51 protein-coding genes and 1 tRNA gene (2 of these 52 only partly in view) are annotated in these 56,385 nt (G+C 64.4%); 22 read left to right on the top strand and 30 right to left on the bottom strand.

The window, feature by feature from the left end; genetic code table 11:
* From E1B25_RS08740 to E1B25_RS08725, 4 genes are all read right to left on the bottom strand, one after another.
* Positions 1–621, bottom strand: the 5' portion of a protein-coding gene (locus tag E1B25_RS08740; protein ID WP_132828447.1) for a glutathione S-transferase family protein. The gene continues 9 nt to the left of window position 1, outside the view; only the first 621 of its 630 coding nucleotides appear in the window; the start codon lies at positions 619–621; its stop codon lies beyond the left edge, outside the window.
* A gap of 82 nt (positions 622–703) precedes the next feature.
* On the bottom strand, positions 704–1,843 hold the full coding sequence (locus E1B25_RS08735; RefSeq protein ID WP_132828445.1) for an acetate/propionate family kinase: 1,140 nt from the start codon (positions 1,841–1,843) through the stop codon (positions 704–706).
* Entirely contained in the window at positions 1,840–3,237 is a 1,398-nt protein-coding gene (locus E1B25_RS08730) for a bifunctional enoyl-CoA hydratase/phosphate acetyltransferase (RefSeq protein ID WP_245510655.1), read from the bottom strand. Before E1B25_RS08730 ends, E1B25_RS08735 begins: the two co-directional genes overlap by 4 nt.
* 144 nt (positions 3,238–3,381) lie before the next feature.
* On the bottom strand, positions 3,382–3,867 hold the full coding sequence (locus E1B25_RS08725; RefSeq protein WP_132828443.1) for a class I SAM-dependent methyltransferase: 486 nt from the start codon (positions 3,865–3,867) through the stop codon (positions 3,382–3,384).
* Between the two features lie 231 nt (positions 3,868–4,098).
* On the opposite strand from E1B25_RS08725, the gene E1B25_RS08720 reads away from it, so the two are divergent.
* Genes E1B25_RS08720 through E1B25_RS08705 form a run of 4 tightly spaced genes read left to right on the top strand, consistent with a single transcriptional unit; the run spans position 4,099 to position 9,981 of the window.
* Complete coding sequence (locus E1B25_RS08720) at positions 4,099–5,871, top strand: ABC transporter ATP-binding protein (protein WP_132828441.1); 1,773 nt, start codon at positions 4,099–4,101, stop codon at positions 5,869–5,871.
* Positions 5,864–7,789 (top strand): ABC transporter substrate-binding protein, encoded by a 1,926-nt coding sequence (locus tag E1B25_RS08715; RefSeq protein ID WP_132828440.1) that lies wholly within the window; start codon positions 5,864–5,866, stop codon positions 7,787–7,789. Before E1B25_RS08720 ends, E1B25_RS08715 begins: the two co-directional genes overlap by 8 nt.
* A gap of 12 nt (positions 7,790–7,801) precedes the next feature.
* Entirely contained in the window at positions 7,802–8,830 is a 1,029-nt protein-coding gene (locus E1B25_RS08710; RefSeq protein WP_132828438.1) for an ABC transporter permease, read from the top strand.
* The gene (locus tag E1B25_RS08705) at positions 8,827–9,981 is read left to right on the top strand and encodes an ABC transporter permease (protein ID WP_132828436.1); all 1,155 of its coding nucleotides are present in this window, start codon (positions 8,827–8,829) and stop codon (positions 9,979–9,981) included. The genes E1B25_RS08710 and E1B25_RS08705 overlap by 4 nt, the downstream gene beginning before the upstream one ends.
* A gap of 27 nt (positions 9,982–10,008) precedes the next feature.
* On the opposite strand, the gene E1B25_RS08700 is transcribed toward E1B25_RS08705, so the two are convergent.
* Positions 10,009–12,438, bottom strand: a complete 2,430-nt coding sequence (locus tag E1B25_RS08700) for a mechanosensitive ion channel family protein (RefSeq protein WP_132828434.1) — start codon at positions 12,436–12,438, stop codon at positions 10,009–10,011.
* Between the two features lie 213 nt (positions 12,439–12,651).
* On the opposite strand from E1B25_RS08700, the gene E1B25_RS08695 reads away from it, so the two are divergent.
* Genes E1B25_RS08695 through E1B25_RS08660 form a run of 8 tightly spaced genes read left to right on the top strand, consistent with a single transcriptional unit; the run spans position 12,652 to position 20,440 of the window.
* Positions 12,652–13,932, top strand: coding sequence for a nucleotide sugar dehydrogenase (locus E1B25_RS08695; protein WP_132828432.1), 1,281 nt, complete (start codon positions 12,652–12,654; stop codon positions 13,930–13,932).
* A 7-nt stretch (positions 13,933–13,939) separates the two neighbouring features.
* Positions 13,940–15,166, top strand: a complete 1,227-nt coding sequence (locus E1B25_RS08690) for a glycosyltransferase family protein (protein ID WP_132828430.1) — start codon at positions 13,940–13,942, stop codon at positions 15,164–15,166.
* A complete protein-coding gene (locus E1B25_RS08685; protein WP_132828428.1) occupies positions 15,163–16,407 on the top strand; it encodes a glycosyltransferase family 4 protein in 1,245 nt (414 codons plus the stop codon). Before E1B25_RS08690 ends, E1B25_RS08685 begins: the two co-directional genes overlap by 4 nt.
* Positions 16,404–17,483, top strand: coding sequence for a glycosyltransferase family 4 protein (locus E1B25_RS08680; RefSeq protein ID WP_132828427.1), 1,080 nt, complete (start codon positions 16,404–16,406; stop codon positions 17,481–17,483). Before E1B25_RS08685 ends, E1B25_RS08680 begins: the two co-directional genes overlap by 4 nt.
* Entirely contained in the window at positions 17,480–18,070 is a 591-nt protein-coding gene (locus E1B25_RS08675) for a histidine phosphatase family protein (protein ID WP_132828425.1), read from the top strand. The genes E1B25_RS08680 and E1B25_RS08675 overlap by 4 nt, the downstream gene beginning before the upstream one ends.
* On the top strand, positions 18,067–19,203 hold the full coding sequence (locus E1B25_RS08670; RefSeq protein ID WP_132828423.1) for a glycosyltransferase family protein: 1,137 nt from the start codon (positions 18,067–18,069) through the stop codon (positions 19,201–19,203). The genes E1B25_RS08675 and E1B25_RS08670 overlap by 4 nt, the downstream gene beginning before the upstream one ends.
* Entirely contained in the window at positions 19,200–19,967 is a 768-nt protein-coding gene (locus E1B25_RS08665) for a polysaccharide deacetylase family protein (RefSeq protein ID WP_132828421.1), read from the top strand. Before E1B25_RS08670 ends, E1B25_RS08665 begins: the two co-directional genes overlap by 4 nt.
* On the top strand, positions 19,964–20,440 hold the full coding sequence (locus E1B25_RS08660) for a class I SAM-dependent methyltransferase (RefSeq protein WP_132828419.1): 477 nt from the start codon (positions 19,964–19,966) through the stop codon (positions 20,438–20,440). The genes E1B25_RS08665 and E1B25_RS08660 overlap by 4 nt, the downstream gene beginning before the upstream one ends.
* Positions 20,441–20,582: 142 nt before the next feature.
* On the opposite strand, the gene E1B25_RS08655 is transcribed toward E1B25_RS08660, so the two are convergent.
* Positions 20,583–21,725 (bottom strand): alpha-D-ribose 1-methylphosphonate 5-triphosphate diphosphatase, encoded by a 1,143-nt coding sequence (locus E1B25_RS08655; RefSeq protein WP_132828418.1) that lies wholly within the window; start codon positions 21,723–21,725, stop codon positions 20,583–20,585.
* Positions 21,726–21,772: 47 nt separating this feature from the next.
* Between E1B25_RS08655 and E1B25_RS08650 the strand changes: the two genes are divergently transcribed.
* Positions 21,773–22,462 (top strand): DUF1045 domain-containing protein, encoded by a 690-nt coding sequence (locus E1B25_RS08650; RefSeq protein ID WP_132828416.1) that lies wholly within the window; start codon positions 21,773–21,775, stop codon positions 22,460–22,462.
* Here the strand turns inward: E1B25_RS08650 and phnN are convergent.
* The 7 genes from phnN to phnG are packed head-to-tail and all read right to left on the bottom strand — an operon-like array spanning position 22,444 to position 27,569.
* Positions 22,444–23,004 (bottom strand): phosphonate metabolism protein/1,5-bisphosphokinase (PRPP-forming) PhnN, encoded by a 561-nt coding sequence (phnN, locus tag E1B25_RS08645; RefSeq protein ID WP_132828414.1) that lies wholly within the window; start codon positions 23,002–23,004, stop codon positions 22,444–22,446. The genes E1B25_RS08650 and phnN overlap by 19 nt on opposite strands.
* A complete protein-coding gene (gene phnL / locus E1B25_RS08640) occupies positions 23,001–23,684 on the bottom strand; it encodes a phosphonate C-P lyase system protein PhnL (protein WP_132828555.1) in 684 nt (227 codons plus the stop codon). Before phnL ends, phnN begins: the two co-directional genes overlap by 4 nt.
* 40 nt (positions 23,685–23,724) lie before the next feature.
* Positions 23,725–24,495 carry a phosphonate C-P lyase system protein PhnK gene (gene phnK, locus E1B25_RS08635; RefSeq protein WP_132828413.1) on the bottom strand — a complete coding sequence of 257 codons (771 nt, stop codon included), beginning with the start codon at positions 24,493–24,495 and terminating at the stop codon, positions 23,725–23,727.
* A 40-nt stretch (positions 24,496–24,535) separates the two neighbouring features.
* Entirely contained in the window at positions 24,536–25,396 is an 861-nt protein-coding gene (locus tag E1B25_RS08630) for an alpha-D-ribose 1-methylphosphonate 5-phosphate C-P-lyase PhnJ (RefSeq protein ID WP_132828411.1), read from the bottom strand.
* Entirely contained in the window at positions 25,393–26,511 is a 1,119-nt protein-coding gene (locus E1B25_RS08625; RefSeq protein WP_132828409.1) for a carbon-phosphorus lyase complex subunit, read from the bottom strand. Before E1B25_RS08625 ends, E1B25_RS08630 begins: the two co-directional genes overlap by 4 nt.
* Before the next feature lie 3 nt (positions 26,512–26,514).
* Complete coding sequence (gene phnH, locus E1B25_RS08620) at positions 26,515–27,105, bottom strand: phosphonate C-P lyase system protein PhnH (RefSeq protein WP_132828407.1); 591 nt, start codon at positions 27,103–27,105, stop codon at positions 26,515–26,517.
* On the bottom strand, positions 27,105–27,569 hold the full coding sequence (gene phnG / locus E1B25_RS08615; protein ID WP_132828405.1) for a phosphonate C-P lyase system protein PhnG: 465 nt from the start codon (positions 27,567–27,569) through the stop codon (positions 27,105–27,107). Before phnG ends, phnH begins: the two co-directional genes overlap by 1 nt.
* A 102-nt stretch (positions 27,570–27,671) precedes the next feature.
* Here phnG and phnF point away from each other — a divergent pair, with 102 nt between their 5' ends.
* Positions 27,672–28,382 carry a phosphonate metabolism transcriptional regulator PhnF gene (phnF, locus tag E1B25_RS08610; protein ID WP_132828404.1) on the top strand — a complete coding sequence of 237 codons (711 nt, stop codon included), beginning with the start codon at positions 27,672–27,674 and terminating at the stop codon, positions 28,380–28,382.
* Positions 28,383–28,392: 10 nt separating this feature from the next.
* On the opposite strand, the gene E1B25_RS08605 is transcribed toward phnF, so the two are convergent.
* From E1B25_RS08605 to phnC, 5 genes are all read right to left on the bottom strand, one after another.
* Positions 28,393–29,007 (bottom strand): DapH/DapD/GlmU-related protein, encoded by a 615-nt coding sequence (locus E1B25_RS08605; RefSeq protein WP_132828402.1) that lies wholly within the window; start codon positions 29,005–29,007, stop codon positions 28,393–28,395.
* Positions 29,008–29,165: 158 nt separating this feature from the next.
* On the bottom strand, positions 29,166–30,536 hold the full coding sequence (gene phnE, locus E1B25_RS08600) for a phosphonate ABC transporter, permease protein PhnE (RefSeq protein ID WP_132828401.1): 1,371 nt from the start codon (positions 30,534–30,536) through the stop codon (positions 29,166–29,168).
* 3 nt (positions 30,537–30,539) lie between these two features.
* Positions 30,540–31,415, bottom strand: coding sequence for a phosphonate ABC transporter, permease protein PhnE (gene phnE / locus E1B25_RS08595; RefSeq protein ID WP_132828399.1), 876 nt, complete (start codon positions 31,413–31,415; stop codon positions 30,540–30,542).
* A gap of 88 nt (positions 31,416–31,503) precedes the next feature.
* Positions 31,504–32,406, bottom strand: coding sequence for a phosphonate ABC transporter substrate-binding protein (phnD, locus tag E1B25_RS08590; RefSeq protein ID WP_132828397.1), 903 nt, complete (start codon positions 32,404–32,406; stop codon positions 31,504–31,506).
* Positions 32,407–32,466: 60 nt separating this feature from the next.
* Complete coding sequence (gene phnC, locus E1B25_RS08585; RefSeq protein WP_132828396.1) at positions 32,467–33,291, bottom strand: phosphonate ABC transporter ATP-binding protein; 825 nt, start codon at positions 33,289–33,291, stop codon at positions 32,467–32,469.
* A gap of 168 nt (positions 33,292–33,459) precedes the next feature.
* Here phnC and rpe point away from each other — a divergent pair, with 168 nt between their 5' ends.
* Positions 33,460–34,152 carry a ribulose-phosphate 3-epimerase gene (gene rpe / locus E1B25_RS08580; RefSeq protein WP_132828394.1) on the top strand — a complete coding sequence of 231 codons (693 nt, stop codon included), beginning with the start codon at positions 33,460–33,462 and terminating at the stop codon, positions 34,150–34,152.
* A 109-nt stretch (positions 34,153–34,261) separates the two neighbouring features.
* On the opposite strand, the gene E1B25_RS08575 is transcribed toward rpe, so the two are convergent.
* The 8 genes from E1B25_RS08575 to E1B25_RS08540 form a co-directional block, all read right to left on the bottom strand.
* The gene (locus E1B25_RS08575) at positions 34,262–35,035 is read right to left on the bottom strand and encodes an oxepin-CoA hydrolase, alternative type (protein ID WP_132828393.1); all 774 of its coding nucleotides are present in this window, start codon (positions 35,033–35,035) and stop codon (positions 34,262–34,264) included.
* A 23-nt stretch (positions 35,036–35,058) separates the two neighbouring features.
* Complete coding sequence (locus tag E1B25_RS08570; RefSeq protein ID WP_245510654.1) at positions 35,059–35,478, bottom strand: PaaI family thioesterase; 420 nt, start codon at positions 35,476–35,478, stop codon at positions 35,059–35,061.
* On the bottom strand, positions 35,459–36,592 hold the full coding sequence (locus E1B25_RS08565) for an acyl-CoA dehydrogenase family protein (protein ID WP_132828391.1): 1,134 nt from the start codon (positions 36,590–36,592) through the stop codon (positions 35,459–35,461). The genes E1B25_RS08570 and E1B25_RS08565 overlap by 20 nt, the downstream gene beginning before the upstream one ends.
* A gap of 4 nt (positions 36,593–36,596) precedes the next feature.
* Positions 36,597–37,787 carry an acyl-CoA dehydrogenase family protein gene (locus tag E1B25_RS08560; RefSeq protein ID WP_132828390.1) on the bottom strand — a complete coding sequence of 397 codons (1,191 nt, stop codon included), beginning with the start codon at positions 37,785–37,787 and terminating at the stop codon, positions 36,597–36,599.
* 25 nt (positions 37,788–37,812) lie between these two features.
* Positions 37,813–38,988, bottom strand: a complete 1,176-nt coding sequence (locus tag E1B25_RS08555) for an acetyl-CoA C-acyltransferase (RefSeq protein WP_132828389.1) — start codon at positions 38,986–38,988, stop codon at positions 37,813–37,815.
* Positions 38,988–41,081: an FAD-dependent oxidoreductase gene (locus E1B25_RS08550; protein ID WP_132828387.1), complete on the bottom strand. Its 2,094-nt coding sequence runs from the start codon at positions 41,079–41,081 to the stop codon at positions 38,988–38,990. Before E1B25_RS08550 ends, E1B25_RS08555 begins: the two co-directional genes overlap by 1 nt.
* Positions 41,082–41,370: 289 nt before the next feature.
* Positions 41,371–41,733 carry a hypothetical protein gene (locus E1B25_RS08545; RefSeq protein WP_132828385.1) on the bottom strand — a complete coding sequence of 121 codons (363 nt, stop codon included), beginning with the start codon at positions 41,731–41,733 and terminating at the stop codon, positions 41,371–41,373.
* Between the two features lie 15 nt (positions 41,734–41,748).
* Positions 41,749–42,288, bottom strand: coding sequence for a winged helix DNA-binding protein (locus tag E1B25_RS08540; RefSeq protein WP_245510653.1), 540 nt, complete (start codon positions 42,286–42,288; stop codon positions 41,749–41,751).
* Between the two features lie 121 nt (positions 42,289–42,409).
* Here E1B25_RS08540 and E1B25_RS08535 point away from each other — a divergent pair, with 121 nt between their 5' ends.
* Together E1B25_RS08535 and E1B25_RS08530 are read left to right on the top strand one after the other, a co-directional pair.
* Complete coding sequence (locus E1B25_RS08535; protein WP_132828383.1) at positions 42,410–43,501, top strand: LLM class flavin-dependent oxidoreductase; 1,092 nt, start codon at positions 42,410–42,412, stop codon at positions 43,499–43,501.
* Complete coding sequence (locus E1B25_RS08530; protein WP_245510652.1) at positions 43,498–44,007, top strand: flavin reductase family protein; 510 nt, start codon at positions 43,498–43,500, stop codon at positions 44,005–44,007. Before E1B25_RS08535 ends, E1B25_RS08530 begins: the two co-directional genes overlap by 4 nt.
* Before the next feature lie 251 nt (positions 44,008–44,258).
* On the opposite strand, the gene E1B25_RS08525 is transcribed toward E1B25_RS08530, so the two are convergent.
* Positions 44,259–44,807: a cupin domain-containing protein gene (locus E1B25_RS08525; protein ID WP_132828381.1), complete on the bottom strand. Its 549-nt coding sequence runs from the start codon at positions 44,805–44,807 to the stop codon at positions 44,259–44,261.
* A 185-nt stretch (positions 44,808–44,992) separates the two neighbouring features.
* Between E1B25_RS08525 and E1B25_RS08520 the strand changes: the two genes are divergently transcribed.
* The gene (locus E1B25_RS08520) at positions 44,993–46,270 is read left to right on the top strand and encodes a 4-aminobutyrate--2-oxoglutarate transaminase (RefSeq protein ID WP_132828379.1); all 1,278 of its coding nucleotides are present in this window, start codon (positions 44,993–44,995) and stop codon (positions 46,268–46,270) included.
* A 2-nt stretch (positions 46,271–46,272) separates the two neighbouring features.
* The gene (locus E1B25_RS08515; RefSeq protein ID WP_132828377.1) at positions 46,273–47,754 is read left to right on the top strand and encodes an NAD-dependent succinate-semialdehyde dehydrogenase; all 1,482 of its coding nucleotides are present in this window, start codon (positions 46,273–46,275) and stop codon (positions 47,752–47,754) included.
* 209 nt (positions 47,755–47,963) lie between these two features.
* Here E1B25_RS08515 and katG read toward each other — a convergent pair whose 3' ends face one another.
* Positions 47,964–50,159, bottom strand: a complete 2,196-nt coding sequence (katG, locus tag E1B25_RS08510; RefSeq protein WP_132828376.1) for a catalase/peroxidase HPI — start codon at positions 50,157–50,159, stop codon at positions 47,964–47,966.
* Positions 50,160–50,575: 416 nt separating this feature from the next.
* On the opposite strand from katG, the gene E1B25_RS08505 reads away from it, so the two are divergent.
* Genes E1B25_RS08505 through E1B25_RS08495 form a run of 3 tightly spaced genes read left to right on the top strand, consistent with a single transcriptional unit; the run spans position 50,576 to position 55,502 of the window.
* On the top strand, positions 50,576–51,646 hold the full coding sequence (locus E1B25_RS08505; protein ID WP_245510651.1) for an HlyD family secretion protein: 1,071 nt from the start codon (positions 50,576–50,578) through the stop codon (positions 51,644–51,646).
* Between the two features lie 6 nt (positions 51,647–51,652).
* The gene (rbbA, locus tag E1B25_RS08500) at positions 51,653–54,382 is read left to right on the top strand and encodes a ribosome-associated ATPase/putative transporter RbbA (RefSeq protein ID WP_132828374.1); all 2,730 of its coding nucleotides are present in this window, start codon (positions 51,653–51,655) and stop codon (positions 54,380–54,382) included.
* 1 nt (position 54,383) lies between these two features.
* Positions 54,384–55,502 (top strand): ABC transporter permease, encoded by a 1,119-nt coding sequence (locus E1B25_RS08495; RefSeq protein ID WP_132828372.1) that lies wholly within the window; start codon positions 54,384–54,386, stop codon positions 55,500–55,502.
* A 221-nt stretch (positions 55,503–55,723) separates the two neighbouring features.
* On the opposite strand, the gene E1B25_RS08490 is transcribed toward E1B25_RS08495, so the two are convergent.
* Positions 55,724–55,800, bottom strand: a tRNA-Arg gene (locus tag E1B25_RS08490).
* Between the two features lie 82 nt (positions 55,801–55,882).
* On the bottom strand, positions 55,883–56,385 hold the 3' portion of the coding sequence (locus E1B25_RS08485) for a sensor histidine kinase (protein WP_132828370.1). The gene runs 898 nt beyond the window's last position; only the last 503 of its 1,401 coding nucleotides appear in the window; the start codon falls outside the window, past its right edge; it ends in the stop codon at positions 55,883–55,885.

The raw sequence follows: 56,385 nt of genomic DNA, 5'->3' as shown, positions 1-56,385 counted from the left end.
CGCGCTGGGCCGCGCCTTGATCCGGTCAAACCAACCCTGTGTCGCCGTGTTCCCTTCGGGGATGCGGGTGCGGATGACACGGGCGAAATCGACGAAGACAAAGCCGGTGATATCGGCCAGCGAGAACCTCTCCCCCGCCAGCCAGGGGCTGTCGCGCAGCCGCTCTTCCAGCTGGTCGAAAAAGAAGCCGACGCGCGCGCGGCCCCGCTCGGCCAGTTCGGGGATCTGCTCGAAATCCAGCGGGCCGGGGATGGCGCGCCCTTTCATGTGGGGGTTGGTGTTGCGCAACACCTCGGCGATCGGCATCCCGCCCTGCTGTTCGGCAATCGCGTTCCACATCATCACCTGCCCCTTTTCCTCGGGCGTCACCCCCATCAGGGGCGGCTCGGGAAAGGCGGCCTCCAGATAGGCGGCGATGCCAAGGTTCTCGGCCAGCACGATGCCGTCATCGGTCACCAGCACCGGGATCGTGCCGCGCGGATTGACCGCGAGGAAGTCTTGCGAAAGCTGCTCTCCCTTGGCGATCGAAATATCGCGAGTTTCGATCCCCAGCCCCTTTTCGGCGATAAACATGCGCGCCCGGCGCGGATTGGGCGCGGTGGAACAATCGTAAAATATCATGCGGTCTCCTCCTGTTGGAGGCAGGATAGGCAGGGCATCGCAGCGGGGTAAACCCGTCACCAGAAGGGGACGCGCATTTTGGTTAGCTCAGCGCCTTGCTGACCGCGCGGGCGATCACCCGCTCCTCGTCAGTGGGGATCACCAAGACCTCGACCGGGCCGGTGCCGATGCGGGTGGCATCCTTGGCGTTGGCCCCTGCATCCAGCTCAAGTCCAAGAAACTCCATGCCTTCGATCACCCGGGCACGGATCGGTGCGGCGTGTTCGCCGATGCCGCCGGTGAACACCACGCCATCCAGCCCGCCCAGAACGGCGGCCATCGCCCCCACTTCACGGCGCAGACGGAAGACATAATACTCCACCGCCTGCGCGGCGCGCGGATCGTCGCTGGCCAGCAGCGTGCGCATGTCGTGGCTGATCTCTGACAGACCCTTGAGCCCGCTCTCGTGGTACAGGATGCGCTCGATCTCGGCCGCGCCCATCCCCTGCGCCATCAGGTACAGCAGCACGCCGGGATCAAGCTGGCCGCAGCGGGTGCCCATCGGCAAGCCGTCCAGCGCCGAGAACCCCATGGTCGAGCCTACGCTGTGCCCGTCCTTGATCGCGCACATCGACGCCCCGTTGCCCAGATGCGCCACCACGACCCGGCCTTTCGCCAGCGCCGGCCAGTCCCGCCGCAGGCAAGAGGTGATGTAATCATAGCTCAGCCCGTGGAACCCATAGCGGCGCACCCCCTGTTCATAGAATCGAAGCGGCAGCGCGAAGGCGTCATTCACGAACGGATGCCCGCGGTGAAAGGCGGTGTCGAAACAGCCCATTTGCAACGCCTCGGGAAAGGCCAGGCGCGCCGCATCGACGGCGGCAAGGTTGTGCGGCTGGTGCAGCGGCGCCAGCGGCTCCAGCGTGCGCAGCTGGTCGATCACCTCGGGGGTCAGCCTGACCGGGTCGCCAAAGCTTTTGCCGCCATGCACGATCCGGTGCCCCACACCCAGCACCTTGCGCCCCTCCAGTACCGGCGCCAGCGCGTGCAGGATCGCGCGCAGCGCCACCGCGTGATCGGCCGGGCCAATCTCACGCGCCGGGGTGCCCTTGACCTTGAGCCGGGCCAAGGGGCCAAGGTTTTCCACCTGACCAGAGGCCAGCAACGGCGGCTCAACCCCGGTTTCATGCACCCCGAACTTGATCGAGGAACTGCCCGCGTTCAGCGTCAGGATTACACTCATGCGCCAGCCCTCGCCAAGAAATCGGCATGCAGCGCGGCCACCGCACAAGAGGCCAGCCGCGCCTTGTCGTCATCGGAGCGGCTGGTCAGGATGATCGGGCATTTCGCCCCCACCACCACGCCACCGGCCTCGGCATGGGCCAGAAAGGTCAGCTCCTTGGCCAGCATGTTGCCCGATTCCATATTGGGCGCGACCAGAATATTGGCCCGCCCCGCCACCAGCGAGCGGATGCCCTTGGTCGCCGCTGCCGCCAGATTGATGGCATTGTCCATCGCCAGCGGCCCATCCACCAGCCCGCCGGTGATCTGGCCACGCTCGGCCATCTTGGACAGGGCGGCGGCGTCCAGCGTCGAGGGAATCGCCGGGTTGATGGTCTCGACCGCCGAGAGCACGCCGACCCGGGGTTCTTCGATGCCCAGCGACAGGGCAAGATCAATGGCGTTCTGAACGATATCGGCCTTGGTCTTGAGGTCGGGAGAGATGTTAATCGCCGCGTCGGTCACCATCAGCAGATGATCCAGCCCCGGCACATCCATCACGAAGACATGGCTCAACCGCCGCCCCCCCTTGCGCAGCCCGCCTTCGCGCTTGACCACCTCGCCCAGCAGGATGTCGGTGTGCAGATGCCCCTTCATCACCGCCGCCGCCTCATGCGCCAGCACCATCCGCACGGCCTCTTGTGCCGCCAGCCGGTGGTCGCGCACATCGACGATGCGATAGGGGGTCAGGTCGATCCCCTCTTCTGCGGCGGCCTCGGCGATCCGCTCGGCATGGCCGATCAGGATCGGGGTGATCAGCGTATGTTCGGCGGCAAGGATCGCCCCGGCCAGCGCATCGGCTTTTTCCGGCGCGACCACGGCGGTGGGAATCGGCGCCAGCGGCTCGGCCATGGCAAGCAACCGGTCGAAATGCACATGCCGTTGCAGGGTCAGCCCGGGCAGATCCTCGGGCGCAAAACTCAGCGCCTTTTCCGGGGCATAGACCTGCGCCTCGCCCTCCAGAACCCGCTCGCCCGCCGCATTTTCAATCCAGGTGTCGAAATTTACCAGCCGATCCGGCCCCTTGGCGGTCAGCCGCACGGTGACGGTCAGCGTGTCGCCCGCATTCGCCTGACGCAGAAACCGCAGGGTCTGGGAATGATACAGCGTCCCCGGCCCCGGCAGATCGCAGCCCAGCACCGCCGAAATCAGCGAGGCGACCCACATCCCCGGCGCCACCGCCTCGGGCTTGCCATCGCCATCGCCATCCTCGTCCGGCAGGTGCATCGGGTTCACATTGCCCGAACTATTGGCAAAGACGAAAAGATCCTCGGCCAGCAGGGTTCGGGTTCGGGCCGCCTCCATGCCGATTTCCAGCTTGTCGAAAGGCACGTTGTGCATCACCTGTGCAGTCATCGGCTCTGGCTCCTTATCCTGTTTCACCCGGCATCCGGTTTCACCCGCGCTAAAGCAAGGGCGTGACAGCCCCGTTAAACCGGCCAAAGGCCGACACGGCAAGAGGCGCGCGGCACGCCAGTGCCCGGTTCGGGTGCGATCAGCCTATTTCCGATATATGAAACACCGACCCGGCACCGCGCCCTCGGGCAGCGGCAGCTCTTCCAGCGCGTCGAAATACATCCGGTCCGACGACACCATCAGCCCGCCCTTGGCCAGCAGCGGCTCGATCAGCGGCGAGACCTTGCGGGCAAAAAGGTCGTTTTTCTTCAGGTTGTGGCCGCCCAGATCCGCGTGGATCAGGCTGGCGGTCGCGCCGAACCGCTCCAACGTTTGCGGCAGGGTCTCCATTACGTCGCCAAGGATGGTAAAGGCCTCGTCCGGGGTCGAGGCGGGATTCGAGGCGATGGCGCGCTCGAACACATAGATGTCGTGTCCGGTGATGTTTTCGCGCATGTGGTGATAGGTGCGCCCGTTGCCCAGCCCCAGTTCGAACGCCGGCCCCGGCAAGGCGGCGGTCTCGGCGATGGCGAAATCCAGACAGGCGCGCTGCGACACCATGCGGTCGATGAATACGTCCAGTCGGCTCATGCGGGGACTCCTTGTGCGTGATCGCCCCCCTCATGCCAAATGCGCGGCCCAATGTGTAGCCCGCGATCGCCTGCGCATCGGACATTTGCGCCGGACATTTGCAACAGGCCGGTAAAACCGGGCAATTGGGGTTTGACTAGAAGGCCGCCGTCACGCGAAGGTACCCCACAGGCAGCTACGGGGGGTAAGAGTTTGCGGCCAAACAAAGATCATTCGGACGGGCGGCCCTGAATGACCCCTCTGCTTTCTGTCGAGAATCTGAGCGTCGGCTTCGGCAAGGACGAGGCGATTGTGCGCGACGTCAACTTTTCGCTGAACCCCGGAGAGACGCTGGCGCTGGTCGGCGAATCCGGGTCCGGCAAGACCGTGACCTGCCGCGCGATCCTGCGCATCCTGCCGCGCAACGCCCAGATCCGCAGCGGCACCATCACGCTGCATCGCGACGGGCAGTCCCTGAACCTGACCTCGCTGGGCGAGCGGCAGTTGCGCGATGTGCGCGGCAATCAGGTCTCGATGATCTTTCAGGAGCCGATGCGCTCGCTCTCGCCGTTGCACCGGATCGGGAATCAGGTCAGCGAAGTGCTGTGGCTGCATCGCGATGCCTCTGAAAGCAACGCCAAACGCCAGGTGCTCGACACCTTTGAGCGGGTCGGCTTTCCCGACCCCGAGCGCGCCTATCGCTCGTATCCGTTCGAGCTGTCCGGCGGTATGCGCCAACGGGCGATGATCGCCATGGCCATGGTCGCCAAGCCCGATCTGCTGATCGCGGACGAACCCACGACCGCGCTTGATGTCACCACGCAGGCACAGGTGCTGGGGCTGATCAAGGATCTGCAACGGGAAACCGGGATGGGGCTGATTCTGGTCACCCATGATCTGGGTGTGGTGGCCAATACCGCCGAACAGGTGGTGGTGATGCACCGGGGCCGGGTCATGGAATCGGGCCCCGCCGAACCGCTGCTGCGCTCCCCGGCGCATCCCTATACTAAACAGCTATTCAATGCCGCGCCCTCGATCCCGGCCGAGGCAAAGCCGGCCCCGCCCCTGCAAGAGGACGATCTGATCCTGCAGATGAAAGGGGTTTCCAAGACCTATTCCATGCGCTCGGGCTCGGCCTGGCGCTCCGATACCCTGATCCACGCCTGCCGCGGCATCGACCTCAATCTGCCGCGCGGCAAAACGCTCGCCATCGTCGGTGAAAGCGGCTCGGGCAAAACCACGGCGGCGCGCATCGCGCTGGGGGCCGAGGCACCTGATCCCGGCGGACAAGTGCTGTTTCGCCCCGACCCGAACGGCGCGCCCATCACCGTACATGACATGACCCGCGCCCAGCGCACCGCCTTTCAGCGCGCGGCGCAGATGGTGTTTCAGGATCCCTATTCCTCGCTCAGCCCGCGTATGCGAGTACTTGACGCCCTGACCGAACCGCTGGAAATCCACGGCATCGGCACCCGGAGTGAACGGCGCGAACGCGCCGCGGCAATGCTGCAACAGGTCGGGTTGAGCGGCGACATGCTACAACGCTACCCACACGCCTTTTCCGGCGGCCAGCGCCAGCGACTGTCGATTGCGCGGGCAATGATGCTCAATCCGTCACTGATCGTTTGCGACGAGCCGACCTCGGCGCTGGATGTCTCGGTGCAGGAACAGATCCTGACCTTGCTGGAGGATATTCGCGACCGGATGAACCTGTCCTATCTTTTCATCAGCCACGATCTGGCGGTGGTCGCCCGGATCGCGGACGAGGTGGCGGTGATGCGTCAGGGGCTGGTGGTCGAGCAAGCACCGCCCGGCACGCTGTTCTACAACCCCAAACACCCCTATACCAAGGCCCTGATCGCGGCCCAGCCCACCCCGGATATCGACCGCCCGATCGACCTGAGACTGGTCGCCCTTGGCGCTGGCTCTCCCGAAAGCTGGCCGGACGCCTTTCGTTTTTCCCAGACCGTGGTACCGTCGCTTACCGAATTGGAACCCGGCCATAAGGTACGTTGTCATGTTTGATCGCCCACGCAGATTCGCCCTGATGTCCGTCGCCGCGCTGGCCGCCGCGCTGACCCCCTTGGCCGCCGCCGCCCTGCCGCCGTTGCAGGAAAGCAGTTTTTGGCAGGACGAGGTGACCAGCGGCGATCTGCCGGCGGTGGCCGATCGGCTCCCCGATGCGCCGCTGATTGTCGATCTGGCCGCCAAGGGGCGCGAGATGGGGCATCAAGGCGGCACCCTGCGCACCATGGTCACCCGCAGCAAAGACATCCGCCAGATGGTGGTTTATGGCTATGCGCGGCTGGTCGGCTATGACGAGCAGTACAACCTGACCCCGGATCTGCTGGAAAGCGTCGAGAACGAGAACAACCGCAAATTCACCCTGCATCTGCGCCCCGGGCACAAATGGTCGGACGGGGTGCCCTTCACCTCTGCCGATTTCGCCTATTGGTGGCAGGACGTGGCCAACAATCCCGAACTCAGCCCCGCTGGCCCGCCCGATTTCCTGCGAATCGACGGCGAGCTGCCGCAGGTCAGCTTTCCCGATGACACCACCGTCGTGTACCAGTGGAGCGCGCCCAATCCCAGCTTTCTTCAGACCTTGGCACAGGCGCGACCGCCCTTCATCTTTCGCCCGGCGCATTTCCTGAAACAGTATCACGTCAAATACGCCGACCCCGCCACGCTGGCCGAAGCGGTCGAGGAGGCCCGGGTCAAAAGCTGGGCCGCGCTGCACAACAAGCTCGACAATATGTACAAGTACGACAACAGCGCGCTGCCCACCCTGCAGCCCTGGATGAACGCCACCTCGGGCAAGAAGATTCGCCAGCTTTTCGTGCGCAACCCGTATTATCACCGCATCGACACCAACGGCCTGCAACTGCCCTATATCGACGTGATCGAGATGGAGATCGTCGCCGGTGGTCTGGTCGCGGCCAAAGCCAACGCGGGAGAGACCGATCTTCAGGGGCGCGGGCTGGATTTCCGCGACATCTCGATCCTGCGCAAGGGCGAGGCCGACGGCGGCAACTATCGCACCCTGCTCTGGCCCACCGGGGTCGCGTCGCAGATCGCGATCTATCCCAACCTGAACTATAACGACCCGGTCTGGCGCGACGTGCTGCGCGACGTACGGGTGCGTCGGGCGCTGTCGCTGGGCATCGACCGGGCCACCATCAACCGCGCGCTGTATTTCAAGCTGGCCAAGCCCGGCGCGATGACCGTGCTGCCGAAAAGCCCGTTCTTTGATCCGGCGCTGCGCGATGCCTGGGCGGCCTATGATCCCGAGCAGGCCAATGCGCTGCTGGACGCGGCCGGTCTTGATAAACGTCAGGGCAACGGTGTCCGCCTGCTGCCGGACGGGCGACCGATGGAGCTGACGATCGAAACCGCAGGCGAACGGCAGGAAGTCGAGAACGCGCTGCAGATCATCACCGACACCTGGCGGGAAATCGGCGTGCGGCTGGTGATGCGACCGCTGGATCGCGACATCCTGCGCAACCGGGTGTATTCCGGCAACTCCATGGCTTCGGTCTGGTACGGCTGGGACAACGGCATTCCGCAACCCTATACCTCGCCCGATTACCTTGCGCCGCGGCAGCAGGAATTCCTCGCCTGGCCGAAGTGGGGTCAGTATTACCAGACCGACGGCGAGGCCGGCGAAGCGCCCGACATCGAACCGGCGCTGCGGCTGATGAGGCTGGCGCATGACTGGGATCAAGCCAGCACCGACGAGGCCCGCAGCACCGCCTGGCGCGAGATGCTCAAGATCCACGCCGATCAGGTCTTTGGCATCGGCATTCTGGCCGAAGCGCCGCAGCCCATCGTGGTGAACAAGCGCCTGCGCAACGTGCCGGAAAAAGGGCTTTGGGCCTGGGATCCGGGGGCACATTTCGGCATCCATCGGCCGGATGAATTCTTTTTCGCTGACGACGACTGACGAGGGCCGCGAATGCTTATCCTGCGCTACGCGATCTATCGGTTTGCGACCATGTTGCTTACGCTTCTGGTGGTATCGGTGATGGTCTTCGTAATCATCAACCTGCCGCCGGGCGATTATCTCAGCAACCAGATCGCCGAGTTGCGCGCCAGCGGGCAGGATGCCGGCGTCGCCAAGGCCGAGTTTCTGCGCAAGGAATATGCGCTCGACCGTCAGCTGTGGGAACAATACATGATCTGGGTCGGGTTCATGCCGGGCCCGAACGGGTTTGCCGGTCTGGTCCAGGGCAATTTCGGCTGGTCTTTCGAATTTGACCGCCCGGTCTCGGAAATCGTCGGCGAAAGCCTGTGGCTCACCGTTCTGGTCAACCTCGCCGCCGTGCTGTTCGTCTATATGGTGGCGCTGCCGCTGGGGGTGCTGGCGGCTGCCAAATCGAAAACATGGGTCGATTACACCTCGGCCTTTGTCGGCTATCTGGGCTTGGCGACGCCCAACTTTCTGCTGGCGCTGATCCTGTTTTATTACGGGCACAAATATTTCGACCTGCCGATCGGCGGGCTGATGGACCCCGCCTATGAGGGCCAGCCGATGGGCTGGGACAAGGCAAGATCGATCCTGATCCACCTGATCGTGCCCACCTTTGTGATTGGCACCTCGGGTGCCTCGGCGATGATGCAACGGCTGCGCGCCAATATGCTCGACGAGTTGGGCAAACCTTATGTCGAAACCGCCATCGCCAAGGGCATGAGCCCAAGCCGGATGCTGACCAAATATCCGCTGCGCGTGGCCTTCAACCCGTTTGTCGCCGATATCGGCAACCTGTTGCCGGCAATGGTCTCGGGATCGGTGCTGGTCTCGGTGGTGCTGGGGCTGCAAACCATAGGCCCGACCCTGCTGACCGCGCTGAAAACGCAGGATCAGTTCCTGTCCGCCTTTGTGCTGATGTTCGTCGCCCTTCTGACGCTGATGGGCACCATGATCTCTGACGTGCTGCTGGTCTTGCTGGATCCGCGCATTCGATACGCGGGGCGCGACGCATGACCCAGCTGCCTGACGGACGCTATGTTGACGATGCACCCTATGACGCGCAGGCCAGCATCCAGCAGTTGGAGCGGCGCGATCTCGATGCGCCTAACTGGCTGCTGATCTGGCGCAAGTTCAGGCAGCACAAACTGGGGCTTTATTCCGGCATCTTCCTGCTGCTGAGCTATTTGATGCTGCCCTTTGCCGGGTTCATCGCCCCCTATACCCCGAACGAGCGGCTGTCCGAGCATCTTTATGCCCCGCCGCAGGGGGTGAATTTCTTTCACGACGGGGCTTTCATCGGCCCGTTCGTCTATCCGATCGTGGCCGAGGCGGATATGGAAACCTTCCAGTGGAAATTCGTCGCCGACGAAAGCCGCCCGATGCCGTTGAAGTTCTTTTGCGAGGGCGGCACCCACCACCTCGCCGGGCTGATCGCAAGCGACACGCATCTGTTTTGTGCGCCACCGGGGGCGACCCTGTTCCTTTGGGGCGCCGACCGGCTTGGGCGCGACGTGTTCAGCCGCATTCTGTATGGCGCGCAACTGTCGCTGACCGTGGGGCTGATCGGGATTACCGTCTCGTTCGTGCTGGGCATCAGCTTTGGCTCGATCGCGGGCTATTTCGGCGGGCGGATCGACTGGATGATCAACCGGGTGATCGAGATCCTGCGCTCGCTGCCCGAACTGCCGCTGTGGCTGGCGCTGTCGGCGGCGGTGCCGTCGAACTGGGGCCCGGTCTCGGTGTTTTTCATCATCTCGGTGATCCTTGGAATCCTCGACTGGCCGGGATTGGCCCGCTCGGTCCGGGCCAAATTCCTGAGCCTGAGGGAAGAGGAATACGTGCGCGCAGCAGAAATGATGGGGGCCTCCTCCAGCCGGGTGATCCGCAAGCATCTGCTGCCCAACTTCATGTCGCACCTGATCGCCAGCGCCACGCTGTCGATCCCGGCGATGATCCTTGGCGAAACCGCGCTGTCCTTCCTCGGGCTCGGCCTACGGGCGCCTGCGGTGAGCTGGGGGGTGATGCTGAACGACGCCCAGAACCTTGCCTCGATCGAGATCTACCCGTGGACGGCGATCCCGATGCTGCCGATCATCGTAATCGTGCTGACCTTCAACTTCTTCGGCGACGGGCTGCGGGATTCGCTGGACCCCTACGAAAGCTGACGTCCGGCCAGCGGTCGGGCGCGCGCCCTAGCGGTCGTCGCCAGAGCCAGTGCCAGAGCCGCCACTGCCCTCACCCTCGTCCAGCATGTCGGCGTCAATGGCGGCCTGAACCGCGCCCAGCGCCGCCTTTTTCTGCTCCGGCGTGGCTGCACCGGCCTCATCCCCGGCCATGCGCACGGTGACTTCGCGATGGGCGAACTTGATGCCCTCGCGCGCGAACAGGTCGCGGATGTCCTGAAACACCCGCTTGCGCACCAACCATTGGTCGCCCGGCTTGGTCATGAACTTGACCCGGATGATCATGGCGCTGTCCTGCATTTCGATCACGCCTTGGGATTTCAGCGGCTGGATGAAATTTTCCCCGATCACCGGATCCTCCAACAGGTCCTGCCCCAGCTTCTTGATCAGCTTGCGCACCTTTTCCACATCGGTGTCATAGGTCACCCGCAGGGGCAGCTTCATGATCACCCAGTCGCGGGAATAGTTGCTGAGCACCTTGATCTCGCCAAACGGGATGGTGTTCAGCGCCCCCAGATGGTGTCGCAGTTGAAACGAGCGGACCGAGATCTTTTCGACCGTCCCCTTCACGTCGCCCAGATCAATATACTCGCCCTTGCGGAAGGCATCGTCGAACAGGAAGAACGCGCCGGAAAAGATGTCGCGCACCAGTGTCTGCGCCCCGAACCCAACCGCCAGCCCGACCACCCCGGCACCTGCGAACAGCGGGCTGACATTGATCCCCAGCTCCAACAGCGCGATCAGCCCGACCGAGACCACCACCACCGCAAGGATCGCGCCCCGGAACAGCGGCAACAGCGTCGCCAGCCGGCTTGCCCCGGTGGCGCCGCCCTCGTCCCCCAACTCGCCGACCTCATCCTCGGCGGTTTCCTCGGCGATGCGGCTGTCGATCCAGATCCGGAACAGGTGATAGACGATATAGCCAAGGAACAGGACCACGACCACGTCCAGCAGGCTGTCCACGATCGGGTTGGCCATCAGCCGGTTGCCGGTGTCCCAGATCAGCACCAGCGCATAAAGCCCGGCGACAAAGGCCAGGATCCCCGACACCCGCCGCGCCAGCGCCTCATAGGTGGCGATGGCATGGCGTGGACGCGCCGGGGCCAAATCACCGCCCTCCGCTTCGCGCGCCTCGGCCTCGGCCAGCCCTTCGTTCAGGGTTTCGCGGTTGCGGGCGCGGGCAAAGTAATGCTCGATCGCATAGTTGATCACGCCATAGACCACGATGATCGCGATAAAGCTGAAATAGGCCGCCGCAATCGGCGGGATGCCGGTGGGCAGGTCCAGCACCAGATCGAACGCCAGCCGCAGCCACCCATAGATGAAATAACCGATCATCATCGGGCCCCAGCCGTAAGAAACAGCCCGCGTCAGCCAAGGCACCTCGGCGGCGGCCCGCCCCCCCCGGATCGCATTGGTGATCGCCCGGCCGTTCCAGACAAGCATCAGCACATTACCCAGCGCCGCGACAAGCGTCAGCGCCCCGTAAAGCAGCGCGTAAACGTTATAGTTCAGCCCGAAATCCGCGATCCATGTCGAGAACACCACCGAGCTGACGTTGAAAGTAATCAGCACGGTTGCCCAGTAATAGAGCCGCTTTGCGTCCCGATCCGAGAAATGCGGCATCCGGTACTGGCTCAGAAACGGCGACAGGATCATGCGCCACAGGTCCGACACGGTGCGGGCGATGAAATAGGTGGCAAAGATCGCCGTCGTGGTGAACTCCAGCGACAGATCATCCGGATAGTGCATGAGCAACGCGCCAAGGATCAATGCAACCAGCAGGACGACCAGCGATCCGATCACCCCTGCGGTAAAGCGCACCACCAGAAACGGCATCTTTTCCAGAAACCCCTGCGGGTTCTGCATGACCCATGGCATGACGCACCGCCCGGCGATCTTTGGTGCGTAGACAAAGTGTGCGAACAGATGGCCGATGAACAGGAATGCGATGTTCCAGAGCAACACCTGCACATAGGTCATGATGCGCCCCTCGGGGCTGGTGGCGCGCAGGATATAGACCACCTCGTTCACCGAATTGGGCAGGGCATCAAGCCGCTCACGCAGGGTCTGGCGAAAGGTCTTGACCTGCGCCTGCGCCTTCATCAGCGCCGAGCCCCCCTCCATCATCGCGGCCTCACTTCCCGGTTCCGCCGGCGAGGTCTGGGGCGAGGTCTGGGCCTGTGTTTGAGCCTGTGTTTGAGCCTGTGCGGGACTGATCAGCTTGCCGCTCGCATCCACTACCACGACGCTGACGCCGGCTGCTGCCGCCTGTTTCAGCGCCTCGGCCAACCGCTCACTTTCCGTCCCGGCGGTGTCCGGCGCCGCCGGGGCTGTCTTGTCGGCTCCGAACGACAAAAGCGATTGTGCCTGCCCCGGGACAGGCACCAATACCAGCACCCAAAGGGCCAGAAACAGGCGAAACAGCGTCATGATCATCGGTCTCGGGTCCCTGCACAATGGATGAGCAACACGCTACAGAAGCGGTATCGCCAAGGCAAACGCGCAAAGGCCCTGACCCGAACGGAAAACCGCTTTGACAGAAACCTGTTTGCATTCGGGCATGATTTCACTAGTAGGGGTTTGGTCGCAAAGGCCATAAAGCGCTTGCCGACCAGCGGCCCGTGCGGGTGAATGAAATAGAGACGGGCGATGGTCAAGCAAGGCAATCAGGACAAGATCGCGGTGCTGGGTCTCGGCTATGTCGGGTTGCCGCTGGCAGTGGCGCTGGCACGCGCCGGATTCGACACGCTGGGATTTGACACCGACAGCGCCCATGTCGCGGCGCTGCGCGACGGGCTGGACCGCAACGGCGAGGTTTCACAACCCTCGCTGATCGCAGCAGGTACAAGGTTTTCCGCTGATCCCGCCGAACTGGCCGGGCGCACCGTCTTTATCATCGCCGTGCCCACCCCCATCACCGATGCCAAGACCCCGGAGATGGAGCCGCTGCGCGCCGCCTGCCGCGCCATCGCGCCGCACCTGCGCCCCGGATCGCTGGTCGTGGTGGAAAGCACCGTCTACCCCGGCGTCACCGAAGAGGTCTGCGGCCCGGTTCTGGCTGCGGGCAGCGGGCTGACGCTGTATGACGAGATCAAGCTGGCCTATTCGCCGGAACGGGTGAACCCCGGCGATGCCGAACACTCGCTGGAAAACGTGGTCAAGATCATCTCGGCCCAGGATGACGAAACGCTTGAACGGGTCGCGGCGCTGTATGCGCCGGTGGCCAAGGGCGGGCTGCACCGGGCCGGTTCGATCATGACCGCCGAGGCGGCAAAGGTGATCGAGAACACCCAACGCGATCTTAATATCGCGCTGGTGAACGAATTCTCGCTGATCTTCTCACGCCTTGGGCTCGACACGCTGGAGGTGCTGGAGGCCGCCGGCACGAAATGGAACTTCCTGCCCTTCAAACCCGGTCTGGTGGGCGGCCACTGTATCGGCGTCGATCCCTATTATCTGACCTACCGCGCCGCGCAGCTTGGCTATCACCCCGAGGTGATCCTTGCCGGGCGCCGCATCAACGACCAGATGGGCCGCCATGTCACCCATGAGCTAATCAAGGCGCTGCTGGCGCGCGGGGTCAATCTGGCACAGGCGCGGGTTCTGGTGATGGGCTTCACCTTCAAGGAAAACTGCAACGACACCCGCAACACCCGCGTCGCCGATATCGTGTCGGAACTGGAGGCCTATTCGCTGAAACCCGATGTCTATGACCCTTGGGTCGATGCGCAATCTGTCGCGGCGGATTATGACATCACCCCGGTGACGAAACCCGATGCCGGGGCTTATGATGCCATTATCGTAGCCGTTGCACACAAGGAATTCGTCGGAATGGGAAGTGCGGCCATTCGAGCCTTGGGCAAACCGGGCGCGGTTCTGTACGATATCAAGGGTATTTTCGGCAAATCAGGCGCGGACCTGAGGCTTTGACAGGATGATGAGTGGCGTGACATTCCAGAGCAAGGTGCCGCGCGCAGACCGCGAACCACGGGTAATGCTGTACAGCCACGACACCTACGGGCTGGGCCATCTGCGCCGCTCGCGGGCCTTGGCCGGTGCGATCACCCGGGCCATCCCCTCAGCGTCGGCGCTGATCCTGACCGGATCGCCAGTCGCGGGCCGCTTTACCTTTCCGCGCCGGGTCGATCACGTACGCCTGCCCGGCGTGACCAAGCGCAGCGATGGCTCCTATGTTGCCCAGACGCTGGGCATGGATATCGAAGAGATCACCGAGCTGCGCGCGGCGCTGATCGAAACCTCGGCGCGGCAATACGACCCCGACATCCTGATCGTCGACAAGGAGCCTTCGGGCTTTCGCGGCGAGCTGCTGCCGACGCTGGCCTGCCTGAAGGCCACCGGCCGGGCGCGGCTGGTGCTGGGGCTGCGCGACGTGCTTGACGACCCCGATCTGCTGGCCGTCGAATGGGAACGCAAGGGCGCGATCGAAGCCACGCGCAAATACTATGACGAGGTCTGGGTCTATGGTCAGCGCGATTTCTACGACCCGGTGGCCGGGCTTGACCTTGGCCCCGAGGTGCGCGCGCATATGCACTGGACTGGCTATCTTCGCCGCGAACTGGGACAGGCGGAACCGCCGGTCGAGGACGGCCCCTATATCCTGATCACGCCCGGCGGCGGCGGCGACGGCGAATTCATGGTCGATCTCGTCCTCTCCGCCTATGAGCAGGACCCGACCCTCGCACCGCGCGCGGTGATCGTCTATGGCCCGTTCCTTTCCGGCGAAACCCGCGCCGATTTCGAGGCGCGCGTGGCGCTGTTGAACGGGCGGGTCACCACGGTCGGGTTCGAATCCCAGATCGAGACCCTTTTCGTCCATGCGCAGGGCGTGGTCTGCATGGGCGGCTACAACACCTTTTGCGAGGTGCTGTCGTTTGACCAACGCGCGGTGATCGTGCCGCGCACGGTGCCCCGGCTGGAACAATGGATTCGCGCCAGCCGCGCCGAAGAGCTGGGCCTTGTCCGCATGTTGGAGAACGGCCGTGACGGGCTGACGCCCGAGGCGATGATCCGCGCCATCCGCAACCTGCCGAACCAATCGCTGCCGTCACAGGCGATGCACGCGGGGCTGTTGGGCGGGCTCGATTATGTCACGCAGCGCGTTGCGGCCATGCTGGCAGAGCAGCACGAACAGGCGGCGCAATGAGCCTGACACCCACGCTGGCCGTTGTCGTCAAAGGCTGGCCGCGCTTGTCGGAAACCTTCATCGCGCAGGAACTCGTCGCGCTGGAACAGGCCGGGCTGCAGTTTGACATCTGGTCGCTGCGTCACCCCACCGACACCAAGCGCCACCCGTTGCACGACCGGCTGCGCGCCCGGGTTCATTACCTGCCCGAATACCTGTTCGACGCGCCCGAGCGTGTCACCCGTGCCCGCACCGCCGCCCGTGCCCTGCCCGGCTATGGCGCGGCCTATGCGCTTTGGCGTGACGATCTGCGCCGCGATACCACCCGCAACCGGGTGCGCCGCTTTGGTCAGGCCTGCGTGCTGGCCACCGAACTGCCGCCCGGCACCCGTGGCCTGTATTCCCATTTCCTGCACACCCCCTCGTCGGTCGCGCGCTATGCGGCGGTGATGCGCGGCCTGCCGTGGAGCTTTGCCGCCCACGCCAAGGATATCTGGACCTCGCCCGAGTGGGAAAAGCGCGAAAAGCTCGCCGGCCCTTATTCGGCCCAGTTCGGGGCCACCTGCACCGCCTATGGTGCGCGCCATCTGCGGGAGCTGGCGGGCGATCCGGCCAAGATCGACCTGATCTATCACGGGCTTGACCTGTCGCGCTTTCCCGATGCCCCTGCCCGCCCGTTGCGCCGCCCCGGCGATCCGCTGCGCCTGCTGTCGGTCGGGCGGCTGGTCGAGAAAAAGGGCTTTGACCGGCTGATCGCCGCGCTGGCGCTGCTGCCCGCTGGGATTGACTGGCGCTGGACCCATATTGGCGGCGGCGATCTGCTTGGGCCGCTACAAGCACAGGCGCAAGCCGCTGGTCTCGCCGCGCGGATCGACTGGCGCGGAGCCTGCGACCAGCCCGAGGTGATCGCGGCGATGCGCGCCGCCGACCTGTTTGTTCTACCCAGCCGGATCGCGGCGGATGGCGACCGCGACGGGCTGCCCAATGTTCTGATGGAGGCCGCCTCGCAACTGGTGCCGATCATCTCGACTGCCGTGGCGGCGATCCCCGAATTCATCGTGAGCGGCACCCATGGGCTGCTGGCCGGGGATGACCCCACAGAACTGGCCGAGGCGATCGAAACGCTGGCCCGCAACCCCGCGCGCGCGCAAGCCATGGCCGAGGCGGCCCGCAAGCGGCTGATCGCGGAGTTCACCATGCAACCGGGCATCGACAGGTTGGCGGCGCGGCTACGGCAGATGATCGACGCACCCACCCCATGACCCGCATCGCCTTTTACGCCCCGATGAAATCGCCCGACAGCCCGATCCCGTCAGGCGACCGGGCACTGGCGCGCAACCTGATCGCCGCCATCGGCGCCAAGGGGGCGCAGGTCGAGGTGGTCTCGGAGCTGAAGCTGCACGAAAAGGCCGGCGATCCCGCCCGTCAGGCCGAGCTGCACCGCGCCGCAAAGGCCGAGGTCACCCGGCTGAGCCAAACCCTCGCAGGCTCTGACATCGCGCTTTGGGTCACCTATCACAATTACTACAAGGCGCCGGATCTGATCGGCCCCGCTACCTGCGCCGCGCTGGGGCTGCCCTATGTTCAGATCGAATCCACCCGCGCCAAAAAGCGCCTGAGCGGACCTTGGGCCGATTTCGCGGCGGCGGCCGAAGCCGCCTGCGACGCGGCTGCGGTCATCTTTTACCTGACCGCCAATGACCTGATCACGCTGGAGCGTCACCGCCCCGCGCAGCAGCGGCTGGTGCAGCTGCCCCCCATCCTGCCCACGGACCACTTGCCGCCCGCCTCGGGCTGTGACGGCCCGATGCTGAGCGCAGGGATGATGCGGGCGGGGGACAAGCTGGCCTCCTATACCATCCTCGCCCAATCTCTCGCCCTTCTGAGCGGCGACTGGCAGTTGGAGATCGCGGGCGACGGCCCGGCTCGGGCGCAGGTCGCGGCGCTGATGGCCCCGCATGGCGACCGCGTCCGGTTCCTTGGCGAACTTGACCACGATGCGCTTGCGGCGGCCTATCGCCGGGCCTCGCTTTTCGTCTGGCCCGGCGTCAACGAGGCCTTTGGCATGGTCTATCTTGAGGCACAGGCGGCTGGCCTTCCGGTGGTGGCACAGGATCGCCCCGGCGTGCGCGACGTGCTGCTACCCGGTGACTACCCCGCGCCCGACGACGGCCCCGGGGCACTGGCCGCGCAAATCACCACGCTGCTGTCCAATCCCGCGCTACGGCGGGAACGCGGCGCACAGGCCCGCGCGATGATCGCCCGCGCCCATCTGCGCCCGGCTGCGACAGAGCGATTCTGGTCCGCCGTCACCCCGCTGCTGGAGGGCACCGCATGATCCGCCTCGCGCTGCTGCGTCATGGGCATACCGACTGGAACCGCATGGGCCGCATTCAGGGCGCCAGCGACATCCCGCTTGACGACGACGCCCGCGCCGAACTGTCCACCCTGCGCCTGCCCGCCCCTTGGGACACGGCCGAACTGTGGTCCAGCCCGCTGAAACGCGCCGCCGAGACCGCCGAACTTGTGGCCCGCCACGCGCCCCGCACCGCGCCGGAACTGAGCGAGATGAACTGGGGCACGTGGGAGGGCAAACGCGGGCTCGACCTGCTCGCCACGCCCGGTAGCGGCTTTCGCCATATCGAGGATTGGGGTTGGGAGTATCACGCACCGGGCGGCGAAAGCCCGGGGGAACTCTGGACCCGGCTGCGCCCCTGGCTCGCGCGGCTGGAGCGCGATGCGCTGGTGGTCTGCCATATCGGCATCATGCGGGTGATGCTGGCCCGCGCCCATGGCTGGAATTTCTCCGGTCCCGCCCCCTTCAAGGTCAAGCGCAACCGGCTTTACGTGCTGCACATCGACGGCGACACCCTGACGCCCGAGGGCGAGGCGATCCGCCTGATCCCCCCGGACGCCACGCCATGAAGGCGATGATCGTGGTCACTCACCTGCTTGGCACCGGCCATCTGAGCCGGGCGCTGACGCTGGGCCGTGCCTTTGACGTGGCCGGGCATGAGGTACTGCTGGTCTCGGGCGGCCGCCCGGCGCCGCATCTGGACCCCGGTCCTCTCGGGTTTCTGCAACTGCCGCCGCTGGCTTCGGACGGGGTGGATTTTACCCGGCTGCTGAACGACCGGGGACAACAGGCCGACGCGGGCTATCTTGAGGCCCGCAGCGAGGCGCTGTGCCATGCGCTACGCGATTTTGGCCCCGACATCCTGATCACCGAACTGTTCCCCTTTGGCCGCCGGGCGCTGGCGGGCGAATTCCTGTCGCTGCTGACGGCGGCGCAGGATCAGCGCCGCCGCCCCACCGTGCTGGCCTCGATCCGCGACATCCTCGCGCCACCGTCCAAACCGGCAAAGGCCACGCGCGCGGCCGAGATCGTGGCGACATATTATGACGCGGTGCTGGTCCATTCCGACCGCCACGCGACCCGGCTGGAGCAAAGCTGGCCGGTCCCCCCCGAGTTGGCAGAGAAACTGCGCTATACCGGCTATGTCGCGCCCCCTGCCCCGGCCCCGCATCCTGACGGTATCGGCGCGGGCGAGGTGCTGGTCAGCGCTGGTGGCGGTGGCGTCGGCGGGCCGCTGTTCCACACCGCACTGGCGGCGGCGCGCCTGCGCCCCGATCTGCGCTGGCGGCTGCTGGTGGGCGGCAAGGATCCGGCCCTGCTCGCCGATTTACGGGCTAAGGCCCCGGGTAACGCCACGGTCGAACCGGCCCGCCCGGATTTCCGCCAGATGCTGCCGCAGGCCGCCGCGTCGGTCAGCATGTGCGGCTATAACACCGCGATGGATCTGTTGCAGGCGGGAACGCCTGCGGTGCTGATCCCGTTCGACGCCGGCAAAGAGGTGGAACAAGGGCTACGCGCCGACAGCCTCGCGGCCCTGCCGGGGATCACGGTTCTGCGCAGCGCCGATCTGACGCCTGCGGCCCTGGCCGGGGCGGTCGACCGCGTTCGCGCCGCAGGTCCACGCCACGACAGCACGCTGAAATTTGACGGCGCGGCGCAATCCGTGGCAATCGCCACAAAGATGGCAAGGGAACGTACATGACTTGGGATTGGAGCCCGCTTGATCGGGAACTCGACCGCTGGCAACAGGCCGGGCTGACCCTGCCGCTCTGGTGGCGCGATGACGATGCCACCGCCCCCAGCCAAGCGCTGGGGGAGCTTGCCGCCCTCGCCGAGGCTGTCGATCTGCCGGTGCATCTTGCCGTGATCCCCGCCAATGCCGAACCGGCCTTGGCCGAAGCAATCAAGGCCGATCCCCGGCTGATCCCGGTGGTGCATGGCTGGGCGCATCAGAACCACGCCCCGGAGGGGGCGAAAAAGGCCGAGTTTGGCGCCCACCGTCCGCTGCCCGTGCTGGCGAAAGAGGCACGCGACGGGCGGGCGCGGCTGCAGGCCCTGTTCGGTCCCGCGCTACGGCCGATGTTCGTCCCCCCTTGGAATCGGATCGCGCCGGAACTTCTGCCCGCCTTGCCCGGGCTGGGCTATGCCATGATCTCGACCTTCACGCCGCGCAAATCGGCGCTGGCCGCCCCGGGACTTGTGCAGGTGAACACCCACCTCGACCCGATCAACTGGCACGGCAGCCGGTCACTTGCGGACCCGCAGGCGCTGATCGCGCAACTTGCCGCGCAATTGGGCGACCGGCGCGAGGGGCATACCGACAAGAGCGAGCCCTATGGCTTGCTGACCCATCACCTGGCCCATGACGCGGCGATCTGGGATTTCACCCGCGCCCTGCTGACCCGCCTGCGCGCCGGGCCCGTCACCCCGTGGATCGCCGCCCCCCAGACAAAGGACACAGAATGAGCCGACTTGATTCCATGATGCGCCGCCTCGCCGCGCAACGCGACGGGCTGAACTGGGCCGCCGAGCAGATCGCCGATCTGCCGGGCGATATCGCCGATCTTGGCCTTGGCAACGGGCGCACCTATGACCACCTTCGCGAAATCCTGCCCGACCGCCGGATCTGGGTGATCGACCGGGTGCTGCAATGCCACCCCTCCTGCACCCCGCCCGAGGCGGATTTTCTGCAGGGCGAGGCCGAACCGATGCTGCGCAAACTGGCGCAGAGCGGCGCGCGTCTGGCGCTGGCGCATTATGATTTCGGCTTTGGCATCAAGGAAAAAGATGTGGCGGAAGCCGCGCGCCTGTCGCCGCTGATCGCCGCCACGATGCAGCCCGGTGGGCTGATCATCTCGGGCCAACCCCTGGTCGGGTTTGAACAACTCAAGGGGCCCGACACCATCGCGCCCGACCGCTACATGTTCTACCGCGCCTGAGCGCGACGGGGCGCGCCTTACGGCGCGGGCCTCCGGCGGGAGTACTTTTGCCAAGAAGAAGCAGGGGCAGGACCGAATGGCCGATCCCCCGCTGTTTTCCGGGCGACACGATCCTCGCCAAGGGCGTGCGCCGCGGGCGGGTTCAGGCCACCCGCTGCCCCTTGGTCCAGACCCCCGCCAGCGCCGGCACATCGCCGCGCAGGCGAAACCGGATCAGATCGGCGCGCTTGCCGACCTCCAACGTGCCGCGATCCATCAGCCCGACGGCCCGCGCCGGCGCCTGTGTCACCGTCGCCAGCCCGCGCGCCGTATCACCCCAGATCTGCCCCAGCCGCACCGCCGCGAACAGCAGCGCCGAGGGCACGTAATCCGACGACACGATATCCAGCAGATCCAGCCCGGCCAATTCTTCGGCAGCGACATTGCCCGAATGCGAGCCGCCGCGCACCAGATTGGGCGCCCCCATCATCACCGCGATGCCATGGCCATGACAGGCGCGCGCCGCTTCGATCGTGGTGGGAAATTCCGCCAGCCGGATGCCATAGCCCGCCGAGGCCTCGACCTGCGCCACGGTGGTGTCATCATGGCTGGCCAACACCGCGCCAAAGCGGCGCGCCTCGGCGACCACGCCGTGATCATGGGTATCGCCGACCTTGTCGCGCAGGGCCTTGAGATGGGCCACATGCTGAAGGAAATCGTCATCGCTCATCGCGTGCTTGCCCCGCATATAGGCTTCCAGTTTGGTGATGTCGCGAAACTGACGCTGGCCCGGTGTGTGGTCCATCAGGCTGACCAGCCCGACGCGATCCTCGTCGCCGAATTCGGCCAGTTCCTCCAACAGGGTTTCGGAACAGACCTCGGCGCGCAGGTGCAGAAAGTGGCTGATCTTCAGCGCATCGGCGGCGCGCAGCTCCAGCAACTCGCTGGCCAGCCCGCGGGCGTATTTCAGATAGCGCCCGTTGCCGCTGGGGATCGAGCCCACCCGCATGGCGTCGAACACGGTGGTGATACCGGTTCCGGCCAGTTCCGCATCATGGGCGATCAACGCCGCCGCATGCGGCCAATCCACCTTGGGCCGGGGCTGGATATGGCGCTCCAGGTTGTCGGTGTGCAGCTCGATCAGCCCGGGCGCGATGAAATCGCCGCCGCAATCCACCGCACCTTTGGGCACCGCGCTGCCGCTGTCGATCGCGGCAAGGATTCCATCCACCACCCGCAAGCTGCCGCTGCGGATTTCGCCGGGCAGGACCAAGGTGGCATTGGCAAGACATAGTTCTTCTGTCATCTGAACATCGCATGATTTGAGGACCAAGAGAGCCAGCCGGAGCCGACATGAATTTTCAGCGTTACGCCATTTATTACGCCCCCCCCGCCGAGGCGGAATGGGGAGGCTTCGCCACCCGCTGGCTGGGCTGGGACATGGCGACCGGGGCCGAGGTTCCGCACCCGGAAGCCCCCGACCTGCCGCTGCCAGTGAGCGAGATCACCGCGACGCCGCGCAAATACGGGCTGCACGCCACGATCAAGCCGCCGTTCCGACTGGCCGAGGGCAAAACCCGCGCCGCGCTGGAGGCGGACTGTGCCGCGCTTTGCGCCGATCTCGCGCCGGTGCAACTCGACGGGCTGGCGCTGGCACGGTTGGGCCGATTTCTGGCGCTGCGCCCACTGGGCGAGACCGCCGCGCTCACCGCGCTGGCGGCCCGCACGGTCGAAGCGCTGGACGCCTTTCGCGCCCCCGCGCCCGAGGCCGAGGTGGAGCGCCGCCGCGCCGCCGGCCTGACCCCGGCCCAGGAGGAGAACCTGACGCGCTGGGGCTATCCCTATGTGATGGATGCGTTCCGCTTTCACATCACCCTGTCGGGCAAGCTGGCCAAACCGGTGCTGGGTGCGGTCGAGGCCACGCTGGCCCGCGATCTGGCGCCACTGCTGCCCGCGCCCTTCGAGATCGCGGATCTGGCGCTGGTGGGCGAGGATGTGGCCGGGCAGTTTCATCTGATCCATCGCTACACGCTTTCGGGTTGAAGCCGGGTTAAGACCGTCTCGACGGTGGTGGCCAGCGGGCCGCTGTTGTCGACCTCGATCACCCGGCGCAGCCCCTCAGGCAGCGGGGCCGAGGCCCTCTGCAGACGCCGCGCGCGGTCACCGGCATCCTCGCGCCCGCGCCCGGCGAGCCGGTCGGCCAGAACGTCTGAATCGGCGGTCAGCGACAGCACGATCAAATCACCGAACAACCCCTGCGCCACGCCAAGGACCGCGCGAGACAGGTTCACCAGCACCGCGCGCGCACCCCGGCGCAGATCGTAGATTTCAACCGGGATTCCGTACGACAGCCCATGCGCCTGCCAGTGCAGCGCAAACGCACCCGCTGCCGCCATCCGTGCGAAGGTCTCCGGCGTGACGCCGGTGAACACCTCTCCCCCGGCCTCCTCTGGCCTGGTGATGACCCGGCGCTGGAGGCGCAAGCGCGGATCGCGCGCGGCCAGCGCCGCCATCACGCTATCCTTGCCCACGCCTGAGGGGCCGACGACAGCGATGACGGGTGCTTTGATGGGCCCCTCGCTCATGCCGCCGCCTGCGGGGTGAACGCCGAGACGTCCTCTTCCCGGTCACAAACCTGCGCCCGCGCCTCGGCGTCGTGAAAGATGCCGATGATCGCCGCGCCACGCGCCTTGGCAGCTTCGATCAGCCCAAGCACCACGGCGCGGTTGGTGGGATCAAGGCTGGCGGTCGGTTCGTCCAGCAACAGCGCGGGATAGTCATGGGCAAAGCCGCGCGCGATATTGACCCGCTGCTGCTCGCCGCCCGAAAAGGTCGTGGGCGACAGCGACCACAACCGCTCGGGGATATTGAGCCGCGCCAACAGCTCGGCGGCACGCGCGCGGGCCTGATCCTCGGGTACGCCCAGCGCCAGCAGCGGTTCGGCCACCACCTCCAGCGTCGCCACCCTTGGCACCACCCGCAAGAACTGGCTGACATAGCCCAGCACCTCGCGCCGCAGCGCGATAATCTCACGCGGCGCGGCTTTGGCGACATCGGTGCCGCCGACCATGATCCGGCCCGCATTGGCGCGGTAATTGCCGTAAATCATCCGCATTAGGGTCGATTTTCCCGCCCCCGAGGCCCCGGTGAGCGCGACGCAGTCCCCCGCCGCCACGCGCAGTTCGGCACCCGCCATCACCGGGATCACCGCGCTGCCCTGGTTGTGCAGAACAAAGCTCTTGGACACGCCGGTAAGCTCGATCATTGCGCTCTTCTTCTTTGTCGAAATACTCATAATCCGCCCTTCACACCTGCAAGACCGATGAAACCAGAAGCTGGGTATAGGCATGTTGAGGATCATCCAGCACCTGATCGGTCAGACCGCTTTCCACCACATGCCCGTCCTTCATCACCATCAGCCGGTCGGCCAACAGCCGCACCACGGCCAGATCATGGGTCACGATCAGCGCGCTCAGCCCCATCTGGCGCACCAACCCGCGCAGCAGGTCGAGCAGACGCGCCTGCACGCTTACGTCGAGGCCCCCGGTCGGCTCGTCCATGAACACCAGACGCGGCTCGGTCACCAGATTGCGGGCGATCTGCAACCGCTGCTGCATGCCGCCCGAAAAGGCGCTGGGGCGATCGTCGACCCGGTTCTCGGCGATCTCGACCCGGTCCAGCCAATCCACCGCGCGGGCCCGGATATCGCCGTAGTGGCGCGCCCCCACCGCCATCAGCCGCTCGCCGATATTGCCGCCGGCGCTGACATTCATGCGCAGCCCGTCGCGGGCGTGCTGGTGGACAAAGGCCCAATCGGTGCGCCCCAACATGCGCCGCGCCGGTTCCGACATGGTCACGGTATCCACCGGCCCCTCGGCACGGGTGTCAAAGATCACCTGCCCCGCATCCGGTGTCAGATGCCCGGCAAGGCAATTGAGCAGGGTGGATTTTCCCGACCCGCTTTCGCCGACAATCCCCATCACCTCGCCGGGGAACAGATCGAAATTCACATCCGCGCAACCGATCCGCGCGCCATAGTGTTTCTCGATGCCTTTGACTTGCAACAGCGGCGTCATCGCGCGCCTCCTTGTTCGGGGGATATCCAATGAAAGCCCATCACGCCGCCACCTCCTCGCCCAGACGGCCGACATGGCCCGCCTCGCGCCGGGTGCGGCAATAATCGGTGTCGGAGCAGACGAACATCCGGTTCCCGGCATCGTCCAGGATCACCTCGTCGAGATAGCTGTCCTCGGCGGCACAAAGATCACAGGCGTGATCCGCCTTTGTCGCCTCGAACGGGTAGTCCTCGAAATCAAGGGACACGACCTTTGTATAGGGCGGCACCGCATAGATCCGCTGCTCGCGCCCGGCGCCGAACAGCTGGATCGCTGCCATTTCCAGTTTCGGGTTGTCGAATTTCGGGATCGGCGACGGGTCCATCACATAGCGGTCGGCCACCTTGACCGGATAGGCATAGGCGGTGGCGATCGCCCCGTGCTGGCTGATGTCCTCGTACAGCTTCACATGCATCAGCCCGTATTCCTCAAGGCTGTGCATCTTGCGCGTCTCGGTCTCGCGCGGTTCCAGAAACCGCAACGGCTCCGGGATCGGCACTTGATAGACAAGGATCTGATCCTCGCGCAGCGGTGCCTCGGGAATGCGGTGGCGGGTCTGGATGACACTGGCCTTTTCGGTCTCTTCAGTCACCGCCACACCGGCGGTTTTCTCAAAGAACTTGCGGATCGACACCGCGTTGGTGGTGTCGTCCGATCCCTGATCGATCACCTTGAAGGTATCCTCGGGCGTCAGCGTCGCCGCCGAGACCTGCACGCCGCCGGTGCCCCAGCCATAGGGCATCGGCATCTCGCGGCTGGCAAAGGGCACCTGATAGCCCGGCACCGCCAGCCCCTTGAGGATGGCGCGGCGGATCATCCGCTTGGTCTGTTCGTCCAGATAGGCGAAGTTATAATCGCTCATTGCGAAGCCTCCTTGCCCGCGTCCTCATTGCCCGCGTTCTGCTTGGCCACATTCGCCTCCGCCTCGCGGCGCAGTTTGCGCACCAGTTCCAGTTCGGATTGAAAATCGACGTAATGGGGCAGCTTGATATGTTCCAGAAATCCGGTGGCCTGAATATTGTCGGAATGGCTGAGGACGAATTCCTCGTCCTGCGCCGCCGCACCAAGATCATCCTCGCCCAACTCGCGCCAGCGCAGCGCCCGGTCGACCAGCGCCATTGCGATCGCCTTGCGCTCGGTCTGGCCGAACACCAGCCCATAGCCACGGGTGAATTGCGGCGGCTCGGTCTTGGAGCCGGCGAACTGGTTCACCGTCTCGCATTCGGTCAATTCCACCTCGCCGATCTCGATGGTAAAGCCCAGTTCGGGGATCTCCATCTCGACCGCCACGGTGCCGATGCGCAACTCGCCGACAAAGGCGTGGTTGCGCGCATAGCCACGCTGGGTGGAATAGGCGAGGCCAAGCAGAAACCCCTCGTCGCCCCGCGCCAGCGATTGCAGGCGGATATCGCGCCCGGCCGGATAGGACATCGGCGTGCGGGTCAGATCGCCGGGCGTGGCTTCGCTATCGGGTTCGCGCTGGATGATGTCCTCGCCGCGCAGGAATGCGGTGATATGCGGCGTCGGCTCATTGCGCGGCGCGGCGGTGGGGGCCTTTGCCACCTCGCCCTCGGCGGCGAGTTTGAAATCCAGCAGCCGGTGGGTGTAATCGAACGTCGGGCCCAGCACCTGCCCACCCGGCGCGTCCTTGAAGGTTGCCGAAATGCGCCGGTCACAGGCCATTTCGCCGGTCGCCACCGGTCTTGTCGCGCCAAAGCGCGGCAGCGTGGTGCGATAGGCGCGGATCAAAAAGATCGCCTCGATCAGATCGCCGCGCGCCTGCTTGATCGCCAGCGCCGCCAGATCGGGATCATAAAGCGAGCCTTCCGCCATCACCCGGTTCACGGCAAGCGCAAGCTGTTCGCGGATCTGCGCGATCGACAGTTCCGCGACAGCAGTATCGCCCCGCCGTTCCTCGGCCAGCCAGGCGTGGGCGTTCTCGATGGCGCGTTCACCACCCTTGACTGCAACATACATGGCTCAGCCCTCCGAAATCTGCGTACTGCGTGGCAGCGCGGCGATCCGCCCACCACAGGTCAGGAAGAAATCCAGCCCCAGCGGGAACAACATCGCGTTCCCGGCCATGGCCGCCGGATCGGGCAGCGACAGCGTTGCGCTGTCCTTGATGCCCGGTCCGCGTAGTGTTGCGCCCGCGGCTTCCAACGTGTCCACCTCGACGATCAGCGTGGCCGAGCGGTCGGGATATTCCGGCGTGCCGATGCGGTAGTGATCCAACGGCACCAGATCAGCCCAGCGCCCCACGGCGAACTCTGCCCGATCCGCGCCCACCACCGGTGCGCCGGTGTGAAAGGCGAGCCAGCCGCGCATTTCCGGCGTATCGCAGGCCCCGGCAAGAAAGACCCCGGTCTCGGGATCGCACAGCGTCAGCAACAGCGTTCCAGCTGCCGAAGACAGCGGGGCCGGGGGGTGCGCGGTATCTAGTGCGCGGATCTCGCCCGGCTTGGCCATCACACTCATCGCCGTGCGAAAGGCAAAGGCCGACTCGATTGCCGGATCGGCAAAACCGCCGCCAAATGCCCCATGTGCAGCCCTGTTTTCGGATACGTTCATCAATCCTCTCCCCGGACCAGCGTAAAGAAATCAACCTTGGTCGCGGCGGCGCGGGCCGCGCGGGCGGTACTGGCCGCGTCCATGGTCCCGGCCAGTGGATCAAGGATGGCCGCGCGCAACGCGCCCGCCTCTGGCGTCTGCATCAGCGCGTCGATCAGCGCCGCCACCTCTGCCTTGGGTTTGCCGCGCCCCTGAACATAGCCATGCCCCACCGTGCCATCCGCCAGCGTCAGCGCGCAGCGGGTCACCGTCATCTCACCCAGATTGAACGGCGCGCCGGTGCCGCCCATGCGGCCCCGCACCATCACCGCCCCGATCTCCGGTCGCCGCAGCCAGTCGAAGGCGGGCGCGGCACCATAGTCGGCCCAAAGCGCCAGCAAGCGATCCTCCGGCGCCTTGGCCAAAAGGCTCATCCAATCCCGGCGTGCCTGCGTCACAACGTCATTTTCTGTCTGTATTGCCATAAAAGCCTCTTGGCCCGGTTGTCTATTTATACTATACAACTATACAAATCTTAGACGGCCCGACGACCGGGCGCAATCGCCCTGATATGAATATTTGGTGACATGGCCCGTACCCCGCTCTGGAAATCCATCGCCATCGCCCTGACCGCCGACATCGCCGAGGCACGCTATGCCACCGGCGACCGACTGCCGACCGAGGCGCAACTGGCGGCGAAATTCGGCGTCAACCGGCACACGGTGCGCCGCGCGCTGTCAGAAATGGCCGATCAGGGTCTGGTGCATGCGCGGCGCGGGGCCGGGGTGTTCGTCGCCGCGCGTCCCACCGATTATCCGATCGGACGGCGGGTGCGGTTCCACCGCAATGTCGCCGCGGGCGGACAGCTCCCGTCCAAAAAACTGCTGTCGCTCGATGCCCGCGCCGCCGACACGCGCGAGGCCGAGGCGCTGGCGATTGCCCCCGGCGACCCGGTGCTGGTCTATGACGGGCTGTCGCTGGCCGACAACGCGCCGATTGCCCTGTTCAGCAGCAGCTTTCCCGCCGCCCGCTTTCCCGGCCTGCGTGACGCGCTGAGCGAGACCCGCTCGGTGACCGAGGCGCTGGCGCGCTGTGGCGTCGCGGATTACACCCGCCAGCAGACCCGGATCACCGCCAAACAGGCCAACGCGACCCAGGCCCTGCACCTGCGCGTGGCCGAAGGCTCGCCGATCCTGCGCACCATTGCGGTCAATGTCGATGCCGATGGGGTGCCAGTAGAATATGGCCGAACCTGGTTCGCCGGTGACCGTGTAACCCTGACCGTGGACGGAACGTGAGCCGCGCGATTTATTCGTATTTTTCCAAAAACGCCTCGGCGCTGAGACTGCGGAAATCGGGCAGCGCGGCGCGCAGACGGGCATGGTCCCAGTCCCACCAGCCCAACGCGATCAGCCGCGCGGCGATCTCGGGCGGCTGGCGCAGGCGCATCGGCTTCGCAGGCATCCCGGCCACGATGGTATAGGGGGCCACATCGCGGGTCACCACCGCGCCCGAGGCCACCACGGCCCCGTCGCCTACCGTCACCTCGGGCTTGATGATGCAGTTGTGGCCCAGCCAGGTGTCATGCCCGATCAAAGCCCGGCGCGACGCGCGATGCTCGAAAAATTCCGGGTCCAACGCGACATCATCCCAATAGTCCGACGACCGATAAAGAAAGTGATGCAGGCTGGCCGTGTCCAGCGGATGATCGGTCGGCCCGATCCTTGTGTAGCTGGCGATATTGGCAAACTTGCCGATGGTCGCATTGGCGATATCGCTGGCCCGGTCAGTATAGGAATAATCCCCGAACGTCGAATTCTGTACCCGGCTGCCGCGCCCCAGCTCGCAATAGGCGCCGAAGCTGGTGTTCACCACTTCGCAATCGGGATGGATAACAGGCTCTGAGGGGCTGAGACGGGGCATGGCAGGATTCCTATACAACTAGACACCCCATACAGGCGCGCCTCACCCTCGGCAATTTTTTTCCCGTGAACATTTTGTAACAACCAAAGCGAAAAAGCAGGGCGCGCGCCCTGCTTCTTCTTGTCTCAAATACTCCCGCCGGAGGCGGACTTTTGCCCTCAGTGCCCGCTCTCGCTGCCAGCTATCAGCTTGCGCCGCAGCCAGCCCGAGAACCAGTCCATCGCCATCACCATCAGGATGATCAGCGCGATGTAATAGGCCACCTCTTCCCAGTCCTTCTGGGTGATGATCGCCTGCGTCAGCAGCAACCCGATGCCGCCGCCTGTAATCGCGCCGATGATGGTCGCCGACCGGGTGTTGGATTCCAGATAATACAGCACCTGGCTAAGCAGTATCGGGGTAATCTGCGGGATCACGCCGAAGCGATAGCGTTGCAACGGTCGCGCCCCGGTCGAGGTGATGCCCTCGATCTGCTTGTTGTCCACGTTCTCCAGTGCCTCGGAGAACATCTTGCCGAAACTGCCGGTATCAGTGAGCAGAATGGCCAGCGATCCGGTCAGCGGGCCGGGGCCAAAGGCGCGCGACAGGATGATCGTCCAGATCAGCCCGTCGACCCCGCGCACGAAATCGAACAGCCGACGCACCCCGAACCGCACGGTCGCCACCGAGGTAAAGTTTCGCGCCGCGAAGAAGGCCAGCGGCAGGGCAATGATCGCCGCGCCCATGGTGCCCAGAAACGCCATCAGGACGGTTTCAAAAAGCGCCCACAAGACGTCCTTGTGCCGCCACATGGCGTTGTTCCAGACATCATGCACCATCGCGGCAAGGTTGCTCTGGCCCGCGACCACGTGGTCGCCGGACAGGGCCAGCCGCAGCAAGTCATCCGGGGATTTGCCATAGAACGGGCTGTCGAGCGTGAACCAGAACAACTCCCACCCAAAGGAATAGCGAAACACTTCGGTGCGGGCGCGGGTGACGCTGGCGCGCCCGCCCTTGCCCGAGATGGTCACGCGCGACGAACTGGCGCTGATCCAGTCGGGCACCCTGCCATCGGGGGTTTCCAGCGTGATCTTGCGGCCCTCGACCATCGCGGCAACCGTGCCGTACCCCGGCACGATATAGCGCAGCACCGGCCCGTCAATCACGGCGCTTTCCCCGGCTTTCAGGGCAATGCGCGCGGTGTTTTCCCCGCTCATGGTCACGAATTCCGGGGTCATACCCTTGGGATAGGTGCCCTTGTTCTCGCCCTCGATCGCGATGCTCAGACCGCCGCGGCGATTGTCATGGGTGATGTGGGTCTTGTGGCTGTAGCTATCGGCGACTAGCACCGCGGCATTGTCCATGCGCGCCCGCCCGAGCAACCCGGGAACGTCGAAGGCGAAGAAAAGATAGATGAAATAGGTCAGGATCACCAGCGGCACCGAAATGGCGATCACACGCTTACGCGCGATCAGCGCGGTGGCCGCGTCCTTTTGCACGGACAGGGTGGGTCGGTCGGACAGGGCCGGGATATCTGCAATCGCGGTCATGGATCAGACCTTTCCGACAAGTTTGTTGCGAAAGTGGCCCGACAGCTGGTCAAAGAACACGATGGTCAGGAACAGCAGGATAAAGATCGCGGCCACCGCGTCATAGCGGCCCTGCCCCCAACTAAAGGCGTTCTTGAGATCATAGCCGATGCCGCCCGCCCCGACGAAACCAAGGATGGCCGAGGCGCGGATGTTGATCTCGAAACGCAGCAGGGCATAGCTCAACCAGTTCGGCGCCACCTGCGGCACCACGCCCAGCAACATGCGCTGGGTCCAACTCGCCCCGACCGAGGCCAGCCCCTCGACCGGTTTCATCGAGGCGTTTTCGTTAACCTCGGAAAACAGCTTGCCCAGCGCGCCAGTGGTGTGGAACGCAATCGCGATCATCGCGGGCACCGGCCCACCGCCCAGCACAAAGATCAGCACCAAGGCGATCACGATCTCGGGCACCGCGCGCGAAATGTCCATCAACCGGCGAAACAGCGGGATCAGCCGCGGGAACCGGGCCAGCCCCCGGGTGGAAAGCAGAGACAGAACGATGGCCAGTAGCGCCCCGACCAACGTTGAGGCCGCCGCGATGTTTACCGTCTCGATCAGCGACGGGAAGAACTTGAGCATCAGCGCCGGCAGCAGAGCGGCCTTTTCGACCGCCTCGGACACCACCTCGCCGGGGAAGATGAAGATATTCAGGATGCCATCCCAGAACCCACCCGCGTTGCGGCTGTCGGCCAGCATGAAGCCCGACGTCATCAGCGCGACGAAGACAAGCAGGACAATCCCGCCGTACATCTGCTTGGTCCGAGTCATCGCCGCATAGGCGTCGCGCACCTCGCGCAGCCTCGGGCTCTCTGTGTCGCGACCAAGCGCGGTATCCGTCATGTGGCCTGCTCCTGAATGGGCAATCTGGGTCAGCGCAAGAAAAAGTGGCCGGTCCCAGACGGGGCCGGCCAAAGATGCAACGCGGGGCTTACATCTTGGATTTGCGCGCCGCGATGATCGAGAGATAGTCCTCATGCGCGATCGGCTGGAAGCCAAGGGCCTCGCCCGCCATGAAGTTATAGGCGCACTCGGGGTCCATATAGGGCAGCGAGGCGGTCAGGGTCGTGATGTCGATCTTGACGCGCTCGGGCAGCGATTTGCGCAGCACGACCGGGCCTTCGGGGATCGGTTTGGATTTCCAGATCTCGACCAGATCGTTCATGTCGACCAGACCGGCATCCGAGGCCTTGCGCAGCGCGCCGGAGTTATAGCCATCTTCCCATGCGCCCATGCCATCGGCCCAGGTCACGCCGGCGTCAACGTCGCCATTGTTGACCGCAACGATGGTCTGCTCATGGCCGCCGGTGAACTTCACTTCGCCAAAATAGTCGCCCGATTCCATCGACGCGCCGGTGGTTTCCGGGATTTCGATCGACGGGATCAGGTAGCCCGAGGTCGAGTTGGGATCACCGAAGCCGAACAGCTTGCCCTTCATATCCTCCAGCGAGGTGATGCCGCTGTCCTTGCGGGCAAAACCGATCGAGTGATAGGCGTAAGAGCCGTCCAGATTGGTCTTGACCATGATCGGCTCGACCGCGTCGGGGTTGGTCAGATAGGTCTTGGCATAGCCAGATGCGCCTAGCCACGCCATGTCGATGGTGCCGCCCAGCAGGCCCTGGATCACACCGTCATAATCGGCCGGGGTGAACAGCTTGACCGGAACGCCCAGCAGCTCTTCGGCCTTGGCGCGGTAGCATTCGTTCGAGGTCATGCGGTCCTGTGCGTTTTCACCGCCCAGAAGGCCGATGCGGAATTCGGTGATCCCTTCTTCGGCCAGAACCGGGGCGTTCAGCGCGGTGGTCGCCACGATGGCGGCAAGCAGTTTCTTCATTGGTCTCTCTCCAGATTACAGAACCCGGCCCCCATCGGCCCGGGCGAGGAAATTCGCAGGTCAGATCATCGCTTCGGCGTCACGCGTCACATCGCGCGCCGGGGCGGCGAGGGCGGCGATCTCGGTCGAGGTCGCGGCCTCGGAAAAGCTGGCGTCGGCGCCGTAAATCTCGCGCGCTACCCCGGTGGTCAGCTGTTCGGGCAAGCCGTCGAACACGATGCGCCCGTCGCGCATACCGACCACCCGGTCGCAATAGCGCCGCGCCGTATCCAGCGTGTGCAGGTTGCAGATGACGGTGCGCCCGTCTTCCTTGTGGATGCGGTGCAGCGCCTCCATCACGGTCTGGGCGTTCATCGGATCAAGGCTGGCAATCGGTTCATCCGCCAGAATGATCTTTGGGTCCTGCATCAGGGCGCGGGCGATGGCGACACGCTGTTGTTGACCGCCTGACAGGGCCTCGGCCCGTTTCGGCGCGTGTTCGGCGATGCCGAGCCGGTCAAGGATGTCGATCGCCCGGTGGATGTCCTCCAGCGGGAACAGGTTGAACAGGGTGACCAAGGTCGAGCGGCGGTTCAGCGTGCCGTGCAACACGTTGGACACCACGTCCATGCGCGGCACCAGATTGAACTGCTGAAAGATCATCGCGCAGTCGGATTGCCAGCCGCGCCGGGCCTTGCCGGTCAGCTTGGTGACATCGCGGCCCTCGAACAGGATCTGCCCGTCCGAGGCATCGGCCAAACGGTTGATCATCCGCAATAGAGTCGATTTTCCGGCCCCCGAGCGCCCGATGATGCCGATCATTCCAGGCTTGTCGATATGCAGCGTCGCGGTATCCACCGCGGTGTTCTCGCCGAACCGTTTGGTCAGTTTCTCGATACGCAGCACGGGCCACCCCTTGTTCTGTCGGGGTTTGACCTAGCGGCGCTGTTCAAAAGCTTTGTGTCAGCGTGGTGAATGTTTCGTGACGCCCGGATCATGCCCGACCGTCAATTCCCCCTACCCTCCGGCGGTGCGGGCACATATATGCAGAGCAGGCCAAGCGGAGATATACCGATGAGTTTCGACCGAACGCTGAAGATCGCCCCGTCGATCCTGTCTGCCGATTTCGCTGATTTCGGGCGCGAGATCCGCGCGATCGAGGATCAGGGCGCGGATTGGGTGCATGTAGACGTGATGGATGGCCATTTCGTGCCCAACCTCACCTTTGGCCCGCCCGCCGTCAAAGCCTTCCGCCCGCATGTGAAAACAGTGATGGACGTGCACCTGATGATCGCGCCGGTGGACCCTTTTATCGCCGCCTATGCCGAGGCGGGCGCCGATGTGATCACCGCCCATTTCGAGGCCGGGCCGCATCCGCACCGCACGTTGCAGGCGATCCGTGCCGCGGGCTGCAAGGCCGGGCTGGCCTTGAACCCCGGCACGCCGGCGGCTTCCGTCGAGTACCTGCTCGACATGGTGGATCTGGTCTGCGTGATGACGGTGAACCCCGGCTTTGGCGGACAGAAATTCATCCATTCCCAGGTCGACAAGATCAAGCAGCTACGCCGGATGATCGGCACCCGCCCCGTGCATATCGAGATCGACGGCGGTGTCGATCCGACCACTGCGCCGCTGGTGGCCGATGCGGGCGCCGATGTGCTGGTGGCCGGGTCCGCCGTGTTCAAGGGCGGCTCGGTCGACACGCCGCAGGTCTATGGCCAGAATATCCGCGCCATCCGCGAGGCGGGGCAAGGCGTTTATATCTGAGGGCTGAAAGCGCCTGGATCAAAATGCCCTCCTTCGGCGTTTGCTCCGGGCAGCGCCCTTTGTTCTGGTTGGCCGCCATCGCCACGATGCGCCAGCTAGCCCTTTGCGCTCACGACCAATCCGGCCTGCGCTTTTCCAGAAACGCCGAGATCCCCTCGGCCGCCTCGGCGCTGCCGGTGGCGCGCGCCATCGCATCGCCTTCGCGGTCCAGCTGATCGGCCTCGGGGCCATCATAGGCCGCGGCCACCAGCCCCCGGATCACCCCCTGCGTATCGCGCGGACCGCGCGCCAAGGCATCGGCCAGATCCTGCGCGCCAGCTTCGGCTTCGCCCGGCGCGCGCAACAAGTTCACCGCCCCCAGCGCCGCCATGCGTCCTGCCCCCACGGGACGGCCCAACAGGCACATCTCCATCGCCAGCGGGCGCGGCAGGCAGCGCGCCAGTGATGCGGTGAGCCCGCCGTCGGGCACCAGCCCAGCCTTGACATAGGCGGCGGTGAACTGCGCGTCCTCGGCGGCGACGATCAGATCGCAGGCCAGAGCGATGGACAGCCCCGCCCCCGCCGCGCCGCCCTCGATCGCCGCGATCACCGGCACCGGACAAGCGCGGATCGCGCGGATACGGTCATGCAGGTTTTCGATCTGGGCGCGACGGTCACTCTCGGCCATGCCCTGCCGTTCGATCAACACGTTAAGATCGCCGCCAGCGCAAAAGAATCCCCCCTCAGAGGTCAAGATCACCGCGCGAATACGCGGCTGCGCCGCCTGCTCGACCGCCGCGATGATGGCCTTGTAGAGGTCGGGCGACAGCGCGCCGCGCCGGGCGGCATTCATGTTGACCACGACCAGCCTGTCGCCTTGATCCTCGATGCGTGCGGTTGGCATTGCGATCCCTCCCGGATATTGCGCTATCGTGCCCGATAGACGCCGGTGCCGGTGGCAACCAACCGCTCGTCGGCATCAAACAGCGCCCCTTCGATGAACAGGGTGCGCTTGCCACCGCCGGTGACCCGGCCAATCGCCATCACCCGACCCTGCCCGCAGGGGGCAAGAAATTGGGTGGTGAACGACAGGCTCATCATCTGCGGCAATGTCGCAGGGTCCAGATACAGCGATCCGCTATAGCCACAGGCACTGTCCAGCAGCATCGCCTGAATGCCACCATGCAGCACCCCGTGGCGGTTCGAATGGCGGTCATCGACATCGAGATAAAGCCGCGCGCGCCCATCCGGCTGGCGCACATCCACGGTCCAGCCGATCAGGTTTTGCGCGCCGGTCTCACCATGGATGAGACCGGCGGCGTCGATTTCAGGCGGCGCTGAGGGCAATGAAACGCTCCAGATGATAATCGGTATCGCCAAAGCGGTGATCCGTCATCACGATCCGCTTGGCGATATGGGCGAGTTCGTATTCCTGCGTCATGGCGATGCCGCCATGCATCTGGATCGATTCCTCTGCCACCAGTCGCGCCGACCGCCCGATCAGGTTGCGGGCCGCCGCGATCTGCAGATCGCGCTGTTGCGCGTCGCGCTCCAGATGCCCAGCGGCGTTGATCACGGCAGAGCGGGCCTGCTCCAGCTCGATCAGCATATCGGAATAGCGGTGCTGCAAGGCCTGAAACGTCCCGATGGGCCGGCCGAACTGTTGCCGCGTCATCAGGTAGCTGCGGGTCAGCTCGGTCGCGGTTTCCATCGCGCCCAAGGCTTCTGCCGCCAACGCCACATTGGCCGCCGCGACCGCAGCCGCAATGGCCGGATAGGCCGCGCCCGCAGCGCCAAGGCGGGTCGAGGACGGCAGGTGCAGATCGTCGAACGAGACCTCGGCCGCGCGGCCACCCGCGAACAGCGGATAGCCCCGAAGCGTCAGCCCGGCGCTATCGGCCGGAACCAGAAACAGCGAAATCCCGTCGACGTCATCCGCCGCGCCGCTTTCGCGCGCCGACACGATCAGATAACCGGCGGCCTCGGCATTGGCGACAACGGCCTTGCGCCCGTTCAGTACAATGTCGTCGCCATTTTGTACGGCGGTGGCCTGAACCCGGCTGAGGTCATAGCGGCTGGTCGGCTCACCATGGGCAAAAGCCAGATGCAGGGTGCCGCCGATCACATCGCCCAACAGCGCCTGCTGCGCGTCATCGCCCAGCGCGGCGATCAGGCGACCGCCAAGAATGGCGCTGTCCAACATCGGCTCGACCACGCCGGCGCGGCCCAGTTCCTCGAACACCGTGGTGATGTCGAAACCGGCACCGCCGAAACCGCCCTGCGCCTCGGTGAAAAGGGCGCCGATCACGCCCAGATCTGCCAGACCGGTCCAGATCGCGCCGCTCATTCCGGTCTCGGACTCGAGGATCTCGTTGCGCACCTTGGTGGTGTATTTGTCCGCCAGATAGCGCCGCAGGCTGTCCTGCAGCATCTGGCGTTCATCGGTCAAATTGAAATCCATGCCCTCAGCCCCCCATTTTGACCTTGGCGATGATCCCGCGCTGGATCTCGTTCGAGCCGCCAAAGATCGACAATTTACGGTTGTTGAAATACTGCGCCGATTGCGGCCCGGCATAGTCGGGGCCGACCGGATCATTGTTGCCTTCCAGCGTTTCCGACGGGAAGGGCATCGCATAGGGGCCCACCGCGCGGCGGGTGAGATCGTTGATCTCTTGCCGGATGATGGTGCCCTTGACCTTGAGCATGGAGCTTTCCACCCCCGGCGCGGCCCCGCCAGCCGCTTGGCTGATGATGCGCAGGTTGGTGGTGGCCATCGCCATCAGGTCAATCTCGACCTTGGCGAGACGGGCGGCGAAATGCGGGTTTTCGATCAGCGGGCGACCGCCCGACATCTCGATCCGCGCAATCCGCTTGAGCGTATCGAGCCCTGCGCGGGAAAACCCGACACCGGCGATATTGGTCCGCTCGTGCGTCAGCAGATACTTGGCATAGGTCCAGCCCTTGTTCTCTTCGCCCACAAGGTTTTCGACCGGCACCTTCACATCCTTGAAGAACACCTCGTTGACCTCGGGGGTGCCGTCCAAAAGGATGATCGGGCGCACCTCGATGCCCGGCGTGTCCATGTCGATCAGCAAGAAGGAGATCCCCGCCTGCTGTTTGACGTCGGGGTCGGTGCGCACAAGGCAAAAGATCATGTTGGCGTGCTGACCCAGCGTGGTCCATGTCTTTTGCCCGTTGACGATATAGTGATCGCCCTCGCGCACGGCCCGGGTTTTCAGGCTGGCGAGATCCGAGCCAGCGCCGGGTTCCGAATAGCCCTGACACCACCAGTCGTCGCCATTGAGGATGCGCGGAAGGTAATGATCCTGCTGCGCCTTGGATCCGAATTTCTGCAGCACCGGCGCCAGCATCGACAGGCCAAAGGGCACGATGCGCGGGGCGTCGGCCATGGCGGCCTCTTCCTCGAAGATGTGCCGCTGCACCGCGTTCCATGCGGCGCCGCCGAATTCCTTGGGCCAGTTCTGGGCGAACCAGCCCCGCGCGTTCAGAATCGCGTGCCAGCGTTCGATGTCGGCCTTGCCCAGTTCTGCCCCGGAGCGGACCTTGTCCGACAGCTCCTTGGGCAGCTCGTCGCGGAGAAAGCTGCGCACCTCGTCACGAAATGCCAACTCCTCAGGGGAATAGCTCAGATCCATGGATCTCTCCTCCTTCTCAGATCGATCAGTAGATCTCGAACAGGCCAGCCGCGCCCATGCCGCCGCCGATGCACATGGTCACAACACCCAGCTTGGCGCCGCGCCGTTTGCCTTCGCGCATGATGTGGCCGACCTGACGACCGCCGGTCATGCCAAACGGGTGGCCGATCGCGATAGAGCCGCCGTTGACGTTGCATTTCTCGTCGTCGATGCCCAACCGGGTACGGCAATACAGCGCCTGAGAGGCAAAGGCTTCGTTCAGCTCCCAGATGTCGATATCGTCGATCTTGAGACCGTGACGCTCCAGCAGACGCGGCACGGCAAAGACCGGACCAATGCCCATTTCATCCGGTTCGCAGCCGGCCACGGCAAAGCCCTTGAACGCGCCAAGCGGTTCGATCCCGCGCTTTTCGGCCTGCTGGCTGTCCATCACCACCACGGCCGCCGCGCCATCCGACAGTTGGCTGGCATTGCCGGCGGTGACGAAATTACCCTCGCCGCGCACCGGTTGCAGGCTTGCCAGCCCCTCCAGCGTGGTCTGCGGCCGGTTGCATTCATCGCGGTCGACCAGAACCTCTTTCATCGAGATTTCGCCGGTTTCCTTGTCCTTGACCGCCATCGTCACGGTCATCGGCACGATTTCATCGTCGAAATAGCCCGCCTGTTGTGCTGCGGCGATCCGCTGCTGGCTGCGCAAGCCGTATTCGTCCTGTGCTTCGCGGCTGATGCCATAGCGTTTGGCAACGATATCGGCGGTTTCGATCATGGTCATATAGACCGCCGGTTTATGCTCCATCAGCCAAGGATCGGGCGCGTGGCGCAATTTGGGTTGCACCATCGAGATGCTTTCCACGCCGCCCGCAACCATCGGGCCAGCGCCTTCGCAGGTGATCGCATTGGCGGCCATCGCGATGGTCTGCAGCCCGGAGGAGCAGAACCGGTTCACGGTCACGCCCGAGGCGGTGATCGGAAGCCCGGCGCGCAGGGCGATCTGGCGGGCGATGTTGCTGCCGGTCTCTGCTTCGGGGGTGCCGCAGCCCATCATGCAATCTTCGATTTCGCCGCCTTCAAGCCCGGCGCGTTCGACCGCGGCTTGCACCGCGTGGCCGCCCATGGTGGCGCCGTGGGTGGCGTTGAACGATCCCCGGAAGGATTTGGCCAGCCCGGTGCGGGCCGCGGATACGATTACAGCTTGTTTCATCACGATGCGTCCTTGTTCAGATCGTCAAAATTGCGTCCCTCAGCGACCAGCTGTTCCAACAGCGGCGCTGGTTCCCAGAAATAGGGATCGTCCTTGGCCCAGGATTTGATGTCGGCCAGCAGCGCCGGCAGCCCCTGCATGTCGGCCCATTTCATCGGACCACCGCGATAGCGCGGGAAGCCATAGCCATAAAGCAGGGTCACATCGACATCGAGCGGCCGCTTGGCGATCCCTTCGCCGACCACCCGCGCGGCCTCGTTGACCATCGACGCCATGTAGCGGCGCAGGATTTCTTCGTCCGTAAACGCGCGCGGCGTGATCCCCTGGGTGGCGCGGTCTGCCTCGATCAGCGGCAGCACCTCGGGGTTGGGCACGCGGGCCTTGGCCCCGGCGGCATAATCGTAATAGCCCTTGCCGGTCTTCTGGCCGAAATTGCCGTCCTCGCACAGCTTGTCGGCATAGGTGAAGTCGCGCGCGCGCGGGTCCATCCCCTCGGCACGCTTGCGCTTGCGCACGGCCCAACCGATATCCAGCCCGGCCAGATCGGCCACCGCATAGGGCCCCATGGCAAAGCCGAATTTCTCCAGCGCCGCGTCGATCTGATAGGGTGAGGCCCCATCAAGGATCATGTAGTCGGCGCAGGTGCGGTATTTGCTCAGGATCCGGTTGCCGATAAAGCCGTCGCAGACACCGGCGCGCACCGAAACCTTGGACATCTTCTTGCCCAGCGCAAAGCCGGTGGCGACCACGTCCAGCGCGGTCTTGTCGGCGACCACGATCTCAAGCAATTTCATCACATGGGCGGGCGAGAAGAAGTGCAGCCCGATCACATCGCCCGGACGTGAAGTGCAGGCGGCGATTTCGTTCACATCCAGATAAGACGTGTTGGAGGCCAGAACCGCACCGGGTTTGCACACCGCATCCAGCTTGGTGAAGACGTCCTTTTTCACGCCCATGTCCTCGAACACCGCTTCGATCACCAGATCGGCGTCCGCCAGCGCGGCATAATCGGTGGCCACGTTCAGCGCGGTCTCGGTCAGGTCGGTGAATTGCGCGGCGCTGATCTTGCCGCGTTTCAGCGCGCCCTGAAGGTTGCCAGCGATGCGGCCCCGGGCGGCTTCGGCGGCCTTGTCGTTCATTTCCAGCAGCGTCACCTTGAGCCCCGACAGCAGCGCCGAGGTGGCAATGCCCGCCCCCATGGTGCCGCCGCCGATGACGCCGATGGCGTTCAGATCGCGCGGCGCCACCCCGTCGAGTTCCGGCAGCTTGCCCACGGCGCGTTCGGAAAAGAACGCATGGATCAGCCCCTCGCGCTGATCGGTGGCCATCAGTTCCATGAACAACTCGCGCTCGCGCTTCATGCCCTCGGCAAAGGGCAGTTCGCTGCTGGCCTGAACACCGCGCACAGCAACCGCCGGGGCAAGCTGGCCGCGCGCCTTTTTCAGCACCGCGTCATAGAGTGCATCGAAATCCACCGGCGCGGGGTTGGGCATTTCGCTGGTGGCGCGGCGCGGTGCAGCGGCGTCGATCAGTTCCTGCGCATAGGCCAGCCCGATTTCGCGCGGGGTGCCCTCGGCGATCTTGTCGATGATGCCCATCTCCAGCGCCTCTTGCGCGCCGACCTGACGGCCCGAGGTGATCACGTCGAGCGATTTGTCGATACCGATCAGGCGCGGCAGGCGCTGGGTGCCGCCAGCACCGGGCATGATGCCGATCAACACCTCGGGCAGGCCCATGCGCGCCTTGGGCACGGCGATGCGGTAATGCGAGCCCAGCGCGATTTCCAGCCCGCCACCCAGCGCGGTGCCGTGCAGCGCCGAAACCACGATCAGCGGCGAGGCCTCGATCCGGGTGCAGACATCGGGCAGGAAGGGTTCGGCGGGCGGCTTGCCGAATTCACGGATATCGGCCCCGGCAAAGAAGGTCCGGCCCTCGCCATAGATCAAAACAGCTTTGGCGCCGTCTTTCTCCGCCCGCTCGATCCCGTCGATCAGCCCTTGGCGAACCGCCAGCCCCAGCGCGTTGACCGGCGGGTTGTTCGCCGCCAATACCGCGATATCGCCAATTTTCTCGTACATGATGGCATCGGACATCCTGCCGTTCCCCTCTCTCTGACCGGCCAGCCCGCAGGGCCAAATGCCGGTGGTGTTCTGTGTCTATCGGACTTCTAGCGGCGAAAGGGGGGCCAGCGCAAACCTGCAAAACGGGACATTGCGTCATTTTCGGGCCCATCGCGGTGCGGCCAGACCTCCCCCGTGTACAATTTCGCCATGCGGAACTGAATTCCGCCATGCCGGCGCAGACTAGGCGTAAGCCGCAAGGAAGATCAAGACCAAAGCCCTTTCACGCAACTATATTGCGGCAGAGAGCCCGGCGCGGAGATCAAAGCAAAGGGGGAGGACCGTTCAGCAGACCGCGCGCCGCAGCCCAGGGACGCGGGATCCAGCCCCTTTCAACCCAGGAGTCAAAGATCGCCAGCGCGGCCTTTGCAAACGCGGCGTCGTTGATATGCGCGGTGATCTGCTCCAGCCTCACGGTGTCGGGGCAACAGCTCACCAACTTGTCACAAAAGGCCTCCAGCGCCGCGCCATCCTGCAGATCGGCACCGCCCTGCCCGGTGATGCAGACGCGCAGGTACGTCAGCTCCTCCTTCATGGTGTCAAAGGGGGGGACGGCCAGCACCGGGCCAAGCACCTCGCGCTGAAACAGCGTCGCGGGCCACCTTGGTGACGATGGTGGGGCCATATAGATGCCGCCCCCTCACCGCCGGTGCGTCGCCGCCACGCGAGCGGTCTCTTCATAGATCCCGGTCAGGATATTCAGCGCCCGGGTCGCCTCGGCCAGTTGTTCGGAAAACCCCGGCAGGCTGTTGATCTTTTCGATCAAAAGCCGCTTGCGCAGCGCCCCATAATTGTCGGTGACCCGACGCCCCTTTTCCGTCGCCTCATAGGTGACGCCGCTGCGTCCGGCCCCCCGCTTCTCGATCAAAGCCGCCGCCACCAGCTTGCGCAGCGAATACTGGATGTTGGGAATGTCATCCCGGTTGGTCAGCCGCGCCAGTTCCTTGACCGATTTGGGCCGCTCGTTCATCCGGATGATGTGCAACAGCGCGTTCTCCGGCCCGCTGGCGGCAAGGTCGCAGACCGAGGCCAGACACTCGGACTGCCAGCGCCCGAATCCCTCGAACGCCCGCATCAGCGCAAATTCCGCCTCTGTCGTGCTGACCTCGGCCGGATCTCCTGACAGGTGCCAGAGAAAGTCCAACTCCTCGTCAGCACTGCCTTTTTTAGATGCATTCACAAGCTTTGCCCTCCGAAACCGGATCTTCCCGCAGGGGGCAGATCAGTGCAACTTCATTTTTGAATAGACTTTCAAAGCTATATTTCACAGTATTTCCGCACCCAACTCGGAGATACATGCAATGACAACTAATTTGATGATGAAAAAACAGGGCTTCAAGCTCGGCACCTTCTCCTCCAACTGCTCTTCCGGCATGACCGTGACCAAGGCGCCCGAACGCTGGCAGAACACCTGGGAGAACAACCTCAAACTCGGCAAGATGCTGGATGCCGCCGGGATCGACTTCATGCTGCCGATCGCGCGCTGGATCGGCTACGGCGGCGAGACCGACTTTCACGGCGGCGTGCTGGAAACCATGACCTGGGCCGCCGGCCTGCTGGCCAATACCGAAAACCTCACCGTTTTCGCCACTATCCACACGGCGGCGAACAACCCGGTCGTGGTCGCCAAACAGATCGCCACCATCGACCAGATCGGCAAGGGCCGCGCGGGGCTGAACGTCGTCGCCGGCTGGAACAAGCCGGAGTACGAGGCGCTGGGCCTGACCCTGCCCGACGATCACGAAACCCGCTATGGCTATGCGCAGGAATGGCTCGACGTGATCCGCAAGCTGTGGGAATCGGAAGACTATTTCGACTGGGATGGCAAGTATTTCAACCTCAAGCACGTGGCGGGCGACCCCAAGCCGTTGAGCGGCACGGTGCCGATCCTGAACGCCGCAGGCTCACCGCAGGGGCGCGACTTTGCCACCGACAACGCCAATTACCTGTTCACCCCGGCAATCGATCTGGAACGCTCGGTCGAAGAGATCAAGGAGCTCAAGCAACAGGCTGCCACCAAAGGCCGCGATGTCGGCGTGCTGACCTTCAGCCACGTGATCTGCCGCGAAACCGAAGCCGAGGCGCGCGCCTATCAGAAATACATCACCGACGACAACGCCGACTGGGAGGCGGTGGACAATCTGGTCGACCTGCAATTCGCCCACGCCCACAGCTTCCCGCATGACCTGCTGGCGCAGATCCGCTACCTGATGGCCCAAGGTCATGGCGGCTTCCCGCTGGTGGGCACGCCGCAGCAGGTGGCCGAGGGTATCATCAAGCTGCATGAAACCGGGTTCGCCGGCACCACGCTGTCCTTCGTGGATTATGTCGAGGAATTCCCCTTCTTCCGCGACAACGTGCTGCCGATCCTGTCCGAGGCCGGCATCCGGTGAACGCGATAACTGCGATCACCGAGCCCGACGCAAAAGACTTCACCAGCGCGATGCGCGCGCTGGTGGGCAATTGCTCGGTGCTGACCGTGGGCGACGACGCGGACCGCACCGGCCTTGTCGTCACCTCGGCGATCTCGCTCTCGGCGGAACCGCCATTGCTGCTGGCCTGCGTCAATCGCGCCTCGTCCAGTTGGCCGATGTTCAACCGCTATCGTCGCTTCGGCTGGTCCTCGCTCGGGGCGCAGCATCAAAAGGTGGCCGAACGCTTCAGCGGCTTTGGCGGGGTCAAGGGACCGGACCGCTACGCGGGGGCCGACTGGACCACCGCCGTGACCGGCGCGCAGCTTCTGGCCGACGCGCCCGCCGCATTCGACTGCGACGTCGAAGAGATGATCGACCGCGGCACCCACTCCATCGTGATCGGTCGCGTCCGCGCGGTGATCACCACCCCGGAGCAGGGCGCGCTGATCTACTGGAACGGCGGCTTCCGCAAGATGGAGGCCTGACCCCTGTAGTCGCCTGACTCGTAAAGTTCGGCAGCGGATTTCCCCGTTGTCGAAACTCCCCCGCCGCCCCCCCACCTCTGTGTCACGGGGACCGGCACCTGACTCCGCCGGGGCTCCCCCGCGCGGAGTCTTTTTTCGCACATGTCGGATCTTGGCCGTCCTGCGGCCAGCTTCCCCCGCCCCCGCTTCTTCTTGGCAAAAATACTCCCGCCGGAGGCCCGCGCCGCAAGGCGCGTTCCCTGCCCGTCGGTTCAGAACGTCGGCGGTGTGCAGGCGCTGACCACCACGCATTTCTCCGGCCCCACCTGCTTGAACCGATGCGGCTTGCGGCTGTCGAAATAATAGGCGTCGCCGGGGCCGAGGATCTTGCGCTGATCCCCCACCGTCACCTCGACACGACCCGAGATCACGATGCCGCCCTCCTCGGCCTCATGGCCATACATCTTGCGCCCGGTATCGGCGCCGATGTCATAGCCCTCCAGCAGGATCATCATCGCCCGGCCATGCAAATTCGCGCCCACCTGTTTGAACGACAGCTTGCCCTTGCCGATCTCCACCAGCTCTTCGGCAGCAAAGAACACGCTTTGTTCCGGATCCGGTTCAAAGGCAAAGAACTCGGACAAGCCGACCGGAATTCCGTCGAGAATCCGCTTCAGCGCGCCGACCGAAGGGTTCACCTTGCCCGCCTCGATCAGCGAAATGGTCGAGTTGGTGACATCGGCTTTTTTCGCCAGTAGCCGCTGCGACAGCCCGGCGCGTTCGCGCAAAGTTCGCAGCCGCCCGCCTATATCAAGGTCCATGTTCTGATCCACCGTGTTGTGTGTGTTGATTATTCAATAACACCGGCCCACTGCGACCAGCAATATCAAGGCAGTACGCCCTGCAAAAAACAGACTATTTTTGCCATCCCGAAACACTCTACGGTCGCTCAAAGCCCGGATTTCGGACTTTCGACTCACCCCCGCTCTTGTTGAAAGGAAACAAGATGTCGAACGCAGACCTGTCCGCCCGTCGTGAAGCCGCCATCGCCCGAGGCGTTGGCGTTCAAACCCAGATCTATGCCGAGCGCGCCAAGAACGCCGAGGTCTGGGACGTTGAAGGCAATCGTTATATCGACTTTGCCGCCGGCATCGCGGTGCTGAACACCGGCCATTGCCACCCCAAGGTGATGGCGGCCGTGACGGAACAGATGGGCCGCTTTACCCATACCTGCCACCAGATCCTGCCCTATGCCCCCTATGTCCGGCTGGCCGAACGGCTGAACGCCCGCGTGCCCGGTGATTTCGACAAGAAAACCGTCTTTGTCACCACCGGTGCCGAGGCGGTCGAGAACGCCATCAAGGTCGCCCGCGTCGCCACCGGACGCCCCGCCGTCATCGCCTTTGGCGGTGGCTTTCACGGCCGCACCTTCATGACGATGAGCCTGACCGGCAAGGTTGCCCCCTACAAGATCGGCTTTGGCCCGATGATGCCGGATGTCTATCACATCCCGTTCCCGGTCGAGTTGCACGGCGACACGGTCGCGGCAACGCTGGAGTCGCTGAACCGGCTGTTCAAGGCCGATCTCGATCCGGCCCGCGTTGCCGCCTTCATCATCGAACCGGTGCAGGGCGAAGGTGGTTTCTATCCCGCCCCCGCCGAGCTGATGCGCGCCCTGCGCAAGATCTGCGACGACAACGGCATCGTGATGATCGCGGACGAGGTGCAGACCGGGTTCGCCCGCAGCGGCACGCTGTTCGCGATGGAGGCCTATGACGTCGCCGCCGACATCACCACCATGGCCAAGGGTCTGGGTGGCGGTCTACCGATCTCGGCCGTGACCGGGCGCGCCGATTTGATGGACGCCGCCATCCCCGGCGGCTTGGGCGGGACCTATGGCGGCAACCCGCTGGGCGTGGCCGCCGGCAATGCCGTGCTCGACGTGATCGAAGAGGAAAACCTCTGTGCCCGCGCCAATGAGCTGGGGGGGCGGTTGCGCCAGCGGCTTGAGGCCATTCGCGCCACCACGCCGCAAATCATCGACGTGCGCGGCCCCGGCATGATGGTCGCGGTGGAGTTCAACACCGCGGACGGCAGCGCGCCGAGCCCCACGTTCACCAACTCCGTCCGGCTGGAGGCGGAAAAACGCGGGCTGATCCTGCTGACCTGTGGCGTCTATGGCAACGTCATCCGCTTCCTCGCACCGCTGACCATTGAGGACGCGGTTTTCGCCGAGGCGCTGGATATCATCGAAGCCTCGATCACAGCCGCGAAGGAAGCATGATGATGGCCGAACAGGCAAAATTCCCGACTGCACGGCCGCTGAAGGACCCCAGCCTGCTGGAGCCCCGCGCCTATGTGAACGGCGTGTGGATCACCAAGGACAAGACCTTTGCGGTGCACGACCCGGCAACCGGGGACTGCATTGCCCATGTGGCAGATCTGGATGCCACAGATGCCGCCGCCGCGATCGACGCCGCCCATGCCGCACAGCCCGGCTGGGCGGCATGGACCGGCAAGGAACGCGCCGCCGTGCTGCGGCGCTGGTTCGATCTGATGGTCGAAAACGCCGACGATCTGGCCACCATCCTATGCGCCGAAATGGGCAAGCCCTGGGCGGAATCCCGCGGCGAGATCCTGTATGGGGCCGCCTTCATCGAATGGTTCGGCGAAGAGGCCAAGCGCATCTATGGCGACGTGATCCCGGGCCACCAGCGCGACAAACGCATCGTGGTGTTGAAGCAGCCCATCGGCGTGGTCGGATCGATCACGCCGTGGAACTTTCCCAATGCGATGATCGCGCGCAAGGTCGCCCCGGCGCTGGCCGCCGGCTGCAGCTTTGTCGCACGGCCCGCCGAGCAGACCCCGCTTTCGGCCACGGCGATGGCGGTGCTGGCCGAACGCGCGGGCGTCCCCGCCGGGGTGTTCAACGTGATCCCCGGCAGCGATGCTGCAGGCGTCGGGCAAGAGCTCTGCGCCAACCCAAAGGTCGCCAAGATCACCTTTACCGGCTCGACCCGCGTGGGGCGCATCCTGATGCAGCAAAGCGCGACGACGATCAAGAAACTGTCGCTGGAACTGGGCGGCAACGCCCCCTTCATCGTGTTCGACGACGCCGATCTGGAGGCTGCTGTCGAAGGCGCGATGATCGCCAAATACCGCAACAACGGCCAGACCTGCGTCTGTGCCAACCGGATCTATGTGCAGGCCGGCGTTTACGACGCCTTTGCCGAAAAGCTGCGCGAAAAGGTCGGCGCGCTGAAACCCGGCAACGGGTTTGACGCAGGGGTGACCACCGGCCCGCTGATCAACGAGGCCGCCGTCGCCAAGGTCGAACGTCATATCGCCGACGCCGTGGAAAAAGGCGCCGAGGTGATCGAAGGCGGCCAGCGGTCGAATCTGGGCGGCACCTTTTTCCGCCCCACGGTGCTGACCGGGGCGAAACCGGGCATGGCCGTGGCCAAGGAAGAAACCTTTGGCCCGCTGGCGCCGCTGTTCCGGTTCGAGGACGAGGCGGATGTGATCGCCATGGCCAATGACACCGAATTCGGGCTCGCCGCCTATTTCTACAGCCGCGACATGGCGCGCGTCTGGCGCGTGGCCGAGCAGTTGGAAACCGGCATGGTCGGCATCAACACCGGCCTGATCTCGACCGAGCTTGCGCCCTTTGGTGGTGTCAAGCAATCGGGGCTGGGCCGCGAGGGGTCAAAATACGGGATCGAGGATTACCTCGAACTGAAATACCTCTGCATGGGCGAAATCGCCTAGGCCAACACCCGGCGGTTGCCTGCCCCTCTCCCCGACAGGCAACCGCCCTTTTTCCGCCACCCCTCACCAACCAAAGACCGCGCGGCAATCATCCGTTTTCGCGGAATTCTTGTCCATTATCACGAATATCCATCTTGCTGCGCATGGAAAAAGCGCGCAGCCAAGGCAACGCGCTTTTCGATGGTTCGATAAAACGGCTTGTGGTCCGATCAGTCCAGATCGAACCGGTCGGCATCCATCACCCGGCTCCAGGCGGCAACAAAGTCCTGCACGAACTTCTCTGCGTTATCGCGCTGGGCATAGACTTCGGACAGCGCCCGCAATTGCGAGTTTGAGCCGAACAGCAGATCCACCCGCGTTCCGGTCCACTTCACCGCGCCGCTTTTGCGATCACGCCCCTCGAACAGCGACGCATCATCCGCAACCGGCGCCCAGTCGGTACCCATATCGGTCATGTTGACGAAAAAGTCGTTGCTCAACACGCCCACACGATCAGTCAGGACCCCATGCGCTGTCCCGCCATGATTGGCGCCCAGCACCCGCAACCCACCGATCAACACAGTCATCTCGGGCGCGGTCAGGCCCAAAAGCTGCGCCCGATCCACCAACAGCTCTTCGACCGGAACGGTGTATTCCGTCTTCAGATAGTTGCGGAACCCATCCGCGACCGGCTCCAGCACGTCAAAGCTGTCCACATCGGTCTGCGCTTGGCTGGCATCGCCGCGCCCGGTGCTGACCGGAACGCTGACATCAAACCCGGCCTCTCTGGCGGCCAGCTCGATTGCCGCCGCGCCACCGATCACGATCAGATCGGCCATCGAGACAGGTTTGCCGCTGCTCTTCTGCACGCCTTCCAGCGTTTCCAGAACCTTGGCCAGTTGCTCAGGCTGGTTGACCGCCCAGTCTTTTTGCGGCGCAAGCCGGATGCGCGCGCCATTGGCACCGCCACGCTTATCCGAGCCGCGAAAGGTCGCGGCCGAGGCCCAAGCCGTCCGCACCAGCTCCGCCACCGTGAGGCCGGTTGCAAGGATCTGGGCCTTGAGGCCGGTCACATCCGCGCCCGACAGCTGCGTTCCCGCCGGGATCGGATCTTGCCAGATCAGCTCCTCGCCCGGCACCTCGGCCCCGAGATAGCGCGTCTTCGGCCCCATATCGCGGTGGGTCAGCTTGAACCACGCGCGGGCAAAGGCATCGGCGAATTCCGCCGGATTGGCATGGAAATGGCGCGAAATCTTTTCATAAGCCGGATCCATGCGCATCGCCATATCGGCGGTCGACATGAAGATCGGCACCCGTTTTGACGGATCCTCGGCATCGGGCGCCATATCCGCCTTTTGAATATCCTTCGGGGTCCAAACCCAAGCCCCGGCCGGGCTTTTCACCAACTTCCAGTCATATTTGAACAGGACGTCGAAATAGCCCATGTCCCATTTGATCGGGTTCGCCGTCCAGGCGCCCTCCAACCCGCTGGTGATGGTGTCGTGCCCCTTGCCGCTGCCATAGCTGCTGAGCCAGCCAAGCCCCATCGCCTCCAGCGGCGCGGCCTCCGGCTCGGGTCCGACATGGGCGGCATCACCCGCGCCGTGCATCTTGCCAAAGGTGTGACCCCCGGCGGTCAGCGCGACGGTCTCGTAATCATCCATCGCCATGCGGGCAAAGGTTTCGCGGATATCGCGGCCCGATTTGATCGGGTCCGGCTCCCCGTCCGGGCCTTCGGGGTTTACATAGATCAGGCCCATCTGCACCGCAGCAAGGGGATTTTCCAGATCGCGCTCGCCAGAATAGCGGCTGTTTGCCTTGTCGCTGGTCGCCAGCCATTCGTCTTCGGCCCCCCAATAGATATCTTCCTCGGGTCCCCAGACATCGGCACGGCCACCGGCAAAGCCAAAGGTGTCAAAGCCCATGGATTCCAACGAGCAGTTGCCGGTAAGGATGATCAGGTCGGCCCATGAAATCGCGTTGCCGTATTTCTGCTTGATTGGCCACAACAAGCGGCGCGCCTTATCAAGATTGCCATTGTCGGGCCAAGAGTTGAGCGGCGCGAACCGCTGCTGCCCGGTGCCAGCACCGCCGCGACCGTCGCCGGTGCGATAGGTGCCCGCGCTGTGCCACGCCATACGAATGAACAGCCCGCCATAGTGGCCATAATCGGCTGGCCACCAGTCCTGACTGTCGGTCATCAGCGCATAGAGATCTTGCTTGAGCGCCTTGAGATCAAGCGCCTTGAACGCTGCGCCATAGTCGAAATCCAGCCCCATCGGATCGGACTCAACCCCGTTCTGATGCAGGATTCGCAGGTTCAGCTGGTTCGGCCACCAGTCGCTGTTCATCCGGGCGCCGAAGGTCGTCGTTGCCCCGTGCATGACCGGGCATTTGCCGCCGGTTCCAGTATCGTTTCCGTCCATCACTCTCTCCCAACATTGCTGTGGTCGCTGAAATTACCGGAGGGCGGCACCGGTCGGATCGTATCGCGACATCAAGGCCGCACGCCCTTTCTCTGGAACCGTTCTAACAAATTCGCGCCATTGGGATAAGTTCTATTTACTGATCGTTATGATAGCTTTTGATTATGCCGGTACAGTCGAACGGCCCCGCACCCGATCAACAGCAGCGGCTCAGCGGTGATCCCGGGCGGCAACGCACATCCACCAAGCGTTTCATCGGCTGCATGGCGGATGCCCCCATACCGCACGCCGAAGGCTCTTCACCATCCCCGGGCGTCCCTATATCAAGGGCCTGTTGATCCCGGACCGTCGCCCTACGACTCTGGCGAAGGTGGTCGATTCGCAAAATTGCAGGAGAGTGACCGAAGATGCCCTCAATGCCACAAGCAGAGATGAGAACGGGAACGTTCCACAAGCCAGGTCAACGTCTTCAGGCGGTCAGCCCGCGCGCGATACGGGCGGTGTTCGGGGCGCTTGCGCTGAGCCTGCTGTGCGGCTTGCCCGCCACGGCCGAAACCCGCTTTGAGGCACTGCTGGAGAAATTCGGCAAGCCCAGCGCCGACAGCGGCATCTATCATTCCAATGGCCGGATCGAGGCGCAGACCGTTGATGTCGCGTCGAAATACGCCGGGCGAATCGCTTCGGTCACCGCGCAAGAAGGTGATCTTCTGGCGGCAGGTGATCCCATTGCACAGATCGAAACCGCCGATACACGCGCCAAGCTGAACGGCGCCAAGGCCACCGTGCTGCGTGCCCGCGCCGCCAAGGCGGTGTCAGAGGCGACGCTGATGCAGGCGCAAAGCACACTCGCCGTGGCGCAGACCAATTACGAACGCACGGTCAAGCTGCACAACAGCGGCACCACGGCGCAAAGCGTGCTGGACGACGCGACCAACGCCCTGAACAGCGCCAAGGCTTCGGTCGCGATGGCCCGGGCCCAGATCAGCGATGCCGAGGCCATGATCGCGGCAAGCGAGGCGGATGTGCAACAGGTGCAACTGGCGCTGGACGATCTGACCATCACGTCGCCGCTGCGCGGTCGCGTTCTGTATCGGCTGCATGAACCCAGCGAAGTTGTCGCGGCGGGAACGCCGGTTGTCACGCTGCTCGACCTGACCGACGTCTATATGAATATCTATCTGCCGGCTACGGTGGTGGGGCGGTTGGCGGTGGGCGACGAGGCCCGGCTGATCCTTGACCCGATCCCGGATATCGTGGCCCCCGCGCGGATCACCTTCATCTCGCCCGGGGCGCAGTTCACCCCCAAAAGCGTCGAAACCGCCGAACAGCGCGAAGAGCTGGTCTTTCGCGTCAAGCTGACCGTGCCGCGGGCCCTGCTGGAAAAATACGAAGCCCAAATCAAGACGGGGGTGCGCGGAATCGGATTTGTCCGCACCACGCCGGATGCAGAATGGCCGGCGCATCTTCAGGTCAAGATACCGGATTGATCCGCGATGGAGTTCGTGGCCCAGCTCAAGAACGTGTCGCACGGCTATAAGGCCACTGCGGCACTTAGCGATGTCTCGCTGGATATTCCTGCGGGGCAGATGGCCGGGCTGATCGGGCCGGACGGGGTGGGCAAATCGACCCTATTGGGGTTGGTCTCCGGTGTGCGCAAACTGCAACATGGTGACGTGACCGTGCTGGGGCACGACATGAGCAACCGGCGCGCTCGGGGCGCGCTGGGGGCCCGCATCGCCTATATGCCGCAGGGGCTTGGGCGGAACCTGTATCCAACGCTGAGCGTGCGCGAGAATCTCGATTTCTTCGGCCGGCTGTTCGGGCAAAAATCGCGCGAACGGGCGGCCCGGATTGACATGCTGCTCGACGCGACCGGCCTCGCCCCGTTTCCCGACCGGCCTGCGGGCAAACTGTCGGGCGGGATGAAACAAAAGCTGAGCCTGTGCTCGGCGCTGATCCACGATCCGGATCTGCTGATCCTTGACGAGCCGACCACCGGGGTCGATCCGCTGTCGCGGCGTCAGTTCTGGGATCTGATCGACCGTATCCGCGAAAACCTCAGCGACATGAGCGTGCTGGTCGCGACCGCCTATATGGAAGAGGCCGAGCGTTTCGACTGGCTTGCGGCAATGAACGACGGGGCGGTGATCGCCACCGGCACCCCCGCCAAGCTGCGCGCCGACACCGACAGCACAACGCTGGAAGAGGCCTTTGTCAAATTGCTGCCCGGCTCGGCCGCACAGGACGCCGGTGTCACCCTGCGCCCACGGGTCGCGCAGGACAACGCGGTTCCCGCAATCGAGGCTTCGGGGCTGACCAAGACGTTCGGCACGTTCACCGCCGTGGACAATGTCAGCTTCAACATCCCGGAAGGCGAGATTTTCGGCTTCCTCGGCTCCAACGGCTGCGGCAAATCAACCACGATGAAGATGCTGACGGGGCTTTTGACCCCAAGCGCCGGAGAGTCCAAGCTGTTCGGCAAACCGTTGCGCGCCGGCGACATGCAGGCCCGGCAGGACATCGGGTATATGTCGCAAAGCTTCTCGCTCTATGGCGAGCTGACGGTGCGCCAGAACCTTGATCTGCACGCCAAGCTGTATGACATTCCCGCCGACCGCCGCGCCGCACGGGTGGCCGAGGTTATTGCCGAATTCGATCTGGACGATGTGACCGCGGCGATGCCTGCAAGCCTGCCGCTCGGCATTCGGCAGCGGCTGCAACTGGCCGTCGCGGTGATCCACCAACCGCGCATCCTGATCCTGGACGAACCCACCTCGGGCGTCGATCCGGTGGCGCGTGACAGTTTCTGGCGCAAGCTGATCTCGCTGTCGCGCGACGGTGGGGTAACGATCTTTATCTCGACCCACTTCATGAACGAGGCGGAACGCTGCGACCGGATTTCGCTGATGCATGCGGGCCGTGTACTGGAGGTGGGATCGCCGTCCGAAATCGTCGAACACCACGGCGTTGCCACCCTTGAAGATGCCTTTGTCCAACGGCTGGAAGCCGCCGCTGCCCCCGAAGCGGACTCCACGAAAGACGTCCTCCCGGCGGCACGGCGCGAAATCACGGTCGTGGCAGACCCGCAGGGGCCACTGCGCGCGTCAGCAACGCGGCTCTGGGCGCAGACCTGGCGTGAGGGGCTGGAACTGGCCCGCGATCCGATCCGCATGTTCTTTGCGCTGGCCGGACCGATGCTGCTGATGATCACCATGGGCTTCGGGATCTCTTTTGACGTCAACAAGCTCAGCTTTGCCGCCAACGATCAGGACCACAGCCCCGAAAGCCGCCGCCTGATCGAGGGGTTCAGCTCGATCCCGCAATTCGACGAGCAGCCCGGTTTCACGACGGTGGACGAGATGAATGACCGGATGGGCAGGGGGGAGCTGACCATCGCGCTGGAAATTCCCGACGGGTTTGGCAGGGCGCTGCATCAGGGCACGACCGTGCCGGAGCTGTCGCTGTGGATCGACGGCTCGATGCCGTTCCGGGCCGAGACCGCGCGCGGCTACACGCTTGGCCTGCTGTCCTGGTTCTCTGACCTGATCAAGTCCGAAAATGGCCAAAGCACCACCAGCTCGGTTTCGATCGAAACCCGGTTCATGTTCAATCAGGCGTTCAAAAGCGCCTATGCCATGGTGCCCTCGATGCTGATGCTGATCCTGCTGCTGATCCCGGCAATCATGTCCACCATCAGCGTCGTGCGCGAGAAAGAGACCGGCACAATCGCCAATTTCCGCTCGACCCCGGTGCGGCGCGTCGAATTTCTGGTCGGCAAGCAGCTGCCCTATATTGCGGTGGCGACCGTCAGTTTCTGGATGATGATGGCGCTGGGGCACTGGCTGTTCGAGCTTCCCTTCACCGGCTCGCTTCCGGCGCTGACACTGGCCGCCCTGCTGTATGTCACCGCCACCACCGGGATCGGACAGGTGGTTTCGGCCTTTACCCGCACCCAGGTCGCCGCCGTCTTTGCCACCGCCGTCATCTCGATCATCCCGACGGTGAATTTCTCGGGCCTGATCACGCCGGTCTCGACGCTAGGTCCCTCGGCACGGGCGTTCGGGCTGTCCTTTCCCGGTGCATGGTTCCAGCCGGTTTCGGTCGGCGTCTATCTGAAAGGCTTTGGTTTCGGCGACATCGCGCCGAATCTGGCGATGCTGGCACTGTTCTGCCTCGCCTATCTGTTGCTCGCAGCGCTGGCGCTGCGCAAGCAGGAGGCCTGAGATGCTCCGCTCCCTGCTCAACACCCTTCGCCTGACCATCAAGGAATTGCGCGCCCTGCGCGGTGACAAGGTGATGATCGTGCTGATCGTCTATATCTTCAGCCTCGCGGTCTGGATGGTGTCGATGGCCGCCTCGACCGAGGTCAACGACCTCTCGGTCGCCGTGGTGGACGAGGATCACAGCCCGCTTTCGGCACGGCTGATCGATTCGATCCAGGAACCGCTTTTCGCCCCGCCCGCGCTGATCCCGCCAGAGACGGCGGAACAGGCGCAGATCGACGGCGACTATGTCATCGTCGTGAGCATCCCGCCGAACTTTGAACATGACCTGCGCGCGGGGCATACAACGACGCTGCTGCTGTCGGTGGATGCGACCGCCGTGGCCTTTGCCGGCACCGGCGCGACCTATATGACCTATTTGCTGTCGCAGGCGATCACCGACTATCTGCAACCGGGAACCGCCGACAGTTCGCTGGTCGATGTCGTCTTTCGCAACCGCTTCAACCCCAATCTGCGCGCCGCGTGGTTCAGTTCGGTCATGCAGCTGATGAACAACGTGACGATCCTGATGCTGATCCTGTCCGGCTCCTCGATGATCCGCGAACGCGAACACGGCACCATTGAACATGTTCTGGTGATGCCGGTGCGCCCGCATGAAATCGTGCTGTCCAAGATTCTGGCGATGGGGCTGGTGATCCTGATCTCATCGGTGGCAAGCCTGATCCTTGTGGTGCAGGGGGCGATGGGGGTGCCGGTGGCGGGATCGCTCGGGCTCTATGTCTTTGGCACGGCGATCTATGTCGTGGCGATCGGCTCACTGGGGCTGATGCTGGCCAGCTTCACCCACAACATGGGCCAATTCGGCCTGCTTGTGCTTCCGGTCATCGTTATCCTTCTCCTGCTCTCAGGGGGTCTGACACCGCTTGAGTCCATGCCCGACTGGCTGCGCTACGTGATGTTGTGGATCAACCCTTCGGCCCATTTCGCGTCCTTTGCGCAATCCGTGCTCTATCGCGGCAGCGGTCTTGCGTTGGTCTATCCCGAACTGCTGGCAATCGCCGCAATGGCGCTGGTCTCGCTGACGATGGTGCTGTCGCGGTTCCGCAAGATCCTGTCCTGACCCCACTCAGGCCCTGCCCGCCACCCTGCCCGGACACAGCCGCCCCGACCAAACGAGGGCGGGGCGGCGCATCGCTGTCGCGCGCTTGCCAACGCGTCAAGGCGCACCGCAGCGCTAAGCAGCTGAAAACGGCAATCCTTGCCGCGCGGTATGTAAAGTGAGGATGGTGGAGGCCACCACCGCACAAATCCCTTGTAAATCATATTACTAAGGTGGTGCGGTGGTGGACCGAGAGGGATTCGAACCCCCGGCCCCCTGATTCGTAGTCAGGTACTCTATCCAGCTGAGCTATCGGTCCACTGCGGCGTGAATTACCCTCGCCCCCTTGGGTTTGCAACCCATTTCTGGCGATTTCTTCATCCTTTTTCGCGCGATCGCGTTCAGCCCGCCGACATCTCCAGCGCCGACATGGATCGGGGCAGGCGAATGGCGAAAACCGTGCCCTCCGGCCCGGTGCGGGCCAGCTCCAGCGTACCGCCGTGGCCGCGCATCAGTTCGGCCGATATCGCAAGCCCCAGACCGGCGCCCCCGGCGCGCGCCCCGCCGCGAAACGGCGCGAACAGGTTCTCACGCGCCTTTGCCGGCAGACCGGGGCCGGTATCGGCGATCTCAATCCACCAATCGTCATCTTCCTCGCGCGCGCTCAGGCTCACGGTGCCGGGGCGGCGGGTGGCCTCGATCGCCTGACAGGCGTTGCGCACCAGATTGAGCAGCACACGATACAGCTGTTCCGGGTCCGCCCGCACCTTGAGCTCAGAGGGCACGGTGTTGTGCAACACGACCGCGCCATCGCCCACGGCCATCCGTTCGCTTTCGATCACATCCTCGGCGATGGCGGCCAGCCCGATCATGCGCAGCGCTGGCGGTGCCTCCTCGGCGCGGC

The sequence above is a fragment of the Antarcticimicrobium sediminis genome, assembly GCF_004348975.1.
GTDB classification, from domain to species: Bacteria; Pseudomonadota; Alphaproteobacteria; order Rhodobacterales; family Rhodobacteraceae; genus Antarcticimicrobium; species Antarcticimicrobium sediminis.
The sequence above is the reverse complement of the archived record's forward strand: the minus strand, read 5'-3'. Positions and strand labels throughout refer to the sequence as shown.

Excerpts from the sequence above, each read along its gene's own strand:
- E1B25_RS08565 (WP_132828391.1), bottom strand. The coding sequence starts at position 36,592 with ATGGATTTCAATTTGACCGATGAACGCCAGATGCTGCAGGACAGCCTG.
- phnL (WP_132828555.1), bottom strand. The coding sequence starts at position 23,684 with ATGATCGAGCTTACCGGCGTGTCCAAGAGCTTTGTTCTGCACAACCAG.
- phnK (WP_132828413.1), bottom strand. The coding sequence starts at position 24,495 with ATGACGCCGCTGTTGCAAGTCAAAGGCATCGAGAAACACTATGGCGCG.
- phnF (WP_132828404.1), top strand. The coding sequence starts at position 27,672 with ATGGCCCGTACCCCGCTCTGGAAATCCATCGCCATCGCCCTGACCGCC.
- rbbA (WP_132828374.1), top strand. The coding sequence starts at position 51,653 with ATGGAGTTCGTGGCCCAGCTCAAGAACGTGTCGCACGGCTATAAGGCC.
- phnD (WP_132828397.1), bottom strand. The coding sequence starts at position 32,406 with ATGAAGAAACTGCTTGCCGCCATCGTGGCGACCACCGCGCTGAACGCC.
- phnN (WP_132828414.1), bottom strand. The coding sequence starts at position 23,004 with ATGAGCGAGGGGCCCATCAAAGCACCCGTCATCGCTGTCGTCGGCCCC.
- E1B25_RS08705 (WP_132828436.1), top strand. The coding sequence starts at position 8,827 with ATGACCCAGCTGCCTGACGGACGCTATGTTGACGATGCACCCTATGAC.
- phnG (WP_132828405.1), bottom strand. The coding sequence starts at position 27,569 with ATGGCAATACAGACAGAAAATGACGTTGTGACGCAGGCACGCCGGGAT.
- E1B25_RS08700 (WP_132828434.1), bottom strand. The coding sequence starts at position 12,438 with ATGATCATGACGCTGTTTCGCCTGTTTCTGGCCCTTTGGGTGCTGGTA.
- E1B25_RS08555 (WP_132828389.1), bottom strand. The coding sequence starts at position 38,988 with ATGAAACAAGCTGTAATCGTATCCGCGGCCCGCACCGGGCTGGCCAAA.
- E1B25_RS08715 (WP_132828440.1), top strand. The coding sequence starts at position 5,864 with ATGTTTGATCGCCCACGCAGATTCGCCCTGATGTCCGTCGCCGCGCTG.
- E1B25_RS08675 (WP_132828425.1), top strand. The coding sequence starts at position 17,480 with ATGATCCGCCTCGCGCTGCTGCGTCATGGGCATACCGACTGGAACCGC.
- E1B25_RS08670 (WP_132828423.1), top strand. The coding sequence starts at position 18,067 with ATGAAGGCGATGATCGTGGTCACTCACCTGCTTGGCACCGGCCATCTG.
- E1B25_RS08520 (WP_132828379.1), top strand. The coding sequence starts at position 44,993 with ATGTCGAACGCAGACCTGTCCGCCCGTCGTGAAGCCGCCATCGCCCGA.
- E1B25_RS08545 (WP_132828385.1), bottom strand. The coding sequence starts at position 41,733 with ATGGCCCCACCATCGTCACCAAGGTGGCCCGCGACGCTGTTTCAGCGC.
- E1B25_RS08695 (WP_132828432.1), top strand. The coding sequence starts at position 12,652 with ATGGTCAAGCAAGGCAATCAGGACAAGATCGCGGTGCTGGGTCTCGGC.
- E1B25_RS08730 (WP_245510655.1), bottom strand. The coding sequence starts at position 3,237 with ATGACTGCACAGGTGATGCACAACGTGCCTTTCGACAAGCTGGAAATC.
- E1B25_RS08625 (WP_132828409.1), bottom strand. The coding sequence starts at position 26,511 with ATGTATGTTGCAGTCAAGGGTGGTGAACGCGCCATCGAGAACGCCCAC.
- katG (WP_132828376.1), bottom strand. The coding sequence starts at position 50,159 with ATGGACGGAAACGATACTGGAACCGGCGGCAAATGCCCGGTCATGCAC.
- E1B25_RS08605 (WP_132828402.1), bottom strand. The coding sequence starts at position 29,007 with ATGCCCCGTCTCAGCCCCTCAGAGCCTGTTATCCATCCCGATTGCGAA.
- E1B25_RS08495 (WP_132828372.1), top strand. The coding sequence starts at position 54,384 with ATGCTCCGCTCCCTGCTCAACACCCTTCGCCTGACCATCAAGGAATTG.
- E1B25_RS08560 (WP_132828390.1), bottom strand. The coding sequence starts at position 37,787 with ATGGATCTGAGCTATTCCCCTGAGGAGTTGGCATTTCGTGACGAGGTG.
- E1B25_RS08725 (WP_132828443.1), bottom strand. The coding sequence starts at position 3,867 with ATGAGCCGACTGGACGTATTCATCGACCGCATGGTGTCGCAGCGCGCC.
- E1B25_RS08655 (WP_132828418.1), bottom strand. The coding sequence starts at position 21,725 with ATGACAGAAGAACTATGTCTTGCCAATGCCACCTTGGTCCTGCCCGGC.
- E1B25_RS08505 (WP_245510651.1), top strand. The coding sequence starts at position 50,576 with ATGCCACAAGCAGAGATGAGAACGGGAACGTTCCACAAGCCAGGTCAA.
- E1B25_RS08665 (WP_132828421.1), top strand. The coding sequence starts at position 19,200 with ATGACTTGGGATTGGAGCCCGCTTGATCGGGAACTCGACCGCTGGCAA.
- E1B25_RS08735 (WP_132828445.1), bottom strand. The coding sequence starts at position 1,843 with ATGAGTGTAATCCTGACGCTGAACGCGGGCAGTTCCTCGATCAAGTTC.
- phnH (WP_132828407.1), bottom strand. The coding sequence starts at position 27,105 with ATGAACGTATCCGAAAACAGGGCTGCACATGGGGCATTTGGCGGCGGT.
- E1B25_RS08660 (WP_132828419.1), top strand. The coding sequence starts at position 19,964 with ATGAGCCGACTTGATTCCATGATGCGCCGCCTCGCCGCGCAACGCGAC.
- E1B25_RS08685 (WP_132828428.1), top strand. The coding sequence starts at position 15,163 with ATGAGCCTGACACCCACGCTGGCCGTTGTCGTCAAAGGCTGGCCGCGC.
- E1B25_RS08650 (WP_132828416.1), top strand. The coding sequence starts at position 21,773 with ATGAATTTTCAGCGTTACGCCATTTATTACGCCCCCCCCGCCGAGGCG.
- E1B25_RS08525 (WP_132828381.1), bottom strand. The coding sequence starts at position 44,807 with ATGGACCTTGATATAGGCGGGCGGCTGCGAACTTTGCGCGAACGCGCC.
- E1B25_RS08680 (WP_132828427.1), top strand. The coding sequence starts at position 16,404 with ATGACCCGCATCGCCTTTTACGCCCCGATGAAATCGCCCGACAGCCCG.
- phnE (WP_132828399.1), bottom strand. The coding sequence starts at position 31,415 with ATGACGGATACCGCGCTTGGTCGCGACACAGAGAGCCCGAGGCTGCGC.
- rpe (WP_132828394.1), top strand. The coding sequence starts at position 33,460 with ATGAGTTTCGACCGAACGCTGAAGATCGCCCCGTCGATCCTGTCTGCC.
- phnE (WP_132828401.1), bottom strand. The coding sequence starts at position 30,536 with ATGACCGCGATTGCAGATATCCCGGCCCTGTCCGACCGACCCACCCTG.
- E1B25_RS08710 (WP_132828438.1), top strand. The coding sequence starts at position 7,802 with ATGCTTATCCTGCGCTACGCGATCTATCGGTTTGCGACCATGTTGCTT.
- E1B25_RS08515 (WP_132828377.1), top strand. The coding sequence starts at position 46,273 with ATGGCCGAACAGGCAAAATTCCCGACTGCACGGCCGCTGAAGGACCCC.
- E1B25_RS08550 (WP_132828387.1), bottom strand. The coding sequence starts at position 41,081 with ATGTCCGATGCCATCATGTACGAGAAAATTGGCGATATCGCGGTATTG.
- E1B25_RS08630 (WP_132828411.1), bottom strand. The coding sequence starts at position 25,396 with ATGAGCGATTATAACTTCGCCTATCTGGACGAACAGACCAAGCGGATG.
- E1B25_RS08690 (WP_132828430.1), top strand. The coding sequence starts at position 13,940 with ATGAGTGGCGTGACATTCCAGAGCAAGGTGCCGCGCGCAGACCGCGAA.
- E1B25_RS08720 (WP_132828441.1), top strand. The coding sequence starts at position 4,099 with ATGACCCCTCTGCTTTCTGTCGAGAATCTGAGCGTCGGCTTCGGCAAG.
- E1B25_RS08535 (WP_132828383.1), top strand. The coding sequence starts at position 42,410 with ATGACAACTAATTTGATGATGAAAAAACAGGGCTTCAAGCTCGGCACC.
- E1B25_RS08575 (WP_132828393.1), bottom strand. The coding sequence starts at position 35,035 with ATGCCAACCGCACGCATCGAGGATCAAGGCGACAGGCTGGTCGTGGTC.